Origin of the sequence: Microcoleus pseudofavosus SVA1_A4, assembly GCF_036700565.1 — a bacterium.
Lineage (GTDB): Bacteria > Cyanobacteriota > Cyanobacteriia > Cyanobacteriales > Microcoleaceae > Microcoleus.
The window spans coordinates 1-47,857 of sequence record NZ_JAUBPE010000065.1; the positions used below are offsets into that span (position 1 = coordinate 1).

Annotated in this window: 51 protein-coding genes, 1 tRNA gene, 1 other RNA gene and 1 pseudogene; 27 read left to right on the top strand and 27 right to left on the bottom strand. The window is 45.6% G+C overall.

Going from position 1 to position 47,857, the window contains the following annotated elements:
* Positions 1 to 243 precede the first annotated feature (243 nt).
* On the top strand, positions 244 to 642 hold the full coding sequence (locus QUA02_RS23795) for a leucine-rich repeat domain-containing protein (RefSeq protein ID WP_333031384.1): 399 nt from the start codon (positions 244 to 246) through the stop codon (positions 640 to 642).
* Between the two features lie 280 nt (positions 643 to 922).
* Here QUA02_RS23795 and QUA02_RS23800 read toward each other — a convergent pair whose 3' ends face one another.
* The gene (locus QUA02_RS23800) at positions 923 to 2,422 is read right to left on the bottom strand and encodes a phytoene desaturase family protein (RefSeq protein ID WP_333031387.1); all 1,500 of its coding nucleotides are present in this window, start codon (positions 2,420 to 2,422) and stop codon (positions 923 to 925) included.
* A 70-nt stretch (positions 2,423 to 2,492) separates the two neighbouring features.
* Here QUA02_RS23800 and QUA02_RS23805 point away from each other — a divergent pair, with 70 nt between their 5' ends.
* The 6 genes from QUA02_RS23805 to QUA02_RS23830 all read left to right on the top strand — a co-directional run bounded on the left by QUA02_RS23805 (position 2,493) and on the right by QUA02_RS23830 (position 7,982).
* Complete coding sequence (locus tag QUA02_RS23805) at positions 2,493 to 4,187, top strand: hypothetical protein (protein WP_333031390.1); 1,695 nt, start codon at positions 2,493 to 2,495, stop codon at positions 4,185 to 4,187.
* Positions 4,188 to 4,295: 108 nt separating this feature from the next.
* Positions 4,296 to 5,291: a pentapeptide repeat-containing protein gene (locus tag QUA02_RS23810; protein ID WP_333031394.1), complete on the top strand. Its 996-nt coding sequence runs from the start codon at positions 4,296 to 4,298 to the stop codon at positions 5,289 to 5,291.
* 150 nt (positions 5,292 to 5,441) lie between these two features.
* Positions 5,442 to 5,867 carry a S8 family serine peptidase gene (locus QUA02_RS23815; protein ID WP_333031497.1) on the top strand — a complete coding sequence of 142 codons (426 nt, stop codon included), beginning with the start codon at positions 5,442 to 5,444 and terminating at the stop codon, positions 5,865 to 5,867.
* Between the two features lie 131 nt (positions 5,868 to 5,998).
* The gene (locus QUA02_RS23820; RefSeq protein WP_333031396.1) at positions 5,999 to 6,154 is read left to right on the top strand and encodes a hypothetical protein; all 156 of its coding nucleotides are present in this window, start codon (positions 5,999 to 6,001) and stop codon (positions 6,152 to 6,154) included.
* 80 nt (positions 6,155 to 6,234) lie between these two features.
* Positions 6,235 to 7,026 carry a hypothetical protein gene (locus QUA02_RS23825; RefSeq protein WP_333031399.1) on the top strand — a complete coding sequence of 264 codons (792 nt, stop codon included), beginning with the start codon at positions 6,235 to 6,237 and terminating at the stop codon, positions 7,024 to 7,026.
* Positions 7,027 to 7,352: 326 nt separating this feature from the next.
* Complete coding sequence (locus QUA02_RS23830) at positions 7,353 to 7,982, top strand: DUF8692 domain-containing protein (RefSeq protein ID WP_333031401.1); 630 nt, start codon at positions 7,353 to 7,355, stop codon at positions 7,980 to 7,982.
* 103 nt (positions 7,983 to 8,085) lie between these two features.
* On the opposite strand, the gene ureC is transcribed toward QUA02_RS23830, so the two are convergent.
* The 5 genes from ureC to QUA02_RS23855 form a co-directional block, all read right to left on the bottom strand.
* Complete coding sequence (ureC, locus tag QUA02_RS23835) at positions 8,086 to 9,822, bottom strand: urease subunit alpha (RefSeq protein ID WP_333031402.1); 1,737 nt, start codon at positions 9,820 to 9,822, stop codon at positions 8,086 to 8,088.
* 36 nt (positions 9,823 to 9,858) lie between these two features.
* Complete coding sequence (locus tag QUA02_RS23840) at positions 9,859 to 10,986, bottom strand: glycosyltransferase family 61 protein (protein WP_333031404.1); 1,128 nt, start codon at positions 10,984 to 10,986, stop codon at positions 9,859 to 9,861.
* 77 nt (positions 10,987 to 11,063) lie between these two features.
* On the bottom strand, positions 11,064 to 11,375 hold the full coding sequence (locus QUA02_RS23845; RefSeq protein WP_333031406.1) for an urease subunit beta: 312 nt from the start codon (positions 11,373 to 11,375) through the stop codon (positions 11,064 to 11,066).
* A gap of 33 nt (positions 11,376 to 11,408) precedes the next feature.
* Complete coding sequence (gene ureA / locus QUA02_RS23850) at positions 11,409 to 11,711, bottom strand: urease subunit gamma (RefSeq protein ID WP_015179363.1); 303 nt, start codon at positions 11,709 to 11,711, stop codon at positions 11,409 to 11,411.
* An 83-nt stretch (positions 11,712 to 11,794) separates the two neighbouring features.
* Entirely contained in the window at positions 11,795 to 12,670 is an 876-nt protein-coding gene (locus tag QUA02_RS23855; protein ID WP_333031408.1) for an urease accessory protein UreD, read from the bottom strand.
* Positions 12,671 to 12,873: 203 nt separating this feature from the next.
* Between QUA02_RS23855 and fmdA the strand changes: the two genes are divergently transcribed.
* Complete coding sequence (fmdA, locus tag QUA02_RS23860) at positions 12,874 to 14,049, top strand: formamidase (RefSeq protein ID WP_333031410.1); 1,176 nt, start codon at positions 12,874 to 12,876, stop codon at positions 14,047 to 14,049.
* A gap of 63 nt (positions 14,050 to 14,112) precedes the next feature.
* Positions 14,113 to 14,376 carry an FmdB family zinc ribbon protein gene (locus QUA02_RS23865; RefSeq protein WP_332978204.1) on the top strand — a complete coding sequence of 88 codons (264 nt, stop codon included), beginning with the start codon at positions 14,113 to 14,115 and terminating at the stop codon, positions 14,374 to 14,376.
* 204 nt (positions 14,377 to 14,580) lie between these two features.
* Here QUA02_RS23865 and QUA02_RS23870 read toward each other — a convergent pair whose 3' ends face one another.
* Entirely contained in the window at positions 14,581 to 15,894 is a 1,314-nt protein-coding gene (locus QUA02_RS23870) for a photosystem II assembly protein (RefSeq protein ID WP_333031412.1), read from the bottom strand.
* A complete protein-coding gene (locus tag QUA02_RS23875; protein WP_333031415.1) occupies positions 15,887 to 16,807 on the bottom strand; it encodes an SPL family radical SAM protein in 921 nt (306 codons plus the stop codon). The genes QUA02_RS23870 and QUA02_RS23875 overlap by 8 nt, the downstream gene beginning before the upstream one ends.
* A 516-nt stretch (positions 16,808 to 17,323) precedes the next feature.
* Here QUA02_RS23875 and QUA02_RS23880 point away from each other — a divergent pair.
* Positions 17,324 to 19,099 (top strand): sensor histidine kinase, encoded by a 1,776-nt coding sequence (locus tag QUA02_RS23880; RefSeq protein WP_333031419.1) that lies wholly within the window; start codon positions 17,324 to 17,326, stop codon positions 19,097 to 19,099.
* Positions 19,100 to 19,437: 338 nt separating this feature from the next.
* Here QUA02_RS23880 and QUA02_RS23885 read toward each other — a convergent pair.
* Positions 19,438 to 19,522 (bottom strand) — tRNA-Leu (locus QUA02_RS23885).
* A gap of 200 nt (positions 19,523 to 19,722) precedes the next feature.
* Here QUA02_RS23885 and ndhL point away from each other — a divergent pair.
* From ndhL to QUA02_RS33710, 7 genes and pseudogenes are all read left to right on the top strand, one after another.
* Positions 19,723 to 19,938 carry an NAD(P)H-quinone oxidoreductase subunit L gene (gene ndhL / locus QUA02_RS23890; RefSeq protein ID WP_333031422.1) on the top strand — a complete coding sequence of 72 codons (216 nt, stop codon included), beginning with the start codon at positions 19,723 to 19,725 and terminating at the stop codon, positions 19,936 to 19,938.
* A complete protein-coding gene (locus QUA02_RS23895; RefSeq protein ID WP_190741261.1) occupies positions 19,939 to 20,244 on the top strand; it encodes a DUF3007 family protein in 306 nt (101 codons plus the stop codon).
* Between the two features lie 307 nt (positions 20,245 to 20,551).
* A complete protein-coding gene (gene trpA / locus QUA02_RS23900) occupies positions 20,552 to 21,349 on the top strand; it encodes a tryptophan synthase subunit alpha (RefSeq protein ID WP_333031424.1) in 798 nt (265 codons plus the stop codon).
* 477 nt (positions 21,350 to 21,826) lie between these two features.
* Positions 21,827 to 22,441 carry a DUF6658 family protein gene (locus tag QUA02_RS23905; protein WP_333031428.1) on the top strand — a complete coding sequence of 205 codons (615 nt, stop codon included), beginning with the start codon at positions 21,827 to 21,829 and terminating at the stop codon, positions 22,439 to 22,441.
* Positions 22,442 to 23,152: 711 nt separating this feature from the next.
* Positions 23,153 to 23,482, top strand: a complete 330-nt coding sequence (locus QUA02_RS23910) for a hypothetical protein (RefSeq protein WP_333031431.1) — start codon at positions 23,153 to 23,155, stop codon at positions 23,480 to 23,482.
* Between the two features lie 481 nt (positions 23,483 to 23,963).
* Positions 23,964 to 24,668 (top strand): annotated as a pseudogene (locus QUA02_RS33705) (GAF domain-containing protein); the annotation flags it as partial.
* A gap of 117 nt (positions 24,669 to 24,785) precedes the next feature.
* Complete coding sequence (locus QUA02_RS33710) at positions 24,786 to 26,027, top strand: sensor histidine kinase (protein WP_445305200.1); 1,242 nt, start codon at positions 24,786 to 24,788, stop codon at positions 26,025 to 26,027.
* Positions 26,028 to 26,185: 158 nt separating this feature from the next.
* On the opposite strand, the gene QUA02_RS23920 is transcribed toward QUA02_RS33710, so the two are convergent.
* The 12 genes from QUA02_RS23920 to QUA02_RS23975 form a co-directional block, all read right to left on the bottom strand.
* On the bottom strand, positions 26,186 to 26,515 hold the full coding sequence (locus QUA02_RS23920) for a pyrophosphohydrolase domain-containing protein (RefSeq protein ID WP_333031437.1): 330 nt from the start codon (positions 26,513 to 26,515) through the stop codon (positions 26,186 to 26,188).
* 13 nt (positions 26,516 to 26,528) lie between these two features.
* Complete coding sequence (locus tag QUA02_RS23925; RefSeq protein ID WP_333031439.1) at positions 26,529 to 26,720, bottom strand: hypothetical protein; 192 nt, start codon at positions 26,718 to 26,720, stop codon at positions 26,529 to 26,531.
* 83 nt (positions 26,721 to 26,803) lie between these two features.
* The gene (locus QUA02_RS23930; protein ID WP_333031441.1) at positions 26,804 to 27,040 is read right to left on the bottom strand and encodes a PDDEXK family nuclease; all 237 of its coding nucleotides are present in this window, start codon (positions 27,038 to 27,040) and stop codon (positions 26,804 to 26,806) included.
* An 18-nt stretch (positions 27,041 to 27,058) separates the two neighbouring features.
* Entirely contained in the window at positions 27,059 to 27,184 is a 126-nt protein-coding gene (locus tag QUA02_RS23935; RefSeq protein ID WP_333031442.1) for a hypothetical protein, read from the bottom strand.
* Complete coding sequence (locus tag QUA02_RS23940; RefSeq protein WP_333031445.1) at positions 27,174 to 29,240, bottom strand: AAA family ATPase; 2,067 nt, start codon at positions 29,238 to 29,240, stop codon at positions 27,174 to 27,176. The genes QUA02_RS23935 and QUA02_RS23940 overlap by 11 nt, the downstream gene beginning before the upstream one ends.
* On the bottom strand, positions 29,237 to 29,512 hold the full coding sequence (locus QUA02_RS23945; RefSeq protein ID WP_333031447.1) for a hypothetical protein: 276 nt from the start codon (positions 29,510 to 29,512) through the stop codon (positions 29,237 to 29,239). Before QUA02_RS23945 ends, QUA02_RS23940 begins: the two co-directional genes overlap by 4 nt.
* A gap of 87 nt (positions 29,513 to 29,599) precedes the next feature.
* Positions 29,600 to 30,946 carry a DNA phosphorothioation system restriction enzyme gene (locus tag QUA02_RS23950; RefSeq protein ID WP_333031500.1) on the bottom strand — a complete coding sequence of 449 codons (1,347 nt, stop codon included), beginning with the start codon at positions 30,944 to 30,946 and terminating at the stop codon, positions 29,600 to 29,602.
* A 90-nt stretch (positions 30,947 to 31,036) separates the two neighbouring features.
* Positions 31,037 to 31,612 (bottom strand): Uma2 family endonuclease, encoded by a 576-nt coding sequence (locus tag QUA02_RS23955; RefSeq protein ID WP_333031451.1) that lies wholly within the window; start codon positions 31,610 to 31,612, stop codon positions 31,037 to 31,039.
* A 34-nt stretch (positions 31,613 to 31,646) separates the two neighbouring features.
* A complete protein-coding gene (locus tag QUA02_RS23960) occupies positions 31,647 to 32,090 on the bottom strand; it encodes a hypothetical protein (RefSeq protein WP_333031454.1) in 444 nt (147 codons plus the stop codon).
* Positions 32,091 to 32,288: 198 nt separating this feature from the next.
* On the bottom strand, positions 32,289 to 32,672 hold the full coding sequence (locus tag QUA02_RS23965; protein ID WP_333031456.1) for a phasin family protein: 384 nt from the start codon (positions 32,670 to 32,672) through the stop codon (positions 32,289 to 32,291).
* 23 nt (positions 32,673 to 32,695) lie between these two features.
* Positions 32,696 to 32,792, bottom strand: an RNA gene (ffs, locus tag QUA02_RS23970) — signal recognition particle sRNA small type.
* A 23-nt stretch (positions 32,793 to 32,815) separates the two neighbouring features.
* Positions 32,816 to 33,082: a YciI family protein gene (locus QUA02_RS23975; protein WP_333031458.1), complete on the bottom strand. Its 267-nt coding sequence runs from the start codon at positions 33,080 to 33,082 to the stop codon at positions 32,816 to 32,818.
* A gap of 120 nt (positions 33,083 to 33,202) precedes the next feature.
* Here QUA02_RS23975 and QUA02_RS23980 point away from each other — a divergent pair, with 120 nt between their 5' ends.
* A complete protein-coding gene (locus tag QUA02_RS23980) occupies positions 33,203 to 33,757 on the top strand; it encodes a 2'-5' RNA ligase family protein (protein ID WP_333031461.1) in 555 nt (184 codons plus the stop codon).
* A 281-nt stretch (positions 33,758 to 34,038) separates the two neighbouring features.
* Here QUA02_RS23980 and QUA02_RS23985 read toward each other — a convergent pair whose 3' ends face one another.
* Entirely contained in the window at positions 34,039 to 34,725 is a 687-nt protein-coding gene (locus tag QUA02_RS23985) for a ComF family protein (protein ID WP_333031463.1), read from the bottom strand.
* A 72-nt stretch (positions 34,726 to 34,797) separates the two neighbouring features.
* Here QUA02_RS23985 and QUA02_RS23990 point away from each other — a divergent pair, with 72 nt between their 5' ends.
* From QUA02_RS23990 to QUA02_RS24000, 3 genes are all read left to right on the top strand, one after another.
* Positions 34,798 to 37,248, top strand: coding sequence for a putative PEP-binding protein (locus QUA02_RS23990; RefSeq protein WP_333031466.1), 2,451 nt, complete (start codon positions 34,798 to 34,800; stop codon positions 37,246 to 37,248).
* Between the two features lie 453 nt (positions 37,249 to 37,701).
* Positions 37,702 to 38,148 (top strand): hypothetical protein, encoded by a 447-nt coding sequence (locus tag QUA02_RS23995; RefSeq protein ID WP_333031468.1) that lies wholly within the window; start codon positions 37,702 to 37,704, stop codon positions 38,146 to 38,148.
* A 37-nt stretch (positions 38,149 to 38,185) separates the two neighbouring features.
* The gene (locus QUA02_RS24000) at positions 38,186 to 38,419 is read left to right on the top strand and encodes a hypothetical protein (RefSeq protein ID WP_333031471.1); all 234 of its coding nucleotides are present in this window, start codon (positions 38,186 to 38,188) and stop codon (positions 38,417 to 38,419) included.
* Here the strand turns inward: QUA02_RS24000 and rbp (QUA02_RS24005) are convergent.
* Positions 38,416 to 38,703 (bottom strand): RNA-binding regulator, encoded by a 288-nt coding sequence (rbp, locus tag QUA02_RS24005; protein WP_333031472.1) that lies wholly within the window; start codon positions 38,701 to 38,703, stop codon positions 38,416 to 38,418. The two genes, QUA02_RS24000 and rbp (QUA02_RS24005), sit on opposite strands and share 4 nt — an antisense overlap.
* A 155-nt stretch (positions 38,704 to 38,858) precedes the next feature.
* A complete protein-coding gene (locus tag QUA02_RS24010; protein ID WP_333031474.1) occupies positions 38,859 to 39,080 on the bottom strand; it encodes a ssl0294 family protein in 222 nt (73 codons plus the stop codon).
* Positions 39,081 to 39,244: 164 nt separating this feature from the next.
* Between QUA02_RS24010 and egtC the strand changes: the two genes are divergently transcribed.
* From egtC to QUA02_RS24030, 4 genes are all read left to right on the top strand, one after another.
* Positions 39,245 to 40,033: an ergothioneine biosynthesis protein EgtC gene (gene egtC / locus QUA02_RS24015; protein ID WP_333031477.1), complete on the top strand. Its 789-nt coding sequence runs from the start codon at positions 39,245 to 39,247 to the stop codon at positions 40,031 to 40,033.
* Complete coding sequence (gene egtB, locus QUA02_RS24020) at positions 40,005 to 41,333, top strand: ergothioneine biosynthesis protein EgtB (protein ID WP_333031479.1); 1,329 nt, start codon at positions 40,005 to 40,007, stop codon at positions 41,331 to 41,333. The genes egtC and egtB overlap by 29 nt, the downstream gene beginning before the upstream one ends.
* Before the next feature lie 380 nt (positions 41,334 to 41,713).
* On the top strand, positions 41,714 to 42,760 hold the full coding sequence (gene egtD / locus QUA02_RS24025) for an L-histidine N(alpha)-methyltransferase (protein ID WP_333031481.1): 1,047 nt from the start codon (positions 41,714 to 41,716) through the stop codon (positions 42,758 to 42,760).
* A complete protein-coding gene (locus QUA02_RS24030; RefSeq protein WP_333031484.1) occupies positions 42,757 to 42,879 on the top strand; it encodes a hypothetical protein in 123 nt (40 codons plus the stop codon). The genes egtD and QUA02_RS24030 overlap by 4 nt, the downstream gene beginning before the upstream one ends.
* A gap of 98 nt (positions 42,880 to 42,977) precedes the next feature.
* Here QUA02_RS24030 and QUA02_RS24035 read toward each other — a convergent pair whose 3' ends face one another.
* Positions 42,978 to 43,589, bottom strand: coding sequence for a hypothetical protein (locus QUA02_RS24035; RefSeq protein ID WP_333031486.1), 612 nt, complete (start codon positions 43,587 to 43,589; stop codon positions 42,978 to 42,980).
* A gap of 547 nt (positions 43,590 to 44,136) precedes the next feature.
* Here QUA02_RS24035 and QUA02_RS24040 point away from each other — a divergent pair.
* On the top strand, positions 44,137 to 44,277 hold the full coding sequence (locus QUA02_RS24040; protein ID WP_333031489.1) for a hypothetical protein: 141 nt from the start codon (positions 44,137 to 44,139) through the stop codon (positions 44,275 to 44,277).
* Here the strand turns inward: QUA02_RS24040 and rbp (QUA02_RS24045) are convergent.
* Positions 44,274 to 44,585, bottom strand: coding sequence for an RNA-binding regulator (gene rbp / locus QUA02_RS24045; RefSeq protein ID WP_333031491.1), 312 nt, complete (start codon positions 44,583 to 44,585; stop codon positions 44,274 to 44,276). The two genes, QUA02_RS24040 and rbp (QUA02_RS24045), sit on opposite strands and share 4 nt — an antisense overlap.
* 91 nt (positions 44,586 to 44,676) lie before the next feature.
* On the opposite strand from rbp (QUA02_RS24045), the gene QUA02_RS24050 reads away from it, so the two are divergent.
* Positions 44,677 to 44,874, top strand: a complete 198-nt coding sequence (locus QUA02_RS24050) for a hypothetical protein (protein ID WP_333031493.1) — start codon at positions 44,677 to 44,679, stop codon at positions 44,872 to 44,874.
* A gap of 403 nt (positions 44,875 to 45,277) precedes the next feature.
* On the opposite strand, the gene QUA02_RS24055 is transcribed toward QUA02_RS24050, so the two are convergent.
* Complete coding sequence (locus tag QUA02_RS24055) at positions 45,278 to 46,960, bottom strand: tetratricopeptide repeat protein (RefSeq protein WP_333031494.1); 1,683 nt, start codon at positions 46,958 to 46,960, stop codon at positions 45,278 to 45,280.
* Between the last annotated feature and the right edge of the window lie 897 nt (positions 46,961 to 47,857).

The window sequence follows — 47,857 nt, forward strand, 5'->3', positions numbered from 1 at the left end:
TGGGATAACGGCACGACTTCTCAAGAAACAGAATCACAAATGTACAGAATGTAATCTATCGTTCATTTCAGGTGATATTGCAGAATTACACCATATCGACGGCAACCATGACAATTGGAAACCTATAAATTTGGAAGTTCTACATCGTGAATGTCACCAGCATCAGACCGTTCATGGTCAGGTGAGAGTCCGAACAGCGGGTTAAACCCGACTTATTAGGTGTCAGACTAGGAGCCGGATGCAGTGAAAGCTGCACGTCCGCGTTCTGAAGGAGAGGTGTCCCGTGGTAACACAGGCATCGACTCTAATTTAGGGGAGGGAAGAGCGGTGACGCTTGAACCTTACCCGACTACCTTCCATCGACTCAACCAACTCAACCTCGGTAACAATCAAATATCTGACATCATTCCGCTGAAATCATTAACTAATTTGACTCAACTTTATCTGTTCAACAATTCGATCTCCGATAGCCGCGCGCTGCAACCTTTAAATAACCTATTTTTGCTTGACTTGTACAACAATCAAATCTCTGATATCAGTTACCTGCAATCTTTGCCAAAGTTAACTACGCTCGACTTGCGGGGAAATCCCATTGTTAATAAAATTTGCCCTGTCAATCCTGAATCTATATGCCGATTTTAATTTTTAAGGGCGAGATGGGGGTTGATATAGTATAATGTTGAAGGTCAATTTCAGGAGAAAGTGATGAGCGGACACGATGCTTTAATGTTAGGATTGCTGCTGTTGCCTGGTTTGGCTTTGTCGATCGCAATTCTGGGCGCTTTTGCCGCTGGTGGATAATCAGTTTTTAACAGTCATCAGCGCTCAATCAGCAGTTTACTGGTTCCGAGAGGGCGGGTCGATCTATTTTTTGAGTAGCCGGAAATATCTTTGGCAAAACCCGCCCCTTTCCTCTACCAATTTACAAAAATTGTGCTGTCATATCCGAATTTACTAAAGTATTCGCGCACAAAATACCCGATGCTGCGACGGCGGGCACGCCAATTCCCGGCATGGTGCTGTCTCCTACCCGATACAAGCCTTTGATTGGTGTTTGCGGCCCGGGAAATGTGCCTTTTCCGGCGGCGATTGCAGGCCCGTAAGTTCCTTGATAGCGGCGCAAAAATCGGGCGTGGGTTAGCGGTGTGCCGATCGACTCCAAGACTATTCGCGATCGCAAATCCGGTATAATTCTTTCTAAAGCTTGAAACAGAGATTGCGATCGTTCTTGCTTTTTCTGCTGATAACCATCGCCGTACTCCCAACCTGCGTAAGGTTCCAATGTATAAGCGTGAACGGCGTGATGTCCGGGCGGCGCGAGAGTTGCATCCCACACTGTAGGAATCGAAATCATGCAAGTATTTCCGGGTACTGTAATGTCAATGTTGCTGTCGTGAACGACGACGTGGTGGCCGGTCAAACCTTCTAGTCCTGCGGCTTTAATTCCTAAATGCAGGTGCATGAAACTGTCTACCACTGGCATCGACAAAGCGCTTTTTCGGTAGCTTTCCGGCAAATCTTCTGGCCGCAGTAACTTTGTATAAGTATCCCAGACGGTGGCATTTGAAATAACAATTGGGGCGCGGATAATTTCGCCATTTTGCAAGCGAATGCCTGTGGTTTTGCCGGATTCAACTAATATTTGCTCGACGGAAGTTCCCAGGCGCAACTTTCCTCCCCAGCGCTGCAAGCCTCTGACTAAAGCATCGACGATCGCACCGCTGCCACCTACAGGATATTCGATCGCACAGCGCGATCGTTCGCCAATCATAAAAGCTATTTCCGGCGCGACAGTTCCGTGCGCTTTCAAACCAGACAGCAAAAAGCACTCCAAATCGATCAAACGCCGCACCCAAGGGTCGCGCACGTCCCGATCCATCAAGGAACCAGCAGAACCCGCGATCGCACCTACCAACGGCAACAGCTTCAGCAAAGCAGGCGAGTACCGAGACAGCAAAACAGGTATCAACTGCCAGTCGGATCTCAATGCTAAAGCCGGAATTCCACGCAAAGCTTCATACAAAACCAATAAATTTTGTTGAAACTGCTGTAATTCTACAGCACCTTGCGGTGCGAATTTAGCTACACCATCTAAGTAATTTCTCGCGTCAGCATAAACCGGCAAACTTCCCTCTGGAAAATGGTAATGCCCCAGCGGATCGTAGGAAATTGTGGCGATCGATTCCTCCAAAATATTCAAGACTTGCCGCAAAGGATTGAGCGACTGCGGGTCAGTCAAACCGCCATAAAAAGAAGGCCCCGAATCAAAGTGAAATCCCCGGCGCGAAAAGCTGTGAGCCGCCCCGCCCGCTATGGTGTGGCTCTCGCAGATGAGAACCCGCTTGCCGTAGCGAGCTAGCATCGAGCCGGCGACTAAGCCGCCAATGCCGCTGCCAATTACGATCGCCTCAAAGTCTTGCATTTATCAAATGTGGTATAATTGTATTATTTCTTGCTGACTGTTGACAGGGTATTTTTTGGGGATGAAAACTATGAAACCTTTATCTATTTTAGATGAAGTTGTTCTGGAATTAGAACAAGATGTCAATCTCTCGCGCATAAAAAAAATAATATTTTTTGCTTGTAAAGACTCTTGGGAAAACGATCCGGCCCAACTCGCAAGCGCCAATGTCAGGAGCTTAATCGAAGAACTCTGCACTAAATACACCAGGTTAGAAGATATTGAAGCAGTTTTAAACAGTATAGTTGCCAAGGTTAATAAAAAAACCGAGTACGCTTTAGTGACCGATCAAATCGTATGCCAACTTAGCAGGCTTTACGAATATCAAGATTTCACAAAATTAGAAACAAACATATCTAATTTTGGCGGTTACGAAGCACCTGCATTTGATGACCACTTTAGTTCGCAAGTGCCAGCAGGGGAGTCGAGCGAAAGAGACCCCGGAAATCTATTTGATGTCCGACAAAAAATTTTACAGCAAACAAATCCGCTGAGGGCGAAAATTCTCATTTTTTCTACTCTTTATCACGAGTTCACTTTTAGCGATCGCGACTGGCTGCTGCTGAAAACCCAAGAACTTGACAACCTGCTGCGACAACTGTTTAATGTCTGCGGCAGCCTAGCCGAACTCGAATCTCAGTTGTACACAACTGCGGGCAATCTCGACAACAGCGACGAATGCGACCAAGCGGCTAGCGTGATTATCAAAGCCATGAATTCTTGTTACACAAAATTGCAACAAGAAGAACAGGATCGAGCCGAAGATTCCGCTAGCGAAGATTGCGAGCGGACGCATTTAAACAACAGTATTTATGAAGAGATCGAGCCGGTTGAGAGGCACAACGATTATTTTGAGGCGGGCGATATTACTCAAATCATTCAAGCTGCTCCCACTCACTATCATTATGACCCCCAGAAAAGTTACTTAGTGCCGGACACGGCAGAAAATCTACAGTTTAAAGAAGCCGAAACCAGCATCAATAATTCCACTGCCGATTTCCGACATAAATTGGTAGAAACATTCCCAGTTTCAGAAACGCCGACAATTGTCGAAACGTTCGAGCCGGCAGATTCTGTTACTATAAATATTAGCGATTCCATCAAACGCAAGTTGGGATTGGAAGAAGAAATGAAAGGATTAGTCAGTCAAAGTGCTAACTCCGCAACGGCGCAAATAGAAAATATATTCAGCGAGTTAGAAGCTGCTTTGAACAAAAAATTTTCTAAAGAAAGTGCAGAGGAGCGTTTGTACTGGAAATATAAAAGTCTCAGAGATTATGTAGGAAGAGTTCAGGGATTTACCGACAAATTAATGGAAATTCTGAGCGAAGTGGAGTCAAAAGAAAGCGGGCGTCCTCCTTCTGAACCCCAGGAGAATATTGTAGAAAATATTTCAGTAACAGAGCAGCAAATCTCTAGCCAGAGACCAAATCAGTATCAGCTTGTCGAAATGGCAAAACAAGGCAAGCCAAAGGCGATCGCACTATTGATAAATCAATTGCTACAGCCTAAAGGAATTACTGCGACAGCGGGATTTAAAGACGGTTGGCTCCACATCATTCTGGAGTCTGCCGAAGTACCAAACCAACAGGCTACAGCTATATACATTCACAAAAAACTGTGTACTTTAAAATCACAATCTCTTACTCACGTCAAAATTCACGGGCGGCAGTTAGGCAACAAAACAGTCGCTTGGACTCAAGAATTTGTGAATCAAACTCATTAAATGCCCAGACTGAAGTCTGTGGCTACACAAACTAAGTCCGCAAGTCAAGGAATGAAATTCAAGAAGTCTAGAAATAGCAGATTTTGCCCAATTAACAACACAAAAAATATGAATTCCAGCGAAATTGTCAGGAGATATATATCAGGAGAACTAGATTTTCAAGGTATGAATCTCAGAGGCGTCTATCTGAGCGGTGCGGATTTAATTGGCGTCAATTTAAGCAGTGCTGACCTCGGTGGTGCAAACTTAGCGATGTCGTACCTGAGCAGAATTAACCTTCAGCGCGCAAATTTAACTAATGCAAAGTTGTGCGGTGCTAACTTAAATCAGGCAAACTTGAGCGCAGCAAATTTGTCCGATGCAGACTTCCACGGAGCTACTTTGCAAGGTGCAGACTTTCGCAAAGCCAACATCTCTTTGGGAGTTTTTCTCGATGCAAATTTGAGCGATGCAGATATGCGAGGCGTCAATTTGCAAGGTGCAGATTTGCGCGGCGCCTGCTTGCGCGGTGCAAATTTGCGCAAGGAGCAGCGGATTTTTGAGGGTGCAAATTTGCGGGGTGCAAATTTGCAAGGTGCAGATATGCGGGGCGTCAATTTGCAAGGTGCAGATTTGACTAAAGCTAATCTCAGTCAAGCGAATTTGACTGAAGCCTCTCTGCGGGAAGCAAATCTGACTCAGGCGAATTTGAGTGAAGCTATTTTAGATGGCACATTTTTGACGGACGCAACTTTGGTAGAAACGAATTTTTCCTGGGCTGTAATGACAAGTGCTAAGTTGGAAAGAGCTGTGTTAATTGATGCTGAATTGGCTGGCGCTAACTTGCGCGGTGCATTTCTTCCTGATGTTAAGTTGAGCAATGCTAATTTAGTTATGGCTGACTTGAGTCGAGCTAATTTGGTGAGGGCTGATTTGAGTCGAGCTAATTTTAATCAGGCAAATCTGAGTGAAGCCGATCTGACTGATGCTTACCTGGCTAGAACAGATTTGGGGGATGCAATTTTGCACCGCACAACTTTGATTAGGGTCGATTTGAGCACTGCTAATTTAGCGGGAGCTCAATTGCGCGGTACCATCATGCCAAATGGAGAAATACACGGGTAGCTGCGAATTGGTAATTGGGAATTGGTAATTGGTAATGCGAGATTGTCTCTGGTCAGTTAGTCGTCTTCTTTCAGGATGAATCTCATTGACTTTTCAAAGCTTTTTAGCTATGCCTGTTTCTCACAAATCATTTAGGATTGCTATAATTTAATTAACTATAGTGCGGGCGGCTGGTTTCCTAGCAGGGAAATTGATGACGCAATTAAGTATGCAACAGACAAAGGAATTGTTGTCGTCATGTCAGCAGGAAATGATTATTCCAGCCAACCAGATTATCCAGCTATAAATGCCGATCGCTTCGGAATTGCTGTCGGAGGAATCGATCGAAATGGCCGAGTGGCTGACTTCTCTAACTATGCAGGTTCTAAACCTTTGGATTACGTAGTCGCACCTGGAGTAGATATCCTTTCTACAACTCCAAATAACACTTACAAAACCTACGAAGGCACATCGATGGCAGCTCCTCACGTAGCGGGTGTAGCGGCTTTAGTTTTGAATGCAAATCCGACTCTAACTCCGGCTCAGGTTGAGCAAATTTTGACTTCAACAGCCAATTCAAATGGGATAACAGTTTAGAAAGAATAGGCAGCAACTATTCAGCAACATTAGTCGATCGCCCTACAACCGCGCGAATCTGTTTTGTTAGAAGCTTCGGGCGATCGAACACTCGTCAATTTACCAAATTTGCACTTTTAGTGTGAGGATTTATGACTATTAATCGCGTCTCAGTTGACTCAGCAGGCGATCGGGCGATCGGCATCTCCTGGATTCCCTTCCTTTATCATATGCGATCGCTCGGACTTGATATAACAGGAGCAGACATTACGACAGATTCGACGTTTATGAAGCACACAAAAATCTAAAATCCATACCTACACGGGCTACACGGGGGCCTCGCTCCTGCAAAAACTATTCGCGTACCTATTTACTTGGAAAGTGCTGTATGTTTGACTGGCTTAGGGATGAAATGGGGAGAATCAAGACCCGCAAATTCCATGTTGTGGACGGTCCACTATTAGATGAACAACGAGAGCTAGTTGAGCGGTCAGACCTTCCTGTGCCACCATCATACAAAGAGTTCGTTATACAGTTTGGCAGCGCCAAGCTCTATCGTCAGGGAAGTATCTATCTAGTACAGGTATTCAATGTTCCTACTAATGCTCAATCGGATGATGGTCACGTTTTGCTACATTTTGGTCGTACTGACATAGCATTAGCCTATTTCAGAGAATCAATGTTAGTTCCAGGGGAAGAGTCTCCTGTGTTCGAGTGGGAACACGAACAGGGAGTCCTCGAAGCTGCAAGCAGTTTCGAGGAATGGTTGAAAGCGAGATGCTTCGAAGCAAGGAAATTGTTCACGAAAAAAGAGTGGGCAGCCATTGAGGAGGGTCCGCCTCCATTCACAGAGCAAGAACAAGCTATCGTTGAGTCCCGACGAAAATTCCGTTGGCAGGTTATCGGTATAGCTGACAACGGCAACTTGATGTTTGAAGTTCATAATGGTTCAAATATGGTGCTTCCCTTCCTCTCCATTGGTGTAAGGGCAAAGAATGGCAAACTCAATGGTGGCGTGTGGTTGCCAGTCTCTTCCATCCAGCCCGGTAAAACCTGTATTCTTGAACAAGATTGTTATAAGAAGTGGCTTTTACCTGAGGAAGTTGATGTTTTCGAGAAGCCAGACCCCGAACCAGAGGAGCGCGATGGCTATTGGGAGTTCAGGCATTTGTCCTTATAGGGAGAGTGTGTATCATTTTGATCGTCCCTCCATTGTAGGTTTGGTTGACGTGAGGAAAGCCAACACCTTATTCGGACTTACTCAATAAGTAAAGGAAACTCAAAAAGAGTGTCGTTCGTTCAAGCAAACGGACAGCTTCACCAGAAACAGTCTTTTTGCTGGCGGGCAGACGTGGCACACCTGGAAAGTTACAGAATTTAACCTGTTTGCTACTTTCGCAAGTTGCAGAAATTAGCATTATATAGCGGGGTTTCCCAACCAGATTTGGTATTATGTAGGGTGCGCACCTTACCGCTGTTGGTAATTGAAAATCCTTATGTTAAATTATGGCAAATTACAGAACTGTGTTGTTGTTTAACAGTCTAACTTTACTGTTAGTTGGGCTAGTGACGGGGTGTCTGAGCTTGTTCGGTTCTTCAGTAAAAGGGTTATTTTTGCCGCCTTGCTCTGCCACGTATCCGGGTGCTGGTTTCTTTTTTTTGGCGTTTCAAATGTTATTTTATTTATCGGTAATGGTTTGCGCTTTTACCTTTGGATTGCTGAGAATGATTCAGCCCGATCGCCCGGAAAATCGATTTATCTTATATTCGGCACTGTTTGCAGGTTGCTTTCTGTTCAATGAAGTTTTTCGGACTCACGTTCATCTGGGACGTGCGGGTTTTCCGAAAGTGACAATAGTCATATTTTATGCCTGGGTGGCAGTGGCATACGGATTCACTTTTAGGAGGCAAATTAAATTAACTCCCTATCCTTTACTGTTGAGCGGGGTTGGTTTGTTATTTGTTGCATTTTTTGCAGAAGCGCTGCCTTTGAAAAACGAGATTGTTTCGAGCTTGTTGGAGGGAATTCCGAAGCTGTTAAGCGGGATTAATATTGCACTTTATTTTTGGTTTGTGTGCCAGGGTTTGATAGTGCGATCGCTCAATTTTTATAACAATAAATCAAGTGCCGAATGAAGTAAGATGAAGATTTGCCGTTGGGTGAGGGCGGGTTTTTGAGATTGTCGGTTTTTGGCAAACATTGTTGGTAAAACCCGCCCCTAGATGATTGTATAATCGGTTAAAACAAAAAGTATCTCTGCGCCATCGGCAAAACAGTTGCCGGTTCGCAAATCAGCAATTCTCCATCCGCCCTCACTTCATAAGTTTCGGGATCGACTTCCATCTGCGGCAAATAATCGTTGAGTTTCATATCTCTTTTACTAATCTGTCGCGTCCCGGAAACTGCTACAGTTGGCTTTTGCAAACCGAGCTGTGCGGCAATATCTCGATCGCGCGCAGCTTGCGAAACAAACGTCAGACAAGTCGCCCCGATCGCACCGCCAAAACTCCCAAACATCGGCCGCATATGCACCGGTTGCGGCGTGGGAATACTGGCGTTAGCATCTCCCATCTGCCCGTAGGCGATCGCCCCTCCTTTAATTACCAGTTCAGGTTTCACCCCAAAAAAAGCCGGCCGCCACAAACACAAATCCGCCAACTTTCCCTCTTCCACCGAACCGACATACTGACTAATTCCGTGAGTAATTGCCGGATTAATTGTGTATTTAGCAATATACCGCTTCGCCCGAAAATTGTCATTTTCTCCCTCTATTTCCCCCCCTTGGTAAGGGGGGGTTAGGGGGGGTAAATTTCCCCGCTGCACTTTCATTTTATGCGCCGTTTGCCAAGTCCGAATAATCACTTCCCCAACTCTTCCCATCGCCTGCGAGTCAGAAGAAATCATGCTAAACGCGCCCAAATCGTGCAAAATATCTTCAGCAGCAATAGTTTCCCTTCTAATTCTCGATTCAGCAAAAGCCACATCTTCAGGAATGCCCCGATCTAAATGGTGGCAAACCATCAACATATCTAAATGTTCTTCTAAAGTATTGACAGTGTAAGGGCGAGTCGGGTTAGTTGATGAGGGCAAAACATTAGCTTGGCCGCAAACTTTGATAATATCCGGTGCGTGTCCGCCGCCTGCACCTTCGGTGTGGTAAGTGTGAATTGCCCGATTCTTAAAAGCAGCAATTGTAGTTTCAACAAATCCCGCTTCGTTGAGAGTATCGGTGTGAATTGCAACTTGCACGTCGTACTCGTCAGCTACACTCAAACAAGTGTCGATCGCGGATGGCGTAGTTCCCCAATCTTCGTGGAGTTTCAAACCCATTGCACCGGCAAAAATTTGTTCGACTAATCCTTGAGGTTGACTGCTATTTCCTTTACCTAAAAAGCCGAGATTTACGGGGAAAGCGTCGGCTGCTTGCAGCATTCTGTACATATGCCAAGGCCCGGGAGTGCAAGTAGTGGCGTTTGTACCCGTGGCTGGGCCTGTGCCGCCGCCGATCATTGTCGTGATCCCAGAGGCGATCGCCACTTCAATTTGCTGCGGGCAAATAAAGTGAATGTGAGTGTCAATTCCCCCGGCAGTGAGAATCATTCCTTCGCCGGCAATTACTTCTGTACCGGGCCCGATAATAATATCTACTCTGTCTTGAATGTAAGGATTTCCGGCTTTACCGATTTTGTAAATTTTGCCGTCTTTAAGGCCGACATCGGCTTTAACAATTCCCCACCAATCCAATATTAAAGCATTAGTAATTACCGTGTCAACTGCGCCGTCAGCATTAGAAATAGGCGACTGTCCCATGCCGTCGCGAATGACTTTACCGCCACCAAATTTAACTTCATCCCCGTAGGTTGTGAAGTCTTTTTCAACTTCTATGAATAATTCGGTATCGGCTAACCGGACGCGATCGCCCGTTGTCGGTCCGAAGGTTTCCGCGTAAGCGCGGCGGTTCATTCTGTAACTCATTTTTTCTCCTCACCCAGTTAATTTAACCATTATAATTTAGCCCAGCATTTTCTTGATTTCTTTTTTCAAAATATCCACATCTATAGTCATATCCATGCCAATTAAACTCCAATCTTCCGAAGCGCCGCTGTCATCGAGTATACAGGAGTATTCTAAACCCAATAGCTGGCAAATGTAATAGAAAAAGGGCGGAGTATAGCCTGCGTAAAATAATTCCATAACTTTAGTACCGGGTTGACACCACAGCAAATTTGTAAAAGCAGCGCCGTGAGGGCCGACAACAACCTGCGCTTCTGCAAACAGGCGAATTTGTTCGTCAACCGTGCGAGAGATATCTTCCAATATTTCAAAATCAAACTCTTTCAATACCTCTCGAACTTGCGCCTCATTTTTCACCTTTCGTTTGCCGCTTCTCGATAGATAAAGTTTTCTGTAAGGCTTGACCTTTTCTTTGAGAGCGAATTTGCTCCGCAAAAGCGCTATATCGTAAGGGCTGGGAAAATACCAGTCTTGATTGTTCCCCAACACGGCGCATTCTGCATGGTATCCTTTTTCTCGATCGCGAGTGTCGATTAGCGAACTTTCAGGAATACCTAATTTTGTCAGAAATTCCAACTCAAAACTTGTATGTTTGAGGGGGTAACAAATCTTTGCCTCTTGCCAAATTTCTTTACCCAAAGCTTCCTCAATCCGGCAAAGTTTCGCAAGTACAAAAATGACGTAATCGTAATAACTAGCCCACAAATGCGACCAAGGAGCAACTACCAGCGGGTAAGTAATTTGGTGCGGTTTGTACGGCCATTCCAGAATGCCCGCACCGCTAATCCGAAAATCCAAGTCTAAAAGCAACTTGTTATTGAGCAGTGTATTCCCCGACGTACAAATTGTTAGAGACTCTATTTGTTCGTTCAAACCAATTTTCCAAACATAGTCAGGGTCAAAAGACACGGTTCTTTCTGTTGGAAAATACAGAGAAGGCACTCCACTTACTGAGACTAATGCGGGTATCTTAACGGACTCATGCTGCTGTTTGTAAACGATGTTACCGTCTAGCAATTTGATGCTGGTGCGACGGTCTAACGGTGTTCTCCAAACTCGCCTGGACGTAGCCAGCAAGCTCTGCTTCAAGAGCAGTTTGAGCCGATCGACTAATTTTGGGTTCATTATGCTTTTCCTCTGTATGCTTGCGACTTTAACAACCATTGTCGATCGCAGACTGCGGATTTTAACTCGGTCAAAAGTCATAATACTAACTCACCGTTCACTCTTCCATTAAAGCCGTAGACTTGACGGCTACCCACAAACGGCACTAATTGAACTTCTCTTTCGTCTCCCGGTTCAAATCTAACTGCTGTACCTGCAGGGATATCCAACCGCATTCCTTTTGCTTGTTCTCGATTAAATTCTAATGCTTCGTTAGCTTCGTAAAAATGGTAGTGGGAACCAATTTGTATCGGGCGATCGCCTTTATTTCCTACCAGCAAACGTGCTGTTTCACGCCCTGCATTTAGTTCTATTTCACCTGCTAAAACAATCATTTCTCCTGGAATCATCTTTTCCTCCTGCGAGTCTCTGCGGTTAAAATTTTAACGGATCGGATCGTGTACTGTAACGAGTTTAGTTCCATCGGGAAAAGTCGCCTCAACCTGAACTTCATGCACCATTTCTGGTATCCCTTCCATCACATCTTCCCGCGTCAGGAGAGTTGTTCCATAACTCATTAAATCGGCGACGGTGAGGCCATCTCTGGCTCCTTCTAAAATGGCTGCGGAAATGTAGGCTAGTGCTTCTGGATAGTTTAATTTTAAACCTCTTTGTTTCCGGCGCTCTGCTACCAGGGCGGCGGTGAAAATCAGCAGTTTGTCTTTTTCTTGGGGGGTGAGTTGCATTTTTATTCTTGTAAGTGCGATCGCATTATTGGTTCGAGTTCAACTATCAGCGGCGGTAAATCTACTGAAACTAAAATACGATCCTATTTTATCCAAACTCTGGGCAAACAGCAAGGGCGTTCTGAAAAAGATAAGCGCAGCAAGTGCCAAATGCTGACAAACCAGTTTCTCGCTGCGGTGGTGGATGTACCGCGATATCGGCACAGCAAGCCGTGAGGAATACGAGTCACGCCGACGGTGGAATTACCAGGATAAATTGTTGCCTCAGATGGCAAATTTCGCACTTTTTCCACGAGTTCGGCGGTGACGGGTTCGCCTACCCAAGCGAGGGTAGCGACTACGGGTTTTCCTGCTAAACCGTGAGGACTTTCGAGCATTGTTTCTCCACCTTTGAGCAATTGTCTGTCAATCCATAAGGGGCTGTTTTGTTGCCAGACTTCGGTGTGCGATCGCCATTCTCCACACAAGAACTTTTCGCCCCTAGCACTTCGTCCAAATCGGGTAATTTCCCACAGTAAAATCCTCGCTGTTGGTGCTAATTCTACCCGCAAATGTTGCCGATATATTGCGCCGTCAAAAACTATTGTTTCCTGTGGCAGCCATTCTAAATTAGCGCCGATATCTACTTTAATGTCAATATTTTGTTGTGATTTTAGTCCGCTGCTGCGATAGATTTTACCAGCGGTGGCCGTGGTAATCAAGGCTTTGGCGTTGGGTTGGACGTGGAAATTGCCAGAAAGTCGATCGCCCCCGACAACTCCCCCAGCCGTGTGCAAAATTACGCTGTGACAAATCTCTTTACCTTCAGGATAAAACGGGCGCTGCACCTTCAGCGGGGCTTGCATTTCATTGCGAATAATTTGAGTTGTACCGCTGCGGTTGGCGTAGGTTAAATTCAGGTAGCCGTGCCATCCATTTCTAACGTTATCTGTATTTTGTGCGATCGAAGTTTCAGTCACAGATTTTTGAAATTCAAAACATTCACTATCAAAAACATACCACAACTGCCGCGCAGCGCGGTTGTTTTATAAATAATGATAATCGTTATCTGAAAAATTTTTCGGATCTGCACTGATTAGTATAACAATTTACATTTATCAAGCATCCGATCGGGGAAGATGCCCATACCATGTAAAAATTAGTAACTAAAGGAGTGCAGACTATGCCTCAAGTTCTCTTCAAAGTTGATTTGACCAAACCGATGTCAGAACAGGAATTAGTCGGTCACAATCGCTGGCATCCAGATATTCCAGCAGTAGTTTCCGTCAATCCCGGCGATGTATTTCGCATCGAGTGCAAAGACTGGACAGACGGACAAATTAAAAATGACGACAGCCCCGACGACATTCGCGATGTAGACTTAACAGTAGTTCACGTTTTGAGCGGGCCAATTTACGTTAACGGCGCGCAACCCGGGGATATTTTAGTAGTCGATATCCTCGATATCGGGGCTTTGCAAGGGGACGAATGGGGTTTTACGGGAATTTTTGCTAAAGAAAACGGCGGCGGTTTTTTAACCGAACATTTTCCGACTGCTGCTAAAGCAATTTGGGATTTCCAGGGCATTTATACCGCTTCCAGACACATACCAAAAGTGCGGTTTGCCGGGATTACTCATCCGGGTTTAATCGGCTGCGCGCCTTCTCAGGAATTGTTGAATAAATGGAACAAACGGGAAGCAGAATTAGTAGCCACAAATCCAGATCGAGTGCCGCCTTTAGCAGAACTGCCGAACCCCAAAAATGCAATTTTGGGGTCGCTAAAAGCATCTGAATTCGAGCGAGTTGCGGCGGAAGCGGCGCGCACTGTTCCTCCCCGCGAACACGGCGGCAATTGCGATATTAAAAATTTGTCGCGGGGTTCGAGAATTTACTTTCCGGTTTATGTCGAAGGTGCGAAACTTTCGATGGGAGATATTCATTTTTCTCAAGGAGATGGGGAGATTTCATTCTGCGGGGCAATTGAAATGTCGGGGTTTATCGACCTCCACGTTGATATTATCAAAGGCGGCATGGATAAATACGCAATGGTCAACCCAATTTTCAAACCGGGGCCGGTGGAACCGCGCTATTCAGAATACCTGGTTTTTGAAGGGATTTCTGTTGATGAATTTACGGGCAAACAGTATTATATGGATGCCCATGTTGCTTATCGGCGAGCTTGTTTGAATGCGATCGAATATTTGAAAAAGTTTGGTTTTACCGGAGAACAAGCGTATTTGCTGTTAAGCTGTGCACCGGTTGAAGGTAGGATCAGCGGCATTGTGGATATTCCCAATGCTTGCTGCACAATTGCTTTACCGACAGAAATTTTTGAGATGGATATTCTGCCGTCTTAATTATTAAGGCGGGCGCTGCCCGCCGCCTACTCATTGCATCCAAATCTACAATCCAAAATTGCTATGCCTCTTTACGATTTTAGGTGTGAAACTTGCGGCATTTTTGATAAGTGGCGCCCTCTTGCCGAAGCAGATACACCTGTACTTTGCCCGAGTTGCGAAACTGTTGCTAAACGCATCTTTTCCCCGCCGATGATTCTAACTGGAAAGCTGCGGTTGAAGGGTCAAGAAAATCAGGAACCGCAGCTAGTTAAGCGTTGTGAGGAACCTAAACCGCAGCGGAATCGCGAACATCGAGGGGGACGACCTTGGATGATCGGTCACTGATGCAATCCGACAGTTTGACACTTCGATAATTCGATAGTCCGGCAGGGGTTGAAACCCCTGCCTCAAAGCGAAAGTCCTCTTAAGAGGACTGTAAAGTTAGTATTTGCTTGCTGTGCGTAAGTCCTGTATTTCAGTCGGTTTTAACCGACTTTTGCTATGAGACAGGGACTTCAGTCCCTGGCGGGCAAAGCAAGTATTTTGTACTTATTTTTTTGCCAATATCACATAGTCATCAAGCCCATAATGCGAATCATAAGGCAACTTTAAATACTTGCGTAAAAGTGGACTGATAAATTTCTGGAGAGGTAGATTTTCTCTAGCAAAATTTCCAAAGTTAGGATGGGGTGTCCTCCTACCGGTTGAACTTAAATATTTATACCAAACTAAGTTTAAGCCCAGCTCATCAACAAATTGTTTTACTACACTTAGCTCCTGTTGGTAATCATCAATTCGACGAATATTGTACGGTTTAAGCAACTTTTTTTCTTGAATAATTAGCAAAACGCAACCCGAATCTGTCAGGCTGTTGGTAAATATATCATTATAAATCTGATGGGACTTTTCTCTTCTCTCCTCATCGTAAAAAAAACAGTGAGAAATCACTATAAAATCAAAGAATTTTTTTGGCAGTCTTTTAGATTGATTGTCGCTATCAAAGATACTAGAAGTGTCAAAACGAAAGTAAGCATTCATCGCCTGGGGTTCCATGTACTGTCGCCAAAAATGGAGTCCGCGATATTGAAAAGCTTTTTGCTGTTCCAGGGAGTAGTAGGATATGTGCATTGGCGGCATTGAAAAAAAGTCGCTACTGCTTTGCAGCAACAAACCGAGTCCGTATGCAACTGTACCCGGCCCAGCGGCAATATCGAGGATATTGACTTTAGTTGGCAATAATCCTGCTTTGTAAATTAGGAACCAAGCTAAATATGTACAATAGACGTTATCTAGGAAATACCTCATTAAATAGATGTGAGGACTGATTTCAAAACTGTATTGAGGATCTTGTCCTTCTTTCAGCTTTTGAATATCGTCAATAGCTTGCTGAAGTAAATAATCAACATTATTTTTTTCACGGCTGAAGTTATTAAGTTCGTTCTTGATGAAGCCAGCCAGATGTTGTTCAAAATTATTAAATACCTTCTCATCAATGCCAGTGCATTGAATCATACTTGCATCGCATTCTATCAATTTGAAAGCTTTTGAAATATATTCAATGAACTTTGGGTCTGGAAACAAGGTTAATTCATCAATCCGCGCCAGCGAATCGTCAAGTTGCCCGAAGCTTAGTTGCACTTCTAATTCTTCTAAACGCCGATCGCCTTCTTTGATGCGGTCATTTTTTTTCTGCAATAATTTCTCAAGCTGTAGCCGATCTTTATATAGTTTCTCCTGCCACGATAGTTTGGCCCCTGAATTTTTTATTTCTTTTAACAATTTTTGGGCAAGTCGATTATTTTGACTCTTAACGGCTTGGTTAAACTTCTGGGAACGCCACCAGTTAGCTAGCGGGTTATTCATAGCCAAATCCCTCTTTACCTTCCATAATTTCAACACCCGGGAGCATCGCAATTAATTTATTTTTAAATATTCGATAACTTTCTTGTTCGCTATTGTACCACCAAGCGTACTTTTGTTTAAGAGCTAATGCTTCCTCGCGAGTTGACGCAATTAGCGATCGCCCGTTGCTGGCATGAAAATCCTGAATCACCACCCGATCTACCACGGCCAGCTTGCTAATAAAATCAGCTTCATCTTCCGGTAAGGTAGGGAGTAGTGGCGTCACAGTTATAGAAAATCTGACTTCGCAATTTTCTCGGTAAGGAAAGCTATATCTCAGTTTTGCCATAGCTTTGAGTCTCGCAGGAATACTCGGCGATTTTGGTTCAAAATCTTTCCTCACTTTTTCGCTACCAGTGGGAATGCTCATGTTAATTCGCAACCGCTGAAATTGCTGTAAAATATCGACATCTCTAGTTATCATAGGACTGCGCGTTTGGATAACCAGCGTCGGTTGATAGGAAACCATCACTTGTAACAAGTGCCTAGTTAATAGCTGTTTAGTTTCAATTGGCTGATACGGATCTGTGACACTACTCATGTAAATGCTAGGTGGTCGATCGGGGTTTTTCTTGTACCAACTATGCAACTCTTTCTTTAAAATTTCCGCTGCATTTTGCTTGATAATTACCCAATTTCCCCAATCTTGCCGCATCTGTGAATTAGGGCTAAAAGCAGCAGCATAACAATAACTGCATCCGTACTGACACCCGCGATAAGGATTCAGCGTGAAATCGTAAGCACTGATAAATCCAGTAGCTTTGTTAAGCACTGACTGTGCATTTTGTGCATACACTTTGGAAGTTCCAAAGTTTTCTCTGAGTAAGACGGTGTGTTTTCCGGCGGAATATCCCTCATACTGAGACTTTACCATGATTGAACCTACTACAGTATTAAAATGGAAAACGTTTAGGAATGAGAAAGGCGATCGCGCTTCAATCTTACTACTTCACTGTACCGCACTCAACAAATGTTAGTCAAACACTGGACAATTACTCAACTTTACAACAATTTTTTTGAATAACCAACAAGTCAGCTCTTTAAACTCACTGACAGCGACGATATTTTAGCAAAAGTCCTGGAATTAAACCTAGAACTGGCAGAAAAAGAAAAACGGGGAGAACCCGTAGTTGGGCCTTGTGCCAACTAACTAAAAATACTAATCGCAGCGATCGTAAATTTGGTCACTCTGCGTATAATCACATAAATTGTTGATATAGATCACAAACACTCTAGTCTAAAAACAGAGATACTAGGGGAAGCGTTGAGTTTTGAGTTAAAGATTTCAAAATTCAAAATTCAACAATCAAAACTGCTTTCTGCCTTCAGCATAAGTGCCTTCTGCATTTATTCGCTCAATTACTCCTGATTTGTTTGGGAGGAACTTCCAATGTTATTATTTACCCACACTCAGTCCCAAAATAGCAAAGTAGAGCTAGATCGCTCTGCTAAAAAAAACTTGTTACAGACTTCAACTATTAACTTAAGTGGGCTAAAGGGAGGATGCAAGCATTTGCGAATCGGCCAAAAAATTAGCTATGGCTATGCTTTAGCTATCGGCATAGCAATTTTGGGAACTGGTGCGGGACTGAGATTGGGAGACTACTTTCGCAAGCAAGCTTTAGTTCAGGTAAATGTTGCCCAACAGCAGCAGCAAATGCTGCAAAATTTGCAAAATACCGTATTTGAAGCCCGATCGCACGCGACGAGATTGCCAGTCGTTTTGGGAAACACGGTGGGGCTGAAATACGAACAAGATCGGTTTTTCGGGGAAATCAATCAGGCGAAAATCCTGATTTCAGAAATTGAATCTTTCGCACGAAAAAATCCCGATCGACTAGCAACAGAAGAGGCTGCATTGCAGACTATATTGAAGAAATCTGCCCTCGTCATTGATTACTACGGTCAGCTAATTAAATTGCAGTTAAAAGAAGCGGAAGTTGGGAATTTGCAGCCCAACAGCATCGAGTCCGCACAGCTACAGATGTTGAGGACTAGCAGCGGTCAAGAGGCGATCGTACTAGATAACCTTGCTCAGAGTTTAACCCAGCTAATTTCTACAGTACAAATTCACAAGCAGCAAGGAATCAAAGCATTAGAAGAAGCTGAAGCTTTGCGAAACCGAATTATTCTAGGGAGTATGCTAATTTCAGCACTCATCGCCGTCGCGCTGGCAGACAAAACCAGCCGCGCGATCGCCCAACCCCTCGAAACCGTCACTAATTTTGCTCAGCAAGTCACTCGCGAATCGAATTTTAACCTGCAAGTACCAGTCACAACCGAAGACGAAATCGGAGTTTTAGCGGCCTCTTTCAATCACTTGATTCAGCGAGTTAGCGAGTATACACAAGAACTCAAACAAACTCAATCCCAATTAATTCAGACCGAAAAAATGTCATCTCTCGGTCAAATGGTTGCAGGGATAGCTCACGAAATCAACAATCCAGTCAACTTCATCGGTGGCAACATTGACTATGCCAACCAATACATCGAAGATTTGACAGGTTTGGTAACTCTCTATCAACAATCCTATCCAAACCCACCAGATGCAATTCTAGAGCGCATCGAAGACATTGAACTCGAATTTCTCAGAGAAGATTTGCCAAAAACCCTATCTTCGATGAAAATGGGAGCCGATCGCATTCATGAAATTGTCGTATCCATGCGTAACTTTTCGCGATCGGACGACGGAAAAATGAAATCTGCCGACATTCACGAAGGAATTGATAGCACCCTCGTAATTCTCAATCACCGGCTCAAACAAGGTATTCAAGTTATTAAACAATACGGCAAGTTGCCTGCGCTTGAGTGCTATCCAGCCCAACTGAATCAAGTATTTATGAATATTATTAGCAATGCCATAGATGCCCTAGAGGAGGTAAAAAAGGAAGACAAAGGGTATTCGCCTACCATTTGGATTAGCACGGAATTTGCGGCAGACAATACTGTCACCGTCAAGATTCGGGATAACGGGCCGGGAATTGCATCCGCAAGTGCCCAACAGATATTTGACCCATTTTTTACTACAAAGTCGATCGGCAAAGGCACTGGATTGGGATTGGCTATTTCTTATCAAATCCTTGCCAAGCATCAAGGCAAAATTGAGGTAAATTCTCAAATAGGACAGGGCACGGAATTTGTAATTACTTTGCCCCTTGCTGCGTAATATCACGCGGGGCGAGCGGGAGGAAAATAAAAACTCAGCTCCGGCAGTCGAATAGCGCGAAAATTGAGCGGAAAACAGAACTATTGGTGACAATAAATCTGAAACCATTGACTCATATCGTTTCCGGTTGCATCGGAATGATACCGAGGACACGGCAGTGCCGTTTCCCTACCCCGATTATTTGTAGGGAAACGGCACTGCCGTGTCCTGTATATCATGTCGCTCGTGCAACCGGAAACGATATCAACAGTCAACAGTCAACAGTCAACAGTCAACAGTCAACAGTCAACAATCATTCCGGTGCAACCGGAATTGATATCACAAATGATTGAAATGGATGGGGGCGGAGGGACTTGAACCCACACGACCGTTTCGGGTCAACGGATTTTAAGTCCGTAGCGTCTACCATTCCGCCACGCCCCCCTTCTGTGAAATTGTTGTGGGTTTGAGCCACTGACAACAACAGCCTTTTATTCTACAGCCAAAACCCCAATTTACGCAACCCCTAATCAAAAAATTCCCAAAAGTCGCGCTGCATCTCCCCAAGCGGTACAATAGTTAACCAGCGATCGCGGAGCGTGTCAATCCACTTACCCTTGTTATTATTCCCCTAAAGCAAATCTATGTATATTACCTTACTGCTTTACGCCGTCTTTGCAGGAGCCTACTTCCTGGTAGTACCCGCGGCCACCTACGCTTACCTGAACAGCCGCTGGTACGTGGCCACCTCTTTTGAGCGCGGCTTCATGTACTTCTTGATGTTCTTCTTCTTCCCAGGTATGTTTCTCCTAGCTCCGTTTTTGAATTTTCGCCCCAAACGGCGGCAGATAGAAGCCTAAATGCGACGTATTGACGTAATTGGAATCAGTCTCGGCTTTTTTGTAGCAGGTGGGTTTGTCTACTTGCTGCTGCAATTTGCCGGACTCGACAGTATGAATGCAGGGATTTGGAGTCAGTTGTTTTTGGTCGCCGGCTTGATTGGCTGGCTGGTGACTTATTTATTTCGAGCACTGACTCAAAATATGACCTACAGTCAGCAACTGCAAGACTACAAAGAAGCTGTCTTGCAGAAGCAGCTAGATGAACTCACTCCTGAAGAATTAGCCAAACTTCAAGCCGAAATAGAGCAGGAAAAAGATAATTAGTCAGTGGTTAGTTGTCAGTTGTCAATTGTCAGTGGTTAGTGGTTAGTTGTCAGTGGTTAGTGGTTATATCATGTCCGGTCGAGCGACCGCGATTTTTGTAGGGGCCCGTGAGCCAACAATACCTGCCAATAATTGACAATCTCAAAAACCCGCCCCGACCGGGATATTATGGTTAATCGATCGGACATGATATTAGTTGTTATTAGCTAATACCAACAACCAACAACTAACTGCCAACAACCAACAACCAACTGCCAACAACCAACTGCCAACAACCAACAACCAACTGCCAACAACCAACTGCCTAATGACTATTTCTAATTGTTTGGAAACGTTGCGCAAAAGCAACCAATGTGCATTGATTCCTTTTATTACTGCTGGCGACCCAGACTTGGAGACAACGGCTAAAGCACTGCAAATTTTGGATGATAACGGTGCAGATGCGATCGAGCTTGGCGTTCCCTATTCTGACCCGCTAGCTGACGGCCCGGTGATTCAAGCCGCCGCTACAAGGGCCTTGCAGCGGGGAACGCGGTTAGATTCGGTGCTGGAAATGGTAGCGAAAGTTAGTCCGAATTTGCGATCGCCCATCATTCTCTTCACATACTACAACCCGATTTTGTACCGAGGTATAGAAACCTTCTTGCAGCAAATCAAAAGTGCCGGAGTTCAGGGATTGGTTGTACCGGACTTGCCCTTAGAAGAAGCCGACAGTCTCATCCAACCTGCCAACAAATTAGGGATTGAACTAACATTATTAGTTGCTCCCACAAGTCCCAAAAGTCGCATAGAAGCGATCGCTCGCCAGTCTCAAGGATTTATTTACTTAGTCAGCGTGACGGGGGTTACGGGAGTGCGCGAAGGCTTAGAAACGAGAGCAAAAGAGTTGCTGCAAGAACTCCGCAGCGTCACCGACAAACCCATCGGTGTCGGGTTTGGTATATCGCAACCCGAACACGCTCGCCAAGTGAAAGAATGGGGTGCAGACGCTGTGATTGTTGGCAGTGCTTTTGTGAAGCGCTTGGCCCAAGGCACTCCAGAACAGGGTTTAGAAGCGATCGGCGAATTCTGCAAGAGTCTAAAAACAGCAATTCAAAATCCGTAGCAACTGTGCAGATACTTTCAGCCATTAGACAGATGTGTGCGATCGGGATGGGTCGCGACAATTGCGATTAAAGACCTTGTTGTACTTGAGATCATACATTCACTGCCTTCTGGTTCCTGACTGGAAGGTTTTTTTTGAGTCCAAAACGCAAAACATTTCAACATAGTGCGCGCGCAGAGAACCAAACAGCCATGTAGGGAAACGTCATTGCCGTGTCCGGCACGGGGTGCTGCGACTTTTAATAATTGGTAGAAGATTGAGAATTGTCCATTCCTGATTCCTGATTCCTGATTTTTACCCGAATCCGTTGCCGAAGTTCCTTCTACTATAACTTGAGGAATCTAACTTGAGATAGATGAAAAGCTGCTGTTTCTATTCGTATACTAAAAAAAGTGTTTAAGTGCCTAATTTTGTAATGCTAGCCATCTACAGAACCACCAGGCGTTTGAACATTTCACAATAGAAAGGATCATTTTTATGAACAGACTAACTGCATTTCTGAAAAAAATTCGAGCTGTACAAATTTTAACAGTGTTTCTGGCTGGCATTTTAGTATTAGTGAGTACGGCCTGCAGCCGCCCTGATGTAACGGCAGGAAAAACTGATGTAACGGCAGGAAAAACTGATGTAGTGGCAGGAAGAACTTCCGACAAAATTAGAGAAGAAGTGCCGAGTGGGGCTGTAACTTCCGAATACAAAGGCGGCATGAACAACTACAGCGATGTCGATCCCAGAAACCAAAAGGTGACATCAGCAGAAGCAAAAGCTCAGCTTCTCAAAGAGCAAGCGCAGCACCGCATCGACACCAAATCTAGCAGCAATGTGGGCGAAAACGTGCGCCGGGTAGGAGACGATGCGTCAGACAAACTAGACCAAGTTGGCGAAAAGCTGAATGAGAATGCTCGCACGGCTCAGCGCAAAGCTGATGACTTTGGCGACAAAACCAAAAAAGGCTTTGCTAATCTTAAAGAAAACACTCGCGAAGGCTTGAAGGGAGCGAAAGATATTGTTAAAGAAGCCACCGAGGGAGCCAAAGAAAGAGCAGCAGAGGGTACTGAGTCTCTGAGATATAATACCAGCGGCGGCCAATAAAATATCAATGATGCAGCGCGAGATGCAAGATAGAACGCTGAAGATGCCTCGGATAATTTTCGCTCGAAAGTGAATCGAGATATTCACAGAACTCAACGAGCGGCAGACGCGATCGACTAATCTCAAATAACGCTGTTTCCTTTTCTGGAAGCTACATTCCGACAGGGGTTTTAATCCCTGTCGGAATTTAGCAAATTTCCTCTGAAGACTACTGCATATTAGGATTTGATTCAATTTTAACCCCTGGGAGGGCTATTAGCCCGAAAGTAGAGTGCAGGGCGGGTTTCAGCAGAATGAAACAGCCGGCACTTTTCTAGGTGGGGACTGGAGTGCTACTCATTTCACGACGGATTCTTGATAATTTATATAGATTGTATTTTGACTTTTTAAGGTAACAATTTTTTCATCAGGTATCGGAAATTTGGGCGATCGAGCTATATTAAAAAATTCACTTAATTAAACATTGTATTTATCAAGACACGAGACTGCCGTGTTCCTACGGTATTTCGGGTTCATTTAACCGCATTTGAGATTAACTGCAGAAACTTATACGTAAGTAACAGGCTCGAATCCCGATCGCCAAAGTATAAAATGTTGTTCTTAGCAAATAAGTGGAATTTTCGTTCGGTCGATCGAAAACTATGCTGTTTATACCCTAAGATATATACACTAGCTTTTTTTAAGTTAATGTCGGGGTTGAAGTCAGCCGATATGGAAGCAACAGTAGAGCTAGTAAATTTGACTGCGGTAATGCCTGGATATCGCCCGATCGCGCAATTGTACACCGATTCTCGCTCGGCGGTCGATCGCGCGGTGCGCGAGAAAGACCGGCAACCCGCCGCTAAAATGCTCAAACGTACGTCCTTGTCGCGGAGGATTTCCGGGACGCGGTGCTGCCAAAATACCATAAAGTTGCATCAGCGGCCGTTAATTGCATCGGTCGAAATAGTCTTCAAGCGAACAGACATTCAAAGGCGGACTCGAACGGAACCCTGTTATTTACAAATATATGAAACCTCCCAATATTTAAATTTATCTTGAGTGTTACCTGCCAGATTGAGCGGTATAAAATTGATCGAAAAGAGGCCGCGGATTCGCGATATATTCGAGCCGTAATCCGAAGCCAATCGACAGGGGAAATGGAGGCAAACCTTATCCGAGGAATTGTGTTTCGATGGTAGTAACGATGATGCACGACTTTTACGATGCGCTGGCACATTTGGCAATCTATGCAGGTGCCGCACCGACGGAGCGCCAAAAAATCCTTAAGCGCGTTGGGGCTAGTCAGAAAAAACTCAAAGAATTCGCGCACCATACCCCGCTCAATTACCAACACAAGTTCGATCTGGTGGAGGCAGAATGGCTCCGCGTTTTGGGGCAGACAGCAGAAGCAATGGAACTGTACGATCGAGCTATTACCGGAGCTAAAGCTAACGAATATTTGAATGAAGAAGCTCTTGCCTGCGAACTCGCTGCTAAGTTTTACCTGTCATTGGGAAGAGAAAAAATTGCGCGAGTCTACATGATAGATGCCTATGATTGCTATGTCCGCTGGGGAGATCGAGGCAAAATTGATGACTTAGAAAAACGCTATCCTCAATTGTTGGAACCGATTTTGCAGCCAGCAAAACTCGCTGCAAATCCATTAGCAACTTTCGCAACACCTGCCAACCAAAATCAATCGGTGCATCCATCCATTCTGCCATCCATTTATCGGTCTGTGTCGGCGAGTGTCTCAGATTTCGGAAGTTTTTCAACTCTACTAAAAGCTTGTCAAGCGCTATCTAGTGAAAGAGATATCGATCGACTGATTGCCAAACTGATGCAACTGGCGATGAGCAATACAGGAGCTGACAAAGCAGTGCTGCTAAAGCCAAACGGCAATCAATGGGAAATCGCTGCTACGAGCGCGATCGACAATTCGGGCGTCCAGAAGGCGATCGGCTTACAATCTGCTGCACTCGATGAAAACAGCGATATCCTGCCCCTCAAAATTGTTGACTGCGTTAAAAACTTGTTGAAACCTGTGATTGTTCGGGACATCCCTCAAAAATGTGATTGGGATTCCGACTCCTACATCCTCAAATACGAACCGCAGAGCCTGTTGTGTTGGCCGGTTCTCGATCGAGGTAACTTAGTCGGCATTTTGTATCTAGAAAATCGGTTAACCGCAAGAGTTTTTACCCGCGATCGCCTGCAACTTCTCAATCTTCTGTGTTGCCAGGCAGCCATCAGTTTGCAAAATGCTCTGCTCTCTAAAAAATATCAGGATTACAGCCAACAATTAGAGCGATCGCTAGAAAAATTCAGCCGAACTGAAGCTCAGCTTGCCGAGCAGAAAAAAATGCTCCAAGCGATTATTAATGTCGCTCCGATTTGGATTTGGATGGTTAATCCCAGGGGTAAAGTACAGTTTTTGAACAAAACCTTTTCTCAAGATGTGGGCGTGCCTGTGAGCGCTTTCCTAGCTGTCGATCATTACAAAGATATAATGGGAGAGGATGCAGCGGGATGTATGGTTTCAGATGCCGCCTGCCTTGCCCAAGAGTTGCCGCATTACTCCAGCGAAACTCTCAGACTTGTTGACGGCAAACTACACTATTTAGAAATCACGAAAGTGCAGTTAAAAAATTCCCAGGGCGAGACGATCGGGATTATTGGTTTGGGTGTTGATGCCACAGAGCGCAAGCAAGCAGCGGAACTTTTGCAAGAGCAAAATCAACAGCTCGAACAAACTTTAAAAAATTTACAGCAAGCGCAACTGCAAATCGTGCAAAGCGAGAAAATGTCGGCATTGGGCAATTTAGTCGCCGGAGTCGCCCACGAAATTAACAATCCCATTGGGTTTATTTCTGGCAATTTAAGCGAAGCTAAAAGGAGTTTGGCAGATGTTATAGAACACTTAGAATTGTATCGCTCCGATGCACCGAAATCGGATATTGCCGACCATGCCGAAGAGATAGACCTCGATTATCTCTTGGAAGATTTACCGAAGATGATTGATTCCATGCAAGTCGGGTGCGATCGCATTTGCAGCATCAGCACCAGTTTGCGTACCTTCTCCCGAGGCGACAAAGACTACAAAGTTCCTTTTAATATTCACGAAGGCATTAATAGCGCTATTTTAATTTTGAAACACCGCCTCAAAGCAAACGAACAGCGTCCGCCGATCGAAGTGATGACTAAATACGGCAATCTCCCTAAAATCGAATGTTTTCCCGGTCAATTGAATCAAGTTTTCATGAACCTGCTTGCGAATGCGATCGATGCCTTAGAAGAGTCAAATCTAGGACGCAGTTTTAGCGAAATTTCCGCCAATCCCAACCGCATCACGATTTGCACTGATGTAATGGGCGAAGGGTACATTCAAATTAAAATTGCTGATAACGGCACCGGGATGAAAGAGGAAGTGAAACAGCAGATATTCGACCATTTGTTCACCACGAAAGGTGTCGGCAAAGGAACAGGATTGGGGTTGGCAATTGCCCGTCAGATTGCGGTTGAAAAACATGGCGGAACCATCGAGGTGATTGCGGAGCCTGGAGTTGGCACTGAGTTTGCGATCGTTTTACCTGTGCAGGGATAAATTTTAATTTTAATTAAATGTTTTTTGGGCGATCGCGTAATAACATACAGCAGATTCCACATTTATGAAGTACACTCGCCTATCGTTAGTAGGGACACGGCACTGCCGTGTCCCTACACTTCACAAACCTGGAATACGCTGTATATAAGCTGCCCAAGTTATTTTATACTTATTGTCCGCAACAACATAATTTTTTGTGCAAAACCTCCTCTTGCTTCCCGCCGCTTCACTTGTTCCGCCCAAAGTCGATCGCCCGAAATCCCAAAACTGACCATCACCGCATCTATCACCTCATACAAATCAGCCAATTCCGCCACCAAATCCTCCCCGTGGGCCTCCGCCGCTTCCGCCGCTTCCTCAATCAATTTCTGTCGTAAAGCTTGACAGTATTCTGCATCGGACAAAATTACAAACTCGCATTCATTCCCGCTTTTGCGAATAATTTCAGGAATGCGATCGCGCACCAATTTATTGTACTGTTTTCCCACTTTAAACACTCCTTCAACCTTGACTAAAAGTTTGAATCAACCAGCGGCGATTAATTTCCGCGTCATCTTCCGTCAGACTCCGGTTCAAAGCTTCCTCAACTAAAGCTATTTCCAGCCCCGGTAAAACCAGCGAACTTTGAATCCTTCCGCTACCTCCGCCATTAATAGCAAAGGCAAAAACCTGCCGCCTGTTCGCATTATTCACCCACTATTCACCTATTCCTGCGCCTTCATAAAGCAACCGCTTGCCGCCTAAATCATCGTTAAAAGAAGACGCACCAATTTCTACTACCAAACTGGATCGTATTCATTCAAATCAACAGGTGAATTGCTGTCATCAGGAGGCACTCTCAAATCAGAACCAATGTAGTAAGCTAGATCGGGTTGAAACTCGCCAATACCTGCTTTGCGAAAACTGGTATTAGTAAACTGAACTACTCGGATATTTCTGAAAGTAGCAAAAAGGATAATTGCATAGGGAACGATAGAATTTTGACGCCCATGACGCGGCCTGACTGGTGACATTTCTACCCTCATCTGTTCTTAATAATAATAAAACTTGCCCTTTTCGTAATTTGAATCCTCAGTAAACGCCAGAAACTCTTCCCACGTCGCCTTCAGCCAAATATCCGTTGCCAAAACCTGCGTAATTGCCGAACTAGAAGCCATAATCCACCTCTACAATTTCCGTATATTCAAATTCATTCGGACTGCGCCTAACTAAAGGATAGCGCGTCCCGCCCAGTTCGATCGCATCTTCTTCGCAATCAGCTTTCGGAGAATTGTACACCAGCACGTATTCCCGGCCAATGCAACTTTCCATCTCTCGAGCAACTTCTCCCCGCCACTGAGTTTTAGTTACCAAAACGACCAATTGATTCGCCAACTTCGGCAGCTTATTCGCGATTTGCTTGCGATAAATCTCGTCCAAACTCCCAAAGGGAGAATCCATCACAATTGGAAACGTACTGCTATCAGGGCCCATCAAAGTATTCTTTTGACTCCACTCCCGCACGCCCTCAATAATCCCGCCGATAAACGACAAACTGAGAATTTGATTTTCTCCTGTAGAAGCGGCCACTAAAGATTCTTTTCCAGAGGTATTTTCTATTAGCGTCAGTTCGTATTTATCGCTCAACTTGGGGATGTAAGGAGTAAAAGAAATTTGACTAAAAATATCTTGCACCCGCTTTTCTAACTGAGAACAAAACTGTTTTTCTAAGCGCGATCGCACTTCAGTTAGGCGATCGATCGCATCCTGAGTCGCAGCAATCCGCCGCTGGGCTAATACTTGCCTTTGCTCATTCAGTTGCTGCTTGTCGATTTGCTTGTCCAAAGCCACAACCGACGCATTCAAACTCTCAATCTGCTGCTGGTTAGAGCCAGTTTCCCGGTGCAAATCGCCAATTTTTGTCTCAATTTCATCCAAGCGCTTTTGCAAGCGGCTGACATCCTCGTCAGGAAAATTTCGCAGCTTGTTGTGAATATCGTCTAACTGCGTTTCCACCCGAGAAAGTTCGGTTCTGTCGCGGCTGATATTGCCTTGCTGCCGATCGATATCCTCCCAAAAATCAGCCACTTGCCTATCAATTTCATTTACTCGATCGCTAATCCGAATAGTAGTTTCTTCCACATCGCCAACACCCGCTTTATCCATCCAACCGGTAACATTTTGGCAAGCTTCAGAACCCTCCACTAATTCCGCACCGCAGATACACCGCTGCTGCGCTAATAACTCTTCCAAAAACGGCCGCTGAATCCCCGAAAACAACGAGCCTTTTTCCCGCAAGCCACCGACAATCACTTCAAATTCAGCCGCCGCCTCCGACAAAAATACCGCGTAACCCCGCAGAGAAATTGCTCGTTTCATCGCATCTGAAGCTAGAACAATTTGTTGCTTAAATAAACTCCCTTGCTTTCCCAATTCCTCTCGCAACTTTTGCCACTCAGCAGCACCACTGAGTTCCCGCAAATTACCGTTAACTGCTTTTTTTAATTCACCTTGATGAGTCAATTCTTGCTCAATCTCCACTTGTTTTTGTAAACGTTGTTCAACCTCTTCCTGAGCGTTTTGCTTATTTTTTAAAAGTTTCTTGATTTCGGAACCGCCAATCATTGTCAAATCAGTTTCTAGAGACTTTTTGGCATCTCCCAAATGTCGGATCGAGCGATTCAACACCTCTACTCCCAGCAATTCCTTAGTAGCTTCAGCAATTTCTGCTTTCTTATCGTGCCGAACAATTTGCTCGATTCGCTCCCCGTCAAAAAAGAAATATTGATGCAAGCTTTCCGGCAAAATCCGTCCGATAATATCATCTGGATGTTGCGGCGGTAGCACACAGCGACCGTCATCCCTCACTACCTGCATCGACAATTCGCTTTTGCTGTACTCTACAGTATTTTCACTTTTATAAGCGCGACAACTACGCTTTGTTTTGTAGCGCTTGCTGTCGTGTTCAAATACGATTTCCACCCAACAATCTACTCTTTTGCCCGGTTTTGCTTCCGCAATAGCGCGTTTATTGACTAATTGTTCTTCCGCAGCAACAGCCGCGCTATATTTTCCGTAAAGTCCCCACGTAAAGGCATTCATCAAGGCAGTTTTGCCAGCACCGTTATTACCGTGAATTACTGTAATATTTCGCTCGCCCCAAGCCAGCTTAATTTCTGGAGTTTTGCCGTGAAACTGCCGAAAATTGCACAGACTAATTGAAATTAACTTCATACAATTGCTTCCTTAATAATTTTCAAAATGTCATCGCTAATATAGCGGGGAGATTTCATGTATAGCTTATCTTTTTCAAGTTCCAATACGCGCTCGATAATTTGCCTAACTTCTGTCGGCGCGCTAGTAATTGGTTCCTGTACGTCGCTCAATTCCTGATGAGTTTGATAAGAAGAACGCTTTTCTGCTAAAATGCTTGTCGGTACGGATACGATCGCACTATCTTCATATCTAAAAGCCATAATTAGATTTTCATTCAGATTTTCAGTCATGTTTTTTTGGCAAATGTTAAAAACTAGCAACTCAAACTGCGATCAAATAATTCTATATTTTTAACATAAACCGAACCCGAATAAATGTCAAATATCTAACAATCCGTAACGTCTCTGAATTTGCAGCAATTTCACCCTAGCTTCTCCAGCATTGTCGGCTAAATCGGCAAATTCCAAGAACCGCCTCAACTCTTTTCGCAGCAAATTGCGCTCGACTTCTAAGGTTTCCCGACCCAAATCTGGAGGCAAAACTATCATGTCGAATAAAGTTGCCCTTTCTTTGCCGGGATGCGGCCGCAAAATCCGTCCCCGGCGCTGAATAAACTGGCGCGGATTGCTGCTGCTTGCTAAAATTACAGCATTGCGAATTGCTGGAATATCAACGCCCTCATCCAAACAGCGAATCGCTACTAAACCTTGCAATTCTCCGCTCTCAAATTCTCGGCGCAATCGTTCTCTTTCTGCTAGAGGAGTCGCCGCCGTATAAGTGTTAACTCGATAGCCTAATTCTGAACCCAATAACTTCGCGGTTTCTGTTAGCTGGCGGTTGTTATTTCGGCGCGCACCTGCTTCGACAGAGCCGTCGCCGCAGTAAAATAAAGTGTGGGCTGTGTCGAGACGGTGAATCATTAATTCTCGCAGCGCTGTTAATTTATTGGCCGCCGCTCCAATTAAGCGAGCTCGCTGAATTAATAAAGTCGTTAAAGCATCGTTTTCTTCTACTTTTTCATCGCCCCAAAGCGCCCAGCCAATCTTTTGAGTTAAGCGGGAATATTTGCGGGTTTCGGATTCGGTCAATTCTACCAAAATCGGATAGTATAAATAATGTACTAATGCTTTTTGGCGGATGGCATCTGCTAAGGTGAGTTCCGGCTGCAAAACAGGGCCGAAATAATCTAAAATAGCTTCTGTTCCCTGTTCGTCGAAATGCCTTTCTGGGGTGGCGGAAAGGGCGAGTCGCAGTCCAATATTGCGCGGCAAACTTTGTCCTAAACGGGGCGCACCTAGGTTGTGAACTTCGTCTCCAATAATCAGGGTTTTTTCTGGGAAATAGCGGAGTTGCGATTGCAAATTATCGGACATTAATGTGGCGTTAGTGGTGATGATTGTGAGAAATGCCCGATCGTCCGATCGCACTTCATACAAACCCGCAGCCAGCTTATTCTGCCAACTGCGGGCGCTATCAAAAGCCAAAATAGGTTTTAAACCAAATTTCTGGGATTCGCGCGCCCATTGATTCACCAGGTGGCAGTAAGGGCAAATTACGAGCAGGACTTGCAGGTTAATTTTGTGGTATAATTCAGTGGCGATCGCCAGCGCAGTAATCGTCTTGCCGCTACCCGTCGCCATCTTCAGGGTACCGCGTCCCTGATTCGCAAACCAATTAGCAACCGCCACTCGCTGATACTGCCGCAATTGCAGCGGTGGCGGCATTCTCGGAAACCCAAATTGCGAATTATTAGCCGTTGAGCGATTCACCTTTCAATGCCGTTAGATGCAAAATTCCCTATACTCAACTGTAACTCACGGGCGATCGAAACTTAACAGACCAAACAAATCATCCGCCGACAGTTGCAAACCCGACAGCACATCGAGCACAGGTAAAACATCCTGATTCTCCTTCGCCTCTGGTTGCTGCTGCGGTTTAAAAACCAGAACTAATTTTTCTTCCGGGTCAATCAACCAACCCAGTTTAGCATTGTGATTTAAGCAAAACAAAATATTATTAATGACCCGAGTTGGATTTTGATCCGGCGATAAAATCTCAATTGTCCAATCCGGCACAATTTCAAACCTATTTTCTATTTCTCCATTAGCATTGAGAGGAATGCGCGACCACTCAAACACTGCTATATCTGGAACAATAGAACGTCCCCCAAAAGTGCAACGCAATTCGGGAAACGCATAAGCTAACTTCTGCGGTTTGCCAACTCGATTAATAACCGATGGAAACTCGAATTGTAACGTACTGTGTTTTCCTTGCGGCATAGCTTTTTGATAAATTTGACCGTCAACATACTCGCTAGCAGGCTTAGTTTCTGGAAGCAGCAGAAACTCTTCGAGAGAAATCTTTGACGGAGACTGAATTGACGTTACCATAAACAATTAACCCCTCAAAAACTCAACTCCGACATTAAAAATTCATATCGCTGTCAGCTTCCCAATCAGCGCAACTCTCAGATTCCACACCAGTAGGGTGCATCGCACAAACCAACAAATTTCCCCCGTAAACTTGACCGTGATAGTTGCTACAACCGCGACAAGCCGGCTGCTGCGTCGGCGAAGGGTCTACATAAGTCACCATCGACAAATCTATCTCATCAAATTGCGGGTCAAAGTCCCGGCAAATTTCAATTATCGGTTCCAGAAATTCATTGAAATAACCGTCAAATTCATTGAAATAACCATCAATGTCGTTAATCAGATTATTTTGTACTTGTTCTGTAAACTCTTCCGAAATCTTTGCCAAAACGTCCAGCATTTCGACAAATTCTTCGCTGATGTCGGTGAAAAAATGCTCTACTTCAACAACAGCATTTTCCATTACTCCAAAAAAATCTTTAGACCAATCTTCCATGAATTTGACAGCTTGCTATTGCAAAATATTTAACAGACAGGTGCAGCCAGCCTCATGCGAGGCGATCGCACCTACTTTCAATTCTATTACCTATTGCCTTATATCCGTCCACATCTGGCAAGGGAGATATTCAAAAAGGGAACTCAAGAGTATTATCCTGACTTCCCTTCATGCTTTGCGGCGCGAGCTTTTTGCTGCTTAATCCCGCTTCAGCCGCCGCAATTCATCTTGTAAATTCTGCACCTGTTCGCGGAGCTTATCTACGCCACCGGTTTCTTTAGCATCTTTTGCTGAAAAATCTTCTTCCTCAGAAACAATTTCAATCCGCCGAGGTTCAGCGGGTTTTTTGTCCCCAGCCGGTTCTACGGGCGGTTGCTGCTGCTGAGCCTGTTGTACCATATCATCAACAAAGCGGCGGGCTTCTTCCGTTGACATCTCGCCCCGCTTCACCAATTCATCTGCCAGCTTTTGGGCTTCAGTGCGCAATTCAGTTAACTTGCTGCCAGCTTTTTCACCAGCATAGGAAGCTAGCCCGACACCAAGGTAAACTGCTTTTTGTAAAATATCTCCGAAACCAGGCATAGGAGCTACACCTCATAAAACTGGGTGAACCGGAGACCACGCCTATTACAAGCATCCCGTGTTGCTGCTACCTTCCGGTCCTGACAAGATTTGGGCGTTGGAATCGCGTGGGTCCAGTTCATTTATGAGTATAACACAGTTATTTATTCTTCAACCACACACCAGTGATAAATTTCATAAATAACGCAACCGTTCTTCACCAGGGGGTCTTCAGCGACGATCGCCTTTGCCTCATCCATCGAACCCGCCTCAAACACCAACATACCGCCGCCCCGCCTCGCCCAGTAGCCAGTTTTCGCTCGGTGTCCTTTAGAAATCAACTCTCGGACATAAGCTCTGTGAGCTGGCACGTACTGGTCAAAGACAGGCTTTTCGACAATTCCTTGCTCAATTTTGACAAACCAAGGCATTTTTATTTGGGATGTTAGATTTTATATTTTAGATTGGGAATGGGTGATGATGAATGGGGTCGAGGGCAAATGCGACCTATGCCATTTTCCAGCATCCTTTCTTAACTGCGATGTTATCCTATGAACCAGTCAAAACAGCGATTTTTTATTGCTTTAGTGCCGCCTCCCGATATTGAACAGCACATTACTGAGATTAAACTATATTTTGCGGAACACTACAACAGTCGCCGCGCTTTGAATTCGCCACCACACATCACGCTACAGCCTCCTTTTGAATGGCCGGCGGCGGATGTTCCCAAATTAGAGGAAAGTTTGAACCAGTTTTCTGCAAACCGGCTGTCAATTCCGGTTACTCTATCCGGTTTTGCTGCTTTTGCTCCCCGCGTCATTTACGTTGATGTTGTCAAATCGCCAGCATTGCTGGAAATTCAAAAAGATTTGATGAGTTATATCGAAGCAAATTTGGGAATTGTCGATCGAATTTCTCCACTTCGCCCATTTGTACCGCACATGACTGTGGCATTTAGCGATTTAACCGAGCCAAATTTTGATGCTGCTTGGTTGGAATTTAAAGATCGATCGCTCCACTTTCAGTTTACCGCTTCAACATTAACTTTGCTGCTTCACGACGGCAGTCGGTGGAACATCAGCAAGCAGTTCCCACTTTCAGCCTAAACTCTCTCTCTTCTTTCTCTTCCTTCGCGGACTTCGCGTCTTCGCGGTTCGTTATTTATTCCCAAAAAATCTTGTTATAACAATTCCGGTTGCATCGGAATTAATATTACCCGAGATCGGGACACGGCACTGCCGTGTCCCTACAATTAATCTGGCGCGCAAGAAACGGCACTGCCGTGTCCTCTATGTCATTCCGGCGCAGCCGGAATCGATCTTATAAGTTTGTAGCGATGACTTTACTCCTCACTACAAACCTGTTTAAATTTAAAGGCCGTCACAGCTTACCGATCGCTCTTATTCGGAGTTGCAAGTGCTACAGTTCCGTAAACCGAAATTCCCGATTGTTTCAAGATTTGAATGGCCGACTTAACCGTAGTACCGCTAGTGTAAATATCATCAACTAACAGCACTCGATCGCGCGGGAGCCGGCGGCGAAAATCTTTCCCCAAACTTAAAGCATTTTTCATTTCCGCTTGCCGCTGCTGCGCTGTCAGAGCGAATAAAGCCTGAGTATTTTTCACCCGATCCAAACCGTGCCGCTGCAAAGGCAAATTAGTCAGCTCGCAAAAACTTTCAGCCAACAGTTCCGCCTGGTTAAAACCGCGCTCCTTGAGCTTTTCTTTGTGCATGGGAATCGGTACAACTGTTAAATTGTCAATAGCCAATTCGGGAAAACTCAGCCAAGCTTCCGCCAGCCAGCCGCCTAGAGGTTTCGCTAATTGCGGATTGCCGTCATATTTCAAAGCTGCGATCGCCCGTTTCAGAGTCCCGCCGTACTCGCCCCACACAAAAACACGCTGCTGTGAATGCCAAAATCGACCGGGATCTGCTAACTGACATCGCTGAAGTTGCTTGTGACAGTACGGACAAAACTCTCCGGCGGCCGGTCGCTGACAAAGAGGACAGTTAGACTTAAGAAAAAGATTGAGAAAAGATTTGACTAATCCCGTCCATTTTCGCTGGTTCATCCTAAAATTGGGGTAAGTGATTAATGGGAAAAACTATCAAATTCAATCTGTTTCCACGGACAGGCTCGCAGCGTGAAAAACCTCTACTGGTTAGACAAAATTCAACCTTCAGACCGAGATGCAGTGGGAGAAAAAGCATTTTACTTGAGCTGTTTGCTCCAGAAAAATCATCCCGTTGTACCGGGTTTTGTCGTGCCGGCTACAACATTCTGGCAGTTTTTAGAGTCGATCGACTGCCTAGAACCGCTGTTTGCTGACTGGCCGCACTCTTCCCTGCACTTGAATGTCGATGAACCCAGACAACTGCAATCGATCGCCCGCAGCATCCGCCACCAAATCCTCGCAGGCAAACTGCCAGATTCACTGCTCTCCACCCTAGAGTCTGCTGTTTGTCAACTCAACTCAAACTCCAAAGCCTTAATTTTTCGCCCTGCGCTGGCTTCTTGGAACCCGAAAACAACCGGAATCCTGGAAGATCACGCAGTACGGGCAGAACCAGAAGCCATTGGGGCCGGGATCAAACGAGCTTGGGCAGAACTGTTCAGAGCCCAAAGTCTATTTTACTGGCAGCGGTGCGGCCTGCTGTTACAGCAAATCAATCCCGCAGTTTTGGTGCAGCCACTTCAAGAAGCAATCGCCGCGGGCGAGGTGAAAACTAACGCGGGCGCACAGTGGGAAATCCAAGCCACCAGCGGTTTGGGATTGTCCCTCGCTAGGGGAGAAACTATCCCCGATTACTATCAAGTGCAGCCGGAAACAGGCGCGGTTAAATTCCAGCGGCTCGGTTACAAAACATTAGCCTACAATCTCAAAGTCGGCGATGGAGAACAGAAAAAAAAACTGCATATCGGCAATTTTGCTGCTTTCCCAATTCCCCATTATCCATTTATACTTCCTGATTTTGCTGACAGTTGCGTGGAAGTTTTAGCGCTGGGAAAGGAAGCACAAACAGAATACGTTTTAGAGGAATCGAAACTGCAAGAAATCATTGAATTGAGTAAAAAAGCGAGCGCAGAATTTGACTCTGATTTGATCTTGGAGTGGACGATAAATCAGACAGCAAACAGCAGCGAACCGCATTTTTATTTTACTCAAGTTCGTCTTTTGAAAGGGGAAAAAGTCGCGTCGGTATGGGAAAAGCCGATCGCCAAGGCCAGGACTCCTGCGATCCTCAGAGGTTTGGCTGCCGCATCAGGAAAAGTTGAAGCAATAGCCCAAGTTATGACTAATTCCCACCCAGAAAACGCCCAATTCTTAGCCGGAGGCATTTTGGTAGCCCGCACAATCGAGCCGCACTGGCTGCCTTGGCTGAAAGTTGCTGCTGGGGTAGTTGCGGAACAAGGAGGCATGACAGCCCACGGCGCTATTTTAGCCAGAGAATTGGGGATTCCCGCCGTTGTGGGAGTTGCCGGGGCCACTCGCGCGATCGCCTCGGGCGATAGGGTGTTGGTAGACGGCGATAGCGGAGAAGTTTTTGCCACCCCCGAACAGGATGCGATCGAGAAACCAGACAGCAACCGGCTTCGGGACACAGTAAAAAATGCAGATACATACAGTACAGCCGCCAAAATGTCAATAGCCAACCACCAATCTTCAACCTCAGATCGATCGTCCAATCCCGGGCATAAATCACGACGGGCTGAGCCTGCCGAATCAGTTTGGGGCGCGCCAACGGCTACTCAACTGCTAGTTAATGTCAGCCAAACAAGTTCGATCGAGCGCCTCAAAAATCTGCCAATAGACGGCATCGGATTGCTGCGATCGGAATTAATGGCATTGGAAGCTTTGGACTGTCAAAACCCCAAAGTTTGGTTGCAAAACGGCCGCCAATCGGAATTTGTCGATCGCATGGCGGATTGCCTCAGTTTATTTGCTGCTGCAGTTTCGCCGCAGCCGATATTTTATCGCTCTCTTGATTTGCGCGAATCAGGAACCCACGGCAGTTTCAGCTCTACCTTTGAACCCGAGTTATTTGATTGGGAACTGTGCGTACTTAAAAAAGTCTGCGAGTCAGGCCATACAAATGTCAATTTAATTTTGCCTTTCGTGCGCTCTGTTGAGGAGTTTGTCTACTGCCGCCAGCGCTTAGAAACTATTTGGAAAAAACGGCCATCCGAGTTTCAACTGTGGATTATGGCGGAAGTTCCTTCGGTGTTATTTTTATTGCCAGATTACGTAAAAGCAGGAGTTCAAGGAATTTCCATCGGCACTAACGATTTAACTCAATTTTTGTTAGGCATTCACCGCGACTCCGAACAGGTAGCAGGTGGTTTCAACGGGCGCGATCGAGCAGTGATGAGGGCGATCGAACAATTAATCCGACAGGCCCGGGCTGTCGGCATTCCTTGCTCGATCTGCGGCGATGCTCCAACATTGTATCCCGAGACAGTTGAATCCTTTGTGGGGTGGGGGATTTCGTCTATTTCGGTCAATGTCGATGCTGTAGAACAAACTAGCAGGGCGATCGCCCGCGCCGAACAGCGCCTTCTCCTAGAACTCGCTCGATCGATAATTAACAATTAACTACTCCCGGACGCACTTTACCTCAGAAACCCCGTTTCTACTCTAAATCATAGCTTTGGCAAGCAGCCACCAAACGTCACACCTGTATCAACACGGCGCCCTGTCTGGCGCCGGACACGGCACTGCCGTGTCCCTACAGGCATGAATTACGGAAACGGCACGGTGCGGTGTCCGGCGGGGGTCGCCAAACGTAACCGTAGGGAAACGGCACTGCCGTGTCCTATTTGGCCACCAAACGTCACACCTGTATCAACACGGCGCCCTGTCCCTAAAAAAAACCTCTGCTAGTACCTACTTACCACCAAAAGTGCTGTAGTAACTGCCCTGACGGTGAGGACGTTATTAATTGCTCAAACATGAGCTCTTATATTGCTTCTTCCTTCCGCTATCAAAAGCTCCGATTTTAAAGCTAGGATAGAAATATCACCAACACTTTACCCGGAGGTACAAACAGTGAAATCAAAAATTATTGCAACCGCAGCAATACTTGCCGCTCTCGGCTGTCTGCATCCCCACCCAGCATTATCTCAACCTGCAACTGACGGCGGGACAAAACCCGGATTCTGGCAACCTCAAGCGCAGGTTGACAATAGTCGCAACATTACCCTCAGACTGTTAAATGAAACAGGATTAAACCTAGAATACGGTCAATCAGGTGCCAGCTTGTCATCCTTGCCCGTCGGAGTCACCAAAAACATCATTGTTCGCATCAGCAATCGCACCGGCGACATTGCCAATATTCCGATTAATGCCACAGGAGGAACCACAACTTTGAAATACGACTATAACGTTGACTCGCAGAAAAACATTGTGACGATTCGCATCACCAGATCGGACAGCCGCACCATGCAAGATCGGTCAGTTTATATTGATGAAAAAGGGCGAGTTTACTCTTTTTAAGACAGACATTCATCAACCCGGTTTCTCCTAATAAATCTTGGCTTTAGCAGCGAGGTATCCGAGAAGAAATCGGGTTTATAGACTCCCGCGAGTAAATTCTGTCTCGATCGAAAAGTATGAATCAAGTGCAGCCCATAAAGGTCGATGTTTTTGTGCAGCGGATTTGACATTGCATCCCCAAAATCAACTGCTGCTAGCAATTCGGCGCTACTGGCGCACTTGTGCATCAGGTGGGTTTCGAGAGGATGTCAACCGCCGCATCGCGGACTAATATTTGCCGTTCCTCTTGATACCTGCGCCTCGATTTCCCTCTTCTTTTGGTTTAGCTTTGTTCACTCGCAAGGGGCGCCCCATCCACTCTGCACCGTCTAATGCGGCAATTGCAGCGTCTTCTTGGGCATCCTCCATCATCTCAACAAATGCAAAACCGCGCATCCGACCGGTTTCCCTGTCGGTTGGCAAGACAACTCGCTTGACAGTGCCGTACTCTGCAAATACTGCTTTCAGGTCTTCTTCGGTGGCGCGGTAAGACAGATTTCCAATGTAGATAGTCATGTCGATCGAACAGAACTTGTTGTGCTATACATAATAACCTGTACGTTTTACTGTCAAGTGCTATCTAGCTTACAACTAAGCTAATCGTATCTGACTAAAAGGGTTTGCCGCATTGACAAACCCTTTGTACTGACTGCAATAGTTACTGTTTTTCCTTAGTCGATCGAGATTGACTGAGGCCCCGTGCTTTTATTACCATTGGTGGCTTCGGCTGCGGGTGCAGTGTATGATGTTGAACCGGCTTGCTCGTCGATCCAGCTTTTAACGGGCTCTTCGTGAAGGTTGAGTCGAAGCAGGCCAGAAAAAAATCCGCCTGCGAAGGCGATCGGCTGTTGGATCAATTCTTTGGCCATTGGGATGAGTTCGTCGAGGAACATTCAAGAGTCTCCTTGTGCTGCTGGGGTTCTACTTTAACTGTACCGTTTGTATTGCGATGCTGGCAGCAGTATAAAAAAACTCTGTTCTCAACGCTGAAGATGGGCGATCGGGCAATTTGCGGGCTAATGGCCTACAATGTTAATCCATTTGCTTTGAAAACTTTATGTGCCGTTTGCTTGGCTACCTCGGCGAGCCGATTTTACTCGATGCTATTCTGTACAAGCCGGAACATTCCCTAATTGTGCAGAGTTACCAGCCCCGCGAAATGACTTCTGGCGTACTCAATGCTGACGGTTTTGGTATTGGTTGGTATCACCCGCACCTAGATACTGACCCGTTTACCTATAAAAATGTACAGCCAATTTGGAGCGACGTTAACCTTCCGAGTATCAGTCGATATGTTGAATCCGGCTGTGTTCTAGGCTATGTTCGCAGTGCAACTTCAGGACAAGCTATAGATTTGAGCAACTGTCAGCCGTTTCAGAACGATCGCCTGCTGTTCGTACACAACGGCTTCGTAAAGAATTTTCGGCAAACTCTTTACAGACCAATTCGCGATCGGCTCAGCGATACGGTTTATCAATCAATTAACGGCACTACCGATTCTGAGCATATCTTCGGCTTGTTTGTCAATGAATTGACAGCCGCCAATCTGACTCTAGAAGCTGCTTTGCAAAACTCGCTGAAAACTTTGGCAGAGCTAGCAAACTTTCACCAAGTAGAATTTTCAGCTAATATAATTATCAGCGACGGACACCAGCTCGTTGCCTCTCGCTTTGCTTCCCAAAAAGCCCCTCCTTCCCTCTATTGGGTGCGAGACGATTTAAATTTCCCGGATTCTGTCATCATTGCTTCTGAACCTTTATTTGCTGGCAATTGGCACGAGTGTCCAGTCCAGAGCATTATCAGTACCGGAGTAGATCGTGATATCCAAATCTATCCAATCTTGTAGAGAGGCAATTTATTGCGATTTGCAGCATTGTCGAAGCGGCACTTTCAAGCTATTTACAGGCATCGATTACGATACTTTTTGCCGCCAAGCTCATCCTGATTTCAGTCCGGTGGGCTGGCACTTAGGTCACATTGCTTATACTGAAGATTTGTGGCTGTTGCAGCGGTGTGCAGGGTTGAAACCCGTCTTTCCTGAGTATCATCAACTGTTTGCTGCTGATATTTTACCGAAAAAACAACGGGTTTTTCTGCCGACATTACATGAAGTTGAATTATATCTGGACGCGGTGAGAAAAAAGGTGTTAGATTATTTGGAAGTAGCGCCGATCGACGAGCAAGAACGTCTCTGGCGGTTTATTATTCAGCACGAAAGTCAGCACTGCGAGACAGTTGCTTTCGTGTTGCAAATGCAGGAGAAGGAAGAAGGAAGTTCGGCAACGGATTTGGACACGGATACACGGATTAATTATAATTATCTACAAGGGGGAAGAAGGAAGAAGGAAGAAGGAATATTAATGCCCAATTCCCGATGCCCAATTCCCGATGCCCCATGCCCAATTCCCAATTCAGCGATTGAAATTCCGGGCGGGAAATTTTACATGGGAAGCGATGCTGCTGAGGCTTTGGATAATGAGCGATCGCGCCACTTGTGTTATTTAGAAGCATACTCGATCGATCGCTATCCCGTCACTTGCGGTCAATACCGAGATTTCATGGAATCCGGCGGCTATCAAAACCCTGATTGGTGGTCAGCAGACGGCTGGAAATGGCTGCAAGCCGATCCAGTCTCTCAACCGCTTTACTGGTCAGAAAATCCAGCTTTCAACAACCATCCAGTTTGCGGCGTGAGTTGGTACGAAGCCGAAGCTTACTGCAACTTCACCGGCAAGCGTTTGCCATCGGAAGCCGAATGGGAAAAAGCTGCGAGTTGGGATGCCACAAATCAAAAATATCGCATCTATCCTTGGGGAGAAGAACAGCCAAACGGCAGCCTGTGCAATCACGGCAATAATATGGCAAATACCTCGCCAGTTGATGCTTTTCCCAAAGGAGCAAGTGCGATCGGCTGCTGCGATATGTTGGGTAATGTTTGGGAGTGGACTGCTTCAACTTTTGACGCCTATCCGGGATTTGAAAGTTATCCTTACAGGGGATATTCTCAAGCTTATTTTGATGGAGAACACCGGGTTTTGAAAGGCGGGAGTTGGGCGACTTTTCCGCAGGCACTGCGATCTAGTTTTCGGAATTGGTACTATCCGGGCGTGCGGCAAATTATTTCTGGTTTTCGCTGCGCTAAGTAGTTCGCTAGTTAATTATAATTGCCATCAAATTTGTTCACAGTCACGAATTTATTCATCGGAATTTTCCGATGAATAAATTCCTTAATACTTGCATTATAAAGCTTATGTTAGGAACATCAGATAAATGGATTGAGAGAGTATTGGGCAAAAAAAATGTTTGCGAAATGCCTAACTTTTTTCCATGTAACAATCTCAAATAAAACAAGTTTGGTTAATTATTTTATAATTTTTATGGATAAATTTTAAGTTTTAATTGTGGATGCGATCGCCATCCGGTGAGACAATACATAACGGAGAGCGGCATGAAAAATCTGACTTGAGCGCGATATTTGGCAACGCGACGGCGTGCTATACCCATATGTGCATCTAAAAATTACTTTATGAAATCCCCAAGACTGTCCGACACGACAAACTCAGCCTCAACAAAGGAAAACCGGCTGCACTTAGAGCGACTGGTGAGCGCTGCGGCACCGACACCCGCAGAAATCAATGCTGGCAGCGATGCAGTTAGCGGGTTGACTCAAACCCCCAAATCCCTGCCTCCAAAGTATTTCTACGACGATCGCGGATCAAACCTGTTCGAGTTGATTTGCCAGTTGCCAGAATACTACCTGACACGCACTGAGACGGCGATTTTGCAGGAGTGCGCGGGGGCGATCGCCCATTTGACGGGCCCGTGCGAAATCGTGGAACTCGGCAGCGGCAGTTCCACCAAAACTCGGATTCTTCTTGATGCTTACAGCCAACTGGAATATCCCCTGCACTATTTGCCGATCGACATCAGTCCTACTATCCTAGAAAGCAGCGCTTGTCAACTGTTGGCAGATTATCCGTCGCTCCAGATTCACGGACTTGTGAGCACTTACGAATTAGCCTTAGCTAAAATTGCACCGTCGCCGTTGCCAACCCGAATGATTTGCTTTCTAGGCAGTACCCTCGGCAATCTCAACGCTCGAGAATGCGATTTGTTCTTCTCGCAAATTGTCGGTGCATTGCAGCCGGGAGAGTATTTTTTGCTGGGAATTGACTTGGACAAATCTAAGGATATTTTAGAGCCTGCCTACGATGACAGTCAAGGAGTGACGGCGGCATTTAACTTGAATATGCTGCGGCATTTAAATCGGAGGTATGAGGGAAATTTTGATTTGGCGCAGTTCGAGCATTGGGCTTTTTACAATCAAGAGGAATGTCAAATTGAAATGCACTTGAAAAGTAAAAAAGCGCAAACAGTTCAGTTGCGCGCTCTCAATTTAACAGTGGAATTTGCAGCAGGAGAAACTATCCGCAGCGAAATATCGCGCAAGTTCAATCTCAATACTGTAAAGGAAGAACTTTCGCAGCGCGGTTTAATGCCGGTGCAAGTTTGGACAGATCCAAATCAGTGGTTTGGCTTGATGCTGTGCCAAATTTCTGATGTTAATAAATGAGTTCTTCAGATATTACCCACAGTCAGGACACGGCACTGCCGTGTCCCTACAAATCGGGCAATGGTTACATCGGATTGGGCGATGGCGGGCGAGCCTTCGCCGGTGCTACGATGTTTTGAGGTAGGGACACGGCACTGCCGTGTCCTCAATTTCTTGTGTTGTCAATGGTTCTGAATTCAGGATATCTTCTTAGCAATTACCAATTCCCAATTCCCAATTAACAAATCGGCCGCTGTCCGGGTTTGACGGCGTGAATGTACTCGCTGCCCGAGGTCGGCCATCCCCGCTTATAATAAGCTTCCTCCGGCTTCCCCCAGCCCAACTGCAACAAAATTTCTAGAAAATCCAACTTTTCCCACTTCGAGAGACTGGCCCATTCTGTGCGCTGGACGATCGCCTCCACGTCAACCGGCTCGATCGATCGAAAATCTTTCCCGCTGTTAATGCTTAAATACAAATCCATCCCCGCAGTTACCTGCTGCCAGAATTCCAACATTGAAATCTTGGCCGCTTTCAGCGTCATCAAATCAACTGGCAAAGCTATTAATTGGTCGTCCACTGCCGGATAGCGCAGACTATAGCCTTTAACCGCCATTTCCCGCCACACAATCCCAGAAACTTGATGTTCCCGCTGGTATTCGTGCACGGCAGCCTTAAAATTTTGATAAGCAGTGAACTTCTGCACGCCCTCAGATTTGAGAAAGCGGTCAATCACGGGGTTGCCTGTAGCAGGAGTTTGAGTCAAGTTGAGGCGTCGCCCGTGCAAGCAGGCTTGGCGCTCTTCTTCGAGGATTTTAATAAGTTCCGCCGTGCTGTAGACCTTGGGCATCTTTATTCAGGCAAAATCAATAGATTTGCTGGTCTGGCTGGTTTTCTCGGCTAATTTTCAGTAAAGATTGTTTGTTTTTTTGAGCAATATCACTTTGCCGTTATTCTAACTTTTCTTTGTGCTTACTTCTAGCTTGACAGTTTACAGGAGTTGAGCCCAGAAGTCCCGAAAGCCTCTTGAAAAAAGCAGTTAAGAGGATATCGAATCGCGAGTTAGGCTGGGAAATGTGCCGCAGGCGTACCGGGCGGGATTTTTCGCCAAAAACAAAGCCCCCTCGAAGGAGGGGGCCAAACTGATTTAGAGGTTTGGGAGTATATCTTATCTAAATTCCGGTTGCACCGTCAGGTGATTGTTGACTGTTGACTGTTGACTGTTAACTGTCAGTCGAAAAACTGAATGATGGTTGAGTGTTGACTGCCCTTCTCGATTTTTCGCCCGACGATGAAGCGCGGATTTGATATGATCTCGTTTCCGGTTGCATCGGAATGATACCCAGGACACGGCGCCGTGCCCTTGGACTACCCAGATTAATTGTAGGGACACGGCAGTGCCGTGTCCTGATTTCGGTAATATTAATTCCGATGCTACCGGATTTGATATGATGGGTCGATCGAACAACCCGAAAAAAAATCAGCCTTCGCACCTGCTGTCAACTACCAAAACTCAAGTTTTTAGTCTCAAAGCTTAGTAGCGTCGTGAAGAGCGATCTTTGTCGCCCCAGCCGCCGCCACCACCCGAGGAGCGTTTGTTGTCTTCGCGAGGTTTGGCTTTGTTGACTTTCAAGTCACGGCCCATCCACTCAGCACCATCTAGAGCTGCGATGGCTGCTGCTTCTTCTGCCTCGCTTGCCATTTCCACAAAAGCAAAACCGCGCATCCTGCCTGTTTCCCGGTCCATTGGCACTTGGACGCGGCTGACAGTACCGTACTCGGCAAATACTTGGCTGAGGTCCTCTGACGATACCTCATAAGAAAGATTACCCACGTAAATCGACATAAAAGCTCCAGAATCATTAGGGTGCAGAGAGTTAGATTCGGAGAGACGCTTGTAAATAAACACCAACAAACTACGCAACCGAATTTAATTCTTGAGCGACTACTATAACATGAAGCCAGCAGAATCAGCCATTGGCGATCGTAATTTTCAATTTTGGGTGCCGTCGGGCAATCTCCGACAGAAAGTATTCGTGATAGTTGACATCTTGCACTTTTGGCGTTATCTGCTTGGTTTCTTGCGGAGGTATCAACTTGAGAGCCGAGATTTTTCGTCGCTGTTACCCGGTTGATTGGGTTTTATTGAGAATTGGACCCGATCTCAGTTATAACTGACATCGGGCCTGTTAAGCGAGAATGGTGCAAGATGTGATATCAATTCCGCTCTTCATCGGAATGATATAAACGGAGGACACGGCAGTGCCGTTTCCCTACAATTTATCGCGGTAGGGAAACGGCACTGCCGTGTCCTCGCTTGTCATTCCGGTGCAGCCGGAATTGATGTGAGTGATAACGGTTGTTTTACCGGAGACGATATCATTACTTCTGCGATCGAACTTTATCCGTATATCGCAATAGTATTTGATTTGTGAATTAGATTTTTATCAACCGCAGAGGGCGCAGAGAACGCAGAGGAAGAGAAAAGAGGAAAAGTTTGAGGAGTGCGAGGGGCTCGCACTACTTTGAAAGCTCTCATTACCATTTTCCTGGGATTGTATCCTTGAGCCTCAATTCTTCTCGACTGACTAGAGCTTCGTAGTAATCGGGTTTGATTTCCAGGGCGACTCCATAAGAGCTAATGGCATCTTGAGTCCGCTGCAATTTTTGCAAAACGTCGCCCCGCTGCGCCCAAGCTTCCCAGTTGTCCGGCTTGAGTTGAATCACTTGGTCAAAAGCGACGAGTGCTTCGGAATAGCGCTGCATTTTCCCCAGCAGGAGACCTCGCTGCACCCAGCCTTGATAGCTGTCGGGCCAAATAGTAATTGCTCGATCGTATGATGCGAGAGCTTGTTCGTACTGCTGCAAAGTGGACAGAGCGTTACCGCGTTTTAACCAAGCTTCAAAGTTATCTGGCACGATTTTAATTACGCGGTTGTAAGCGGCGACGGCTTCTTCGTAACGCTGCAATCTTTCGAGCGCCGCCCCTTGCTGCAACCCTACTTTTGATGTAATTTCTGCTTCCGAACTCAGAGAGATTACTTTATCAAAACAGGCGATCGCTTCTTCGTATTGCTGCAATTTTTCTAGAGCTTCGCCTCGCAAATTCCAAGCTTCTAGAAAATTACCTTCAATTTGTAGGGCATTGCTGTAAGCGATAATGGCCTCTTTGTAGCGTTCCAATTCTGCGAGGGCGATGCCTCTACCCAGCCAAGCTTCGGGGAAGTTCGGATTAATTTGAATGGCTTTGTCAAAAGCTGCGATCGCTCCTTCATAATCTCTCGATTCTGACAGTGTTTGACCGCGCCCGATCCATGCTTCTGGATAAAAAGCATTGATTTTAATAGCTCGATCGAAACAAGCAATTGCCCCATCGCGCCACTGGTGTTTGAGGGCCATACCTTTATAAAACCAAGCTTCGCAGTCGTTGGGTTGCAGTTGCAGGACGCGATCGTAAGCTGTCACCGCTTCTGCATATTTGTGCAATTTTGCTGAAGCAATGCCTCGATTGAACCAAGCCAGACTATTTTGCGGTTGCAGTTGAATGGCGCGATCGTAAGAAGTTACAGCTTCAGCGTAACGTTCCGCCTTCATCAGAGCCAAACCTCGGTTCAGCCAAGCTTCCCAATTAGTGGGGACGAGTTTCAGCGCGCGCTCGTAAGCCGCCACGGCCTCACCGTAGCGCTCCGCTTGCAGCAACACGTTGCCTTGCCGGTACCACATCGCGGGCAAATTCGGATGAATTTGGGTTGCTCTTTTGTAACAGCTTGCTGCTGTATCCCACTGCTGCAATTCCTCTAAAACTCGGCCCCGCTGATACCAGGCTTCGTGCTTTTCTGGATTGATTTGAATTGCTTTGTCGAAAGCCGCGATCGCTTCTGAGTGATTCTGCAAATTTAACAACGCTGTCCCGCGCAGCATCCAAGCCCAATATTCTTCTGGATTAATTGCAATAGCTCGATCGCAGCAGACCACCGTTTCTGCGTTGGAGTGCAGTTGCTTGTAAGCTTTGCCCAGATTCAGCCACGCCCTGGCCCAGTCCGGCTTAATTTGAACCGCTTTTCCGTAGCAAATGACTGCCGCTTCGTACCTTCCCGATGCGTACAATCTATTACCCCGATCGTAATCGGGAAATGCTGCCAAAATTCTTAAAATCGGCGGCAGCAGCGCTGGCTGGGGGTTTGAGGAGTTTTCTGAAGCCGAAGTCGAGAGGTCTGGCATACGCCTTACATATATAAAATTTAGTGGGATAACAAGCTTGCGGTCTTATATAGCGGTTCTCAAGTAAGTGAGGTACGTAGTCGATGCTCTAGCCCTCCGATCGTGCTTATGCAGTAAGTGATATAAGTGCCTAACAACTCCAATTACCAATTATCAGTCATACCTCATCTACCCCAGAAGAGCTATATATTAACTTATGCTTTTCTTAACTCGCTGCTGTTGTGAGACAAACTTAGCATATCAGGTCTGCTGCCACAAATTATGTTTACTTAACTGTAATGTATAAAATTATGCACCGCTCCCACTTTGCGTATACCGCTGTAAAATACGGTCAGTCGATTTTCAATTTTCGATTTTCGATTGACCGAAAGCATCCAGGATACAAGCCCCCGGATTCATCCGTGGAGAAATAAAAAACCTGTATCCGATGAAACTTGCCCCCCGAATTTATCCGTGTGGTCAATGCTTAAATCTAAAATCTAAAATCTAAAATCTAAAATCGATTGACTCCACAGATGAATCTGGGAGCTTGAACCAGAGTCTAAAATTTCGATCTCTACACTAAGCTGTTCGACATCTAAATTGCATTTTTTGTGCGGGCGAGACGCCCACCCCACAAGAACTTTGTCAAATTTTGACTGTGCAGTTTAAATGCAGAACAGCTTACGAGTGTCGGAAACTTGTAATAGCGAGCGAGACGCTCGCACGCTATATCATCCAAATATATTATTCTGATGCAACCCTCCATGATATGAAAGCAAAAATGGGATGCTCCCAAGAAGGCAGTGTGTTAACTTTTATTACAAAGGCTATACATCTTATTACTGTAGTTTAGACTAACCAAAGATGAGAACGGTGGCAAAAGAAGAACTAGAGCCACCGCGCTGGGAGAGAATG

Excerpts from the sequence above, each read along its gene's own strand:
- QUA02_RS23800 (WP_333031387.1), bottom strand. The coding sequence starts at position 2,422 with ATGCAAGACTTTGAGGCGATCGTAATTGGCAGCGGCATTGGCGGCTTA.
- QUA02_RS23805 (WP_333031390.1), top strand. The coding sequence starts at position 2,493 with ATGAAACCTTTATCTATTTTAGATGAAGTTGTTCTGGAATTAGAACAA.
- QUA02_RS23810 (WP_333031394.1), top strand. The coding sequence starts at position 4,296 with ATGAATTCCAGCGAAATTGTCAGGAGATATATATCAGGAGAACTAGAT.
- QUA02_RS23820 (WP_333031396.1), top strand. The coding sequence starts at position 5,999 with ATGACTATTAATCGCGTCTCAGTTGACTCAGCAGGCGATCGGGCGATC.
- QUA02_RS23825 (WP_333031399.1), top strand. The coding sequence starts at position 6,235 with ATGTTTGACTGGCTTAGGGATGAAATGGGGAGAATCAAGACCCGCAAA.
- QUA02_RS23830 (WP_333031401.1), top strand. The coding sequence starts at position 7,353 with ATGGCAAATTACAGAACTGTGTTGTTGTTTAACAGTCTAACTTTACTG.
- ureC (WP_333031402.1), bottom strand. The coding sequence starts at position 9,822 with ATGAGTTACAGAATGAACCGCCGCGCTTACGCGGAAACCTTCGGACCG.
- QUA02_RS23840 (WP_333031404.1), bottom strand. The coding sequence starts at position 10,986 with ATGAACCCAAAATTAGTCGATCGGCTCAAACTGCTCTTGAAGCAGAGC.
- QUA02_RS23845 (WP_333031406.1), bottom strand. The coding sequence starts at position 11,375 with ATGATTCCAGGAGAAATGATTGTTTTAGCAGGTGAAATAGAACTAAAT.
- ureA (WP_015179363.1), bottom strand. The coding sequence starts at position 11,711 with ATGCAACTCACCCCCCAAGAAAAAGACAAACTGCTGATTTTCACCGCC.
- fmdA (WP_333031410.1), top strand. The coding sequence starts at position 12,874 with ATGCCTCAAGTTCTCTTCAAAGTTGATTTGACCAAACCGATGTCAGAA.
- QUA02_RS23865 (WP_332978204.1), top strand. The coding sequence starts at position 14,113 with ATGCCTCTTTACGATTTTAGGTGTGAAACTTGCGGCATTTTTGATAAG.
- QUA02_RS23870 (WP_333031412.1), bottom strand. The coding sequence starts at position 15,894 with ATGAATAACCCGCTAGCTAACTGGTGGCGTTCCCAGAAGTTTAACCAA.
- QUA02_RS23875 (WP_333031415.1), bottom strand. The coding sequence starts at position 16,807 with ATGGTAAAGTCTCAGTATGAGGGATATTCCGCCGGAAAACACACCGTC.
- QUA02_RS23880 (WP_333031419.1), top strand. The coding sequence starts at position 17,324 with ATGTTATTATTTACCCACACTCAGTCCCAAAATAGCAAAGTAGAGCTA.
- ndhL (WP_333031422.1), top strand. The coding sequence starts at position 19,723 with ATGTATATTACCTTACTGCTTTACGCCGTCTTTGCAGGAGCCTACTTC.
- QUA02_RS23895 (WP_190741261.1), top strand. The coding sequence starts at position 19,939 with ATGCGACGTATTGACGTAATTGGAATCAGTCTCGGCTTTTTTGTAGCA.
- trpA (WP_333031424.1), top strand. The coding sequence starts at position 20,552 with ATGACTATTTCTAATTGTTTGGAAACGTTGCGCAAAAGCAACCAATGT.
- QUA02_RS23905 (WP_333031428.1), top strand. The coding sequence starts at position 21,827 with ATGAACAGACTAACTGCATTTCTGAAAAAAATTCGAGCTGTACAAATT.
- QUA02_RS23910 (WP_333031431.1), top strand. The coding sequence starts at position 23,153 with ATGGAAGCAACAGTAGAGCTAGTAAATTTGACTGCGGTAATGCCTGGA.
- QUA02_RS33710 (WP_445305200.1), top strand. The coding sequence starts at position 24,786 with ATGCTCCAAGCGATTATTAATGTCGCTCCGATTTGGATTTGGATGGTT.
- QUA02_RS23930 (WP_333031441.1), bottom strand. The coding sequence starts at position 27,040 with ATGTCACCAGTCAGGCCGCGTCATGGGCGTCAAAATTCTATCGTTCCC.
- QUA02_RS23935 (WP_333031442.1), bottom strand. The coding sequence starts at position 27,184 with ATGGCTTCTAGTTCGGCAATTACGCAGGTTTTGGCAACGGATATTTGG.
- QUA02_RS23940 (WP_333031445.1), bottom strand. The coding sequence starts at position 29,240 with ATGAAGTTAATTTCAATTAGTCTGTGCAATTTTCGGCAGTTTCACGGC.
- QUA02_RS23945 (WP_333031447.1), bottom strand. The coding sequence starts at position 29,512 with ATGACTGAAAATCTGAATGAAAATCTAATTATGGCTTTTAGATATGAA.
- QUA02_RS23950 (WP_333031500.1), bottom strand. The coding sequence starts at position 30,946 with ATGCCGCCACCGCTGCAATTGCGGCAGTATCAGCGAGTGGCGGTTGCT.
- QUA02_RS23955 (WP_333031451.1), bottom strand. The coding sequence starts at position 31,612 with ATGGTAACGTCAATTCAGTCTCCGTCAAAGATTTCTCTCGAAGAGTTT.
- QUA02_RS23960 (WP_333031454.1), bottom strand. The coding sequence starts at position 32,090 with ATGGAAGATTGGTCTAAAGATTTTTTTGGAGTAATGGAAAATGCTGTT.
- QUA02_RS23965 (WP_333031456.1), bottom strand. The coding sequence starts at position 32,672 with ATGCCTGGTTTCGGAGATATTTTACAAAAAGCAGTTTACCTTGGTGTC.
- QUA02_RS23975 (WP_333031458.1), bottom strand. The coding sequence starts at position 33,082 with ATGCCTTGGTTTGTCAAAATTGAGCAAGGAATTGTCGAAAAGCCTGTC.
- QUA02_RS23980 (WP_333031461.1), top strand. The coding sequence starts at position 33,203 with ATGAACCAGTCAAAACAGCGATTTTTTATTGCTTTAGTGCCGCCTCCC.
- QUA02_RS23985 (WP_333031463.1), bottom strand. The coding sequence starts at position 34,725 with ATGAACCAGCGAAAATGGACGGGATTAGTCAAATCTTTTCTCAATCTT.
- rbp (WP_333031472.1), bottom strand. The coding sequence starts at position 38,703 with ATGACTATCTACATTGGAAATCTGTCTTACCGCGCCACCGAAGAAGAC.
- QUA02_RS24010 (WP_333031474.1), bottom strand. The coding sequence starts at position 39,080 with ATGTTCCTCGACGAACTCATCCCAATGGCCAAAGAATTGATCCAACAG.
- egtC (WP_333031477.1), top strand. The coding sequence starts at position 39,245 with ATGTGCCGTTTGCTTGGCTACCTCGGCGAGCCGATTTTACTCGATGCT.
- egtD (WP_333031481.1), top strand. The coding sequence starts at position 41,714 with ATGAAATCCCCAAGACTGTCCGACACGACAAACTCAGCCTCAACAAAG.
- QUA02_RS24030 (WP_333031484.1), top strand. The coding sequence starts at position 42,757 with ATGAGTTCTTCAGATATTACCCACAGTCAGGACACGGCACTGCCGTGT.
- QUA02_RS24035 (WP_333031486.1), bottom strand. The coding sequence starts at position 43,589 with ATGCCCAAGGTCTACAGCACGGCGGAACTTATTAAAATCCTCGAAGAA.
- rbp (WP_333031491.1), bottom strand. The coding sequence starts at position 44,585 with ATGTCGATTTACGTGGGTAATCTTTCTTATGAGGTATCGTCAGAGGAC.
- QUA02_RS24055 (WP_333031494.1), bottom strand. The coding sequence starts at position 46,960 with ATGCCAGACCTCTCGACTTCGGCTTCAGAAAACTCCTCAAACCCCCAG.